This window comes from Microbacterium festucae (genome assembly GCF_025421715.1).
GTDB lineage: Bacteria > Actinomycetota > Actinomycetes > Actinomycetales > Microbacteriaceae > Microbacterium > Microbacterium festucae.
This window is the reverse complement of the sequence record NZ_JAOEFC010000004.1, coordinates 172,040-229,710: the sequence shown is the minus strand read 5'-3', so window position 1 is coordinate 229,710 and position 57,671 is coordinate 172,040. Positions and strand designations below refer to the sequence as shown.

General features: G+C 71.4%; 46 protein-coding genes and 1 tRNA gene (2 of these 47 running past the window's edge). 14 read left to right on the top strand and 33 right to left on the bottom strand.

Annotation, left to right across the window (positions count from 1 at the left end):
- From N3K63_RS13820 to N3K63_RS13775, 10 genes are all read right to left on the bottom strand, one after another.
- On the bottom strand, nucleotides 1–1,029 hold the 5' portion of the coding sequence (locus N3K63_RS13820; RefSeq protein WP_261580775.1) for an alpha-L-rhamnosidase. It extends 1,623 nt beyond the left edge of the window; the window shows 1,029 of its 2,652 coding nt (coding positions 1–1,029); it begins with the start codon at nucleotides 1,027–1,029; its stop codon lies beyond the left edge, outside the window.
- 102 nt (nucleotides 1,030–1,131) lie between these two features.
- A complete protein-coding gene (locus N3K63_RS13815; RefSeq protein ID WP_261580774.1) occupies nucleotides 1,132–2,913 on the bottom strand; it encodes a family 43 glycosylhydrolase in 1,782 nt (593 codons plus the stop codon).
- 494 nt (nucleotides 2,914–3,407) lie between these two features.
- Complete coding sequence (locus N3K63_RS13810) at nucleotides 3,408–4,403, bottom strand: LacI family DNA-binding transcriptional regulator (protein WP_261580773.1); 996 nt, start codon at nucleotides 4,401–4,403, stop codon at nucleotides 3,408–3,410.
- 10 nt (nucleotides 4,404–4,413) lie between these two features.
- Nucleotides 4,414–5,427 carry an acetylxylan esterase gene (locus N3K63_RS13805; RefSeq protein WP_261580772.1) on the bottom strand — a complete coding sequence of 338 codons (1,014 nt, stop codon included), beginning with the start codon at nucleotides 5,425–5,427 and terminating at the stop codon, nucleotides 4,414–4,416.
- On the bottom strand, nucleotides 5,424–6,824 hold the full coding sequence (locus tag N3K63_RS13800; protein ID WP_261580771.1) for a Gfo/Idh/MocA family protein: 1,401 nt from the start codon (nucleotides 6,822–6,824) through the stop codon (nucleotides 5,424–5,426). The genes N3K63_RS13805 and N3K63_RS13800 overlap by 4 nt, the downstream gene beginning before the upstream one ends.
- Nucleotides 6,821–10,564 carry a hypothetical protein gene (locus tag N3K63_RS13795; RefSeq protein ID WP_261580770.1) on the bottom strand — a complete coding sequence of 1,248 codons (3,744 nt, stop codon included), beginning with the start codon at nucleotides 10,562–10,564 and terminating at the stop codon, nucleotides 6,821–6,823. Before N3K63_RS13795 ends, N3K63_RS13800 begins: the two co-directional genes overlap by 4 nt.
- Nucleotides 10,565–10,594: 30 nt before the next feature.
- Nucleotides 10,595–11,527, bottom strand: coding sequence for a carbohydrate ABC transporter permease (locus tag N3K63_RS13790; protein WP_261580769.1), 933 nt, complete (start codon nucleotides 11,525–11,527; stop codon nucleotides 10,595–10,597).
- Nucleotides 11,528–11,532: 5 nt separating this feature from the next.
- Nucleotides 11,533–12,516, bottom strand: a complete 984-nt coding sequence (locus N3K63_RS13785; RefSeq protein WP_315943095.1) for a carbohydrate ABC transporter permease — start codon at nucleotides 12,514–12,516, stop codon at nucleotides 11,533–11,535.
- 73 nt (nucleotides 12,517–12,589) lie between these two features.
- Nucleotides 12,590–13,957: an ABC transporter substrate-binding protein gene (locus tag N3K63_RS13780; RefSeq protein ID WP_261580768.1), complete on the bottom strand. Its 1,368-nt coding sequence runs from the start codon at nucleotides 13,955–13,957 to the stop codon at nucleotides 12,590–12,592.
- Nucleotides 13,958–14,046: 89 nt separating this feature from the next.
- A complete protein-coding gene (locus N3K63_RS13775; protein ID WP_261580767.1) occupies nucleotides 14,047–14,736 on the bottom strand; it encodes an alpha/beta hydrolase in 690 nt (229 codons plus the stop codon).
- A gap of 105 nt (nucleotides 14,737–14,841) precedes the next feature.
- Between N3K63_RS13775 and N3K63_RS13770 the strand changes: the two genes are divergently transcribed.
- Nucleotides 14,842–18,354, top strand: coding sequence for an alpha-mannosidase (locus tag N3K63_RS13770; RefSeq protein ID WP_315943094.1), 3,513 nt, complete (start codon nucleotides 14,842–14,844; stop codon nucleotides 18,352–18,354).
- Here N3K63_RS13770 and N3K63_RS13765 read toward each other — a convergent pair.
- Both N3K63_RS13765 and N3K63_RS13760 read right to left on the bottom strand, forming a co-directional pair.
- Nucleotides 18,328–18,400 (bottom strand) — tRNA-Arg (locus tag N3K63_RS13765). The two genes, N3K63_RS13770 and N3K63_RS13765, sit on opposite strands and share 27 nt — an antisense overlap.
- Before the next feature lie 70 nt (nucleotides 18,401–18,470).
- A complete protein-coding gene (locus N3K63_RS13760; RefSeq protein WP_261580766.1) occupies nucleotides 18,471–19,115 on the bottom strand; it encodes an asparagine synthase in 645 nt (214 codons plus the stop codon).
- Nucleotides 19,116–19,209: 94 nt separating this feature from the next.
- On the opposite strand from N3K63_RS13760, the gene N3K63_RS13755 reads away from it, so the two are divergent.
- From N3K63_RS13755 to N3K63_RS13740, 4 genes are all read left to right on the top strand, one after another.
- On the top strand, nucleotides 19,210–20,085 hold the full coding sequence (locus N3K63_RS13755; RefSeq protein ID WP_261580765.1) for an SDR family NAD(P)-dependent oxidoreductase: 876 nt from the start codon (nucleotides 19,210–19,212) through the stop codon (nucleotides 20,083–20,085).
- Between the two features lie 113 nt (nucleotides 20,086–20,198).
- Entirely contained in the window at nucleotides 20,199–20,402 is a 204-nt protein-coding gene (locus N3K63_RS13750) for a hypothetical protein (protein WP_261580764.1), read from the top strand.
- A gap of 179 nt (nucleotides 20,403–20,581) precedes the next feature.
- Entirely contained in the window at nucleotides 20,582–20,992 is a 411-nt protein-coding gene (locus N3K63_RS13745) for a DUF4383 domain-containing protein (RefSeq protein WP_261580763.1), read from the top strand.
- Between the two features lie 28 nt (nucleotides 20,993–21,020).
- Nucleotides 21,021–21,536, top strand: coding sequence for a hypothetical protein (locus N3K63_RS13740; RefSeq protein WP_261580762.1), 516 nt, complete (start codon nucleotides 21,021–21,023; stop codon nucleotides 21,534–21,536).
- Nucleotides 21,537–21,646: 110 nt separating this feature from the next.
- On the opposite strand, the gene N3K63_RS13735 is transcribed toward N3K63_RS13740, so the two are convergent.
- From N3K63_RS13735 to N3K63_RS13720, 4 genes are all read right to left on the bottom strand, one after another.
- Complete coding sequence (locus N3K63_RS13735; RefSeq protein WP_261580761.1) at nucleotides 21,647–22,600, bottom strand: aldose 1-epimerase family protein; 954 nt, start codon at nucleotides 22,598–22,600, stop codon at nucleotides 21,647–21,649.
- Complete coding sequence (gene araA / locus N3K63_RS13730) at nucleotides 22,600–24,102, bottom strand: L-arabinose isomerase (protein ID WP_261580760.1); 1,503 nt, start codon at nucleotides 24,100–24,102, stop codon at nucleotides 22,600–22,602. The genes N3K63_RS13735 and araA overlap by 1 nt, the downstream gene beginning before the upstream one ends.
- Nucleotides 24,103–24,191: 89 nt before the next feature.
- On the bottom strand, nucleotides 24,192–25,811 hold the full coding sequence (locus N3K63_RS13725) for a xylulokinase (RefSeq protein ID WP_390895275.1): 1,620 nt from the start codon (nucleotides 25,809–25,811) through the stop codon (nucleotides 24,192–24,194).
- A 90-nt stretch (nucleotides 25,812–25,901) separates the two neighbouring features.
- The gene (locus tag N3K63_RS13720; protein ID WP_261580758.1) at nucleotides 25,902–26,966 is read right to left on the bottom strand and encodes a LacI family DNA-binding transcriptional regulator; all 1,065 of its coding nucleotides are present in this window, start codon (nucleotides 26,964–26,966) and stop codon (nucleotides 25,902–25,904) included.
- Nucleotides 26,967–27,702: 736 nt separating this feature from the next.
- Between N3K63_RS13720 and N3K63_RS13715 the strand changes: the two genes are divergently transcribed.
- Complete coding sequence (locus N3K63_RS13715; protein ID WP_261580757.1) at nucleotides 27,703–28,548, top strand: NAD-dependent epimerase/dehydratase family protein; 846 nt, start codon at nucleotides 27,703–27,705, stop codon at nucleotides 28,546–28,548.
- A gap of 6 nt (nucleotides 28,549–28,554) precedes the next feature.
- Here N3K63_RS13715 and N3K63_RS13710 read toward each other — a convergent pair whose 3' ends face one another.
- Nucleotides 28,555–29,571: a LacI family DNA-binding transcriptional regulator gene (locus N3K63_RS13710; RefSeq protein WP_261580756.1), complete on the bottom strand. Its 1,017-nt coding sequence runs from the start codon at nucleotides 29,569–29,571 to the stop codon at nucleotides 28,555–28,557.
- A gap of 161 nt (nucleotides 29,572–29,732) precedes the next feature.
- Here N3K63_RS13710 and N3K63_RS13705 point away from each other — a divergent pair, with 161 nt between their 5' ends.
- The 4 genes from N3K63_RS13705 to N3K63_RS13690 all read left to right on the top strand — a co-directional run bounded on the left by N3K63_RS13705 (nucleotide 29,733) and on the right by N3K63_RS13690 (nucleotide 34,849).
- Nucleotides 29,733–31,025: an ABC transporter substrate-binding protein gene (locus N3K63_RS13705; protein WP_261580755.1), complete on the top strand. Its 1,293-nt coding sequence runs from the start codon at nucleotides 29,733–29,735 to the stop codon at nucleotides 31,023–31,025.
- A gap of 69 nt (nucleotides 31,026–31,094) precedes the next feature.
- Nucleotides 31,095–32,024: a carbohydrate ABC transporter permease gene (locus N3K63_RS13700; protein ID WP_261580754.1), complete on the top strand. Its 930-nt coding sequence runs from the start codon at nucleotides 31,095–31,097 to the stop codon at nucleotides 32,022–32,024.
- A 3-nt stretch (nucleotides 32,025–32,027) separates the two neighbouring features.
- Nucleotides 32,028–32,921, top strand: coding sequence for a carbohydrate ABC transporter permease (locus N3K63_RS13695; protein ID WP_261580753.1), 894 nt, complete (start codon nucleotides 32,028–32,030; stop codon nucleotides 32,919–32,921).
- Between the two features lie 2 nt (nucleotides 32,922–32,923).
- Nucleotides 32,924–34,849: a glycoside hydrolase family 127 protein gene (locus tag N3K63_RS13690; RefSeq protein WP_261580752.1), complete on the top strand. Its 1,926-nt coding sequence runs from the start codon at nucleotides 32,924–32,926 to the stop codon at nucleotides 34,847–34,849.
- Between the two features lie 38 nt (nucleotides 34,850–34,887).
- Here the strand turns inward: N3K63_RS13690 and N3K63_RS13685 are convergent, their stop codons facing one another.
- The 5 genes from N3K63_RS13685 to N3K63_RS13665 all read right to left on the bottom strand — a co-directional run bounded on the left by N3K63_RS13685 (nucleotide 34,888) and on the right by N3K63_RS13665 (nucleotide 40,784).
- Nucleotides 34,888–35,718 (bottom strand): sulfurtransferase, encoded by an 831-nt coding sequence (locus tag N3K63_RS13685; protein ID WP_261580751.1) that lies wholly within the window; start codon nucleotides 35,716–35,718, stop codon nucleotides 34,888–34,890.
- Nucleotides 35,719–35,841: 123 nt separating this feature from the next.
- Complete coding sequence (locus N3K63_RS13680) at nucleotides 35,842–36,462, bottom strand: hypothetical protein (RefSeq protein WP_261580750.1); 621 nt, start codon at nucleotides 36,460–36,462, stop codon at nucleotides 35,842–35,844.
- A 196-nt stretch (nucleotides 36,463–36,658) separates the two neighbouring features.
- A complete protein-coding gene (locus N3K63_RS13675; RefSeq protein ID WP_261580749.1) occupies nucleotides 36,659–39,478 on the bottom strand; it encodes an FtsX-like permease family protein in 2,820 nt (939 codons plus the stop codon).
- Complete coding sequence (locus tag N3K63_RS13670; RefSeq protein WP_261580748.1) at nucleotides 39,475–40,188, bottom strand: ABC transporter ATP-binding protein; 714 nt, start codon at nucleotides 40,186–40,188, stop codon at nucleotides 39,475–39,477. Before N3K63_RS13670 ends, N3K63_RS13675 begins: the two co-directional genes overlap by 4 nt.
- Nucleotides 40,185–40,784, bottom strand: coding sequence for a PadR family transcriptional regulator (locus tag N3K63_RS13665; protein ID WP_261580747.1), 600 nt, complete (start codon nucleotides 40,782–40,784; stop codon nucleotides 40,185–40,187). The genes N3K63_RS13670 and N3K63_RS13665 overlap by 4 nt, the downstream gene beginning before the upstream one ends.
- A gap of 168 nt (nucleotides 40,785–40,952) precedes the next feature.
- On the opposite strand from N3K63_RS13665, the gene N3K63_RS13660 reads away from it, so the two are divergent.
- The gene (locus N3K63_RS13660) at nucleotides 40,953–41,546 is read left to right on the top strand and encodes a DnaJ family domain-containing protein (protein ID WP_261580746.1); all 594 of its coding nucleotides are present in this window, start codon (nucleotides 40,953–40,955) and stop codon (nucleotides 41,544–41,546) included.
- Nucleotides 41,547–42,239: 693 nt separating this feature from the next.
- On the opposite strand, the gene N3K63_RS13655 is transcribed toward N3K63_RS13660, so the two are convergent.
- The 11 genes from N3K63_RS13655 to N3K63_RS13605 form a co-directional block, all read right to left on the bottom strand.
- On the bottom strand, nucleotides 42,240–42,854 hold the full coding sequence (locus tag N3K63_RS13655) for a bifunctional 4-hydroxy-2-oxoglutarate aldolase/2-dehydro-3-deoxy-phosphogluconate aldolase (protein WP_261580745.1): 615 nt from the start codon (nucleotides 42,852–42,854) through the stop codon (nucleotides 42,240–42,242).
- A complete protein-coding gene (locus N3K63_RS13650; protein WP_261580744.1) occupies nucleotides 42,851–43,759 on the bottom strand; it encodes a sugar kinase in 909 nt (302 codons plus the stop codon). Before N3K63_RS13650 ends, N3K63_RS13655 begins: the two co-directional genes overlap by 4 nt.
- Complete coding sequence (gene kduI, locus N3K63_RS13645; RefSeq protein ID WP_261580743.1) at nucleotides 43,756–44,601, bottom strand: 5-dehydro-4-deoxy-D-glucuronate isomerase; 846 nt, start codon at nucleotides 44,599–44,601, stop codon at nucleotides 43,756–43,758. Before kduI ends, N3K63_RS13650 begins: the two co-directional genes overlap by 4 nt.
- Nucleotides 44,602–44,683: 82 nt before the next feature.
- The gene (kduD, locus tag N3K63_RS13640; protein ID WP_315943093.1) at nucleotides 44,684–45,448 is read right to left on the bottom strand and encodes a 2-dehydro-3-deoxy-D-gluconate 5-dehydrogenase KduD; all 765 of its coding nucleotides are present in this window, start codon (nucleotides 45,446–45,448) and stop codon (nucleotides 44,684–44,686) included.
- Nucleotides 45,445–46,311, bottom strand: coding sequence for a fumarylacetoacetate hydrolase family protein (locus N3K63_RS13635; RefSeq protein ID WP_261580741.1), 867 nt, complete (start codon nucleotides 46,309–46,311; stop codon nucleotides 45,445–45,447). Before N3K63_RS13635 ends, kduD begins: the two co-directional genes overlap by 4 nt.
- Nucleotides 46,308–47,492, bottom strand: a complete 1,185-nt coding sequence (locus tag N3K63_RS13630) for a glycoside hydrolase family 88 protein (RefSeq protein WP_261580740.1) — start codon at nucleotides 47,490–47,492, stop codon at nucleotides 46,308–46,310. Before N3K63_RS13630 ends, N3K63_RS13635 begins: the two co-directional genes overlap by 4 nt.
- 23 nt (nucleotides 47,493–47,515) lie before the next feature.
- Complete coding sequence (locus tag N3K63_RS13625) at nucleotides 47,516–48,187, bottom strand: DUF624 domain-containing protein (protein WP_261580739.1); 672 nt, start codon at nucleotides 48,185–48,187, stop codon at nucleotides 47,516–47,518.
- Between the two features lie 2 nt (nucleotides 48,188–48,189).
- Nucleotides 48,190–49,110: a carbohydrate ABC transporter permease gene (locus N3K63_RS13620; protein WP_261580738.1), complete on the bottom strand. Its 921-nt coding sequence runs from the start codon at nucleotides 49,108–49,110 to the stop codon at nucleotides 48,190–48,192.
- Complete coding sequence (locus N3K63_RS13615; RefSeq protein WP_261580737.1) at nucleotides 49,110–50,036, bottom strand: carbohydrate ABC transporter permease; 927 nt, start codon at nucleotides 50,034–50,036, stop codon at nucleotides 49,110–49,112. Before N3K63_RS13615 ends, N3K63_RS13620 begins: the two co-directional genes overlap by 1 nt.
- Before the next feature lie 117 nt (nucleotides 50,037–50,153).
- Nucleotides 50,154–51,434: an ABC transporter substrate-binding protein gene (locus tag N3K63_RS13610; protein ID WP_261580736.1), complete on the bottom strand. Its 1,281-nt coding sequence runs from the start codon at nucleotides 51,432–51,434 to the stop codon at nucleotides 50,154–50,156.
- 52 nt (nucleotides 51,435–51,486) lie between these two features.
- Nucleotides 51,487–53,445 (bottom strand): DUF2264 domain-containing protein, encoded by a 1,959-nt coding sequence (locus N3K63_RS13605; protein ID WP_261580735.1) that lies wholly within the window; start codon nucleotides 53,443–53,445, stop codon nucleotides 51,487–51,489.
- 170 nt (nucleotides 53,446–53,615) lie between these two features.
- On the opposite strand from N3K63_RS13605, the gene N3K63_RS13600 reads away from it, so the two are divergent.
- The 3 genes in view from N3K63_RS13600 to N3K63_RS13590 are tightly spaced (each overlapping or abutting the next) and all read left to right on the top strand, a layout consistent with a single transcriptional unit that may run on beyond the window.
- Nucleotides 53,616–55,520, top strand: coding sequence for a heparinase II/III-family protein (locus tag N3K63_RS13600; RefSeq protein ID WP_261580734.1), 1,905 nt, complete (start codon nucleotides 53,616–53,618; stop codon nucleotides 55,518–55,520).
- A complete protein-coding gene (locus N3K63_RS13595) occupies nucleotides 55,517–56,617 on the top strand; it encodes a substrate-binding domain-containing protein (protein WP_261580732.1) in 1,101 nt (366 codons plus the stop codon). Before N3K63_RS13600 ends, N3K63_RS13595 begins: the two co-directional genes overlap by 4 nt.
- Nucleotides 56,614–57,671 carry the 5' portion of an acyltransferase gene (locus tag N3K63_RS13590; RefSeq protein ID WP_261580731.1) on the top strand. The gene runs 604 nt beyond the window's last position, so only the first 1,058 of its 1,662 coding nucleotides appear in the window; it begins with the start codon at nucleotides 56,614–56,616; the stop codon falls past the right edge of the window. The genes N3K63_RS13595 and N3K63_RS13590 overlap by 4 nt, the downstream gene beginning before the upstream one ends.

The following is a 57,671-nucleotide window of genomic DNA, read 5'->3' as shown; positions in this document are numbered from 1 at the left end:
GCCCTCGGCATCCCGGAACTCGCCGTACTCGAGGATCGTGCGGGCGCCGGCGGGGCCGAGGTCGTCGAGCGACACCCATCCCGATGCGTTCTGCCCGAAGTCGATCAACCAGACGCCGTCGCCGACGGCCGTCGTCGCCACAGGCGCGCGGGTCTCGACGACGCGCACCGGTGGCGCCGGCGACCAGCTGATCGAGGGCGCGTCCACCTGATCGACGAGCACCGGCACCGCCGGTACCGTCGGGGCGGTGCGGTCGGTGGTCTGCCCGCCCATGAGATCTGCCCGCGTGATCACCGAGGGAGCGCTCGTCCACGTCGCGTCGGTGCCGATGATACGACGGGTTCCATCGGCCAGGTCGAGGTGCAACTCAGCGCGCGCAGCGAGCGTCGCCCCCCACGCGGCCGGCGTGCGGAACGCGCCGACCCGGCCCCGGTACCACCCGTCCGACAGCACCATCTCGAGCCGGTTGTCCCCCCCGCGCAGTTCCGAGGTCACCTCGAAAGCCTGCGCGTAGAGGGTGCGGTCGTACGAGCTGGAACCGGGAGCGAGCTCGGTCGTCCCCACGCGCTGTCCGTTGACGAAGCTCTCGTACACTCCGAGCGCCGTCGCATAGAGGCGTGCCGTGCGCACGGGTCCGTCCAGCTGGAAGCCGACCGAGAGCGTGTGCGCGGGGCGGTCGCCGGGTGCGCCAGTGCCCGCCTCTGCCGGGCTGATCCACCGCGCCGTCCAGTCACCATCGCACAGACCGACCTCGAACTCCGACCACTCCGACCAGTCGGAGTCGTCGGCGCGCACACGCCAGCTCACGCGCTGAGCGCTGCGCAACGGCGCCCACGGCCAGTGGATGAGCCGATGCTCCGGCGCGGCGAGAGTGACGGATGCCGGTGCTGCGCCATCCACGACGGCCACCAGCTCGTAGGAGCGCGGGCGCGAGTCCATCGCGTTCTTCCACGAGAGGCGCGGCGTGGGGCCGGTCACCGGGAAGTGGTCTCCCCCGCTGTCGACGGCGAGGTCGAAGGGTGCAGTCATCGTCGTCCTTCCGCGCGCACTTCGTTGAGAGCGCGTCTTGCGTGGCAACCGATTGCCTAATCTAGTCCACTCGCTCCTGGTGTGCAACGTCCGCACGCGGAGTCAGGCGATCGGGCGAGGCTCCCCCTCGGTGACGCCCACCTCGTTGAACGCGTCGACGGCGACCCAGTAGCCCACCCCGGCATTGAGTGCACGCAGGTCGAGCTCGGTCGCCCCGTGCACCAACCAGCTCTGATAGAGCTTGTCGGGACGCAGCCCATAGCGCACGTTGTATCCGCGAGCGCCGTCGGCCTCCGCCCAGCAGATCGTCGCCGTGAGGTCGCCGGTACGCACCGCCTTCACCTCGGGCGCCTCCGGGAGAGATCCATCGGCGCGTCCGAACACGCGCAGCCCCGACACTGCGAGCGGAGCACCGAACGGCAGTCGCCCTGCCGCCAGCCGGACGAACCTTGCCTCTCGGGGTGCAGGCAGTACAGCCAGCGCGTGCGGGCGGTCGTCGGTGGTCTCGAACACTCCCTCCCAGCGCGTCCCGTCTAGCGAGATCTCCATGCTCAGCTGGGTCTGGTGGGCTTCGGTGTACATCGCCCGCCAGGAGTGACCGAAGTCGACGCCGCCCTCAGCAGGTTCGACGCGCTCGGCGAGCGCGTCGTCGGCGAGGTTCACCTGAATGGCGGCGACCGTCATCGGTCGCCCGAGATCCACCTCGAGACTTTCCCCCGGCGCATCCGACCCGGCGATCCACCAGGTGCGCACGTCTTCGTTGACCGCGAGCTCGGCGGGGTGGCCGGGTGCGGCGCTGGTGGCGTGCACGCGAGCGCCGTGCGACAACAGCATCCACGGCGGCGGCGCCCAGGGGTCGGCCGGCCCCTGGGGGACGACGACCGGGTAGTCGCCGAAGTTCTGGTTGCAGAACAGCACACCGTCATCGTCGAAGCCTGCCGGGAAGAGCCCCACCCGCCGTTCGAACACGTCGTTGACCGAGATGCGCATGGTGGCGGCATGCCACCAGTTGCCGTACTCGTCCTGGAACGTACTGCCGTGTCCGGCGCCGGTGATGAAGCCACCCGGCTTGGAAGAGAACGGGCTGGACGAGGAGTATTCGAACGGCCCGAGCGGCCCGGCCCCGGTGACATATCCGTCGGCATACGTGTTCGACTCGGTCGCCGGCGCCGCGTACTGCAGATAGTACGTGCCGCCCACCTTGGTCATCCATGCGCCCTCGATGTAGGGATCGTCGCTCTTGAACTGCGCAGCCAAACGCTCACGCTCGGTGCGGGGCTCGTCCTTGCGGTGGTTCTCTCCCACCGCCTCCCACCCGCGCGCGAAGCGGTCCGAAGAGATGAGCGAGACTGGCTCGGCGGTGGGAAGCATGGTGCGTGGGTCTACCGGAACGCCCTGGATCGGCGTCTGCGCATCGCACCCCCAATAGAGATAGACCGAGCCATCGTCGTCTTGGAAGAGATTCGGATCCCAGAACGGAAATGACCCGCGCGACACTTCGGCGAAGTCGTCAGAGAGCGGATCCTCGCTGCGGAAGAAGGGAGAGTCAGTCTTGCGTGATGCACAGATGTACAGAGCGCCGTCGATCTCGCGCACGTCGGGGGCATAGTCGAAAGCGGGCAGCTTCACGGTCGGGGCGAAAGACCACGCGACCAGATCGGACGAGTGCCAGAACCCCGCCGACATCGACGCGAAGAGGAAGTAGCGACCGCGGTAGCGCACGACCGAAGGGTCGGCCGCTTCGCGGTGCACGCTGCGGCGAGGTTCGCCGATGGTCACCCCCTGCACGACGCCAGTGAAGCGCACGTCCTGATAGCGGTAGGCCAGATCGAGCGGATTGCAGAACACACGCGTGTCTGCGTACTGGGGGGAAACTTCGGCCATGAGGTGCGCCTCTTCTCTGCGGAAACTCCCATTTAAGCGAGAACGCCGCATTTTGGCAATCGCTTGCCACATCTGAGTCGCGGCGCGCTGACCATCTCCACGACCGATCCCGTGCCAGCTGGGCGCCGCTCCAGTGCACACATACAGGTGCACACATCCGCTCTCTGATCGGACCTCGGTTTCGGCGGGCACCGGGACTGCAGGCCGCACAACCACGCGGAACTCGGCGCCCGACACCCGAAGCCCAGGGCAGAACCCGATCAGGCCGAATCAGACGGCCTCCACACAGCCCCGGAAACACGAAAACCCGCGGGATTCCGCGGGTTCTCGATCAGGTACTGTCTCAACATAATGTGCGCCCGAAGGGACTCGACCCCCTAACCTTCTGATCTGCAGGCGCACCGTTACGACGTGAAAGTACCCCCCGTTTCGCGGTCAACGCTGTTCGGTGCACACATAGGTGCACACATTCCTGCAACGCCCGCTCTCGACCGTCAGGTCGAAGGGCCGAGCACGAGCCGCGGCTCGACGAAGCGCTCGCCGCCGGTCGCCGCGGGCTCGATGACGTTGTCGGCTGCCACACGCCCGACGCCGGTCAGATCGAGGTCGATGGTGGTGAGGCGGCGCAGATTCTGGTCGAGGATCACTTCCTCCCAGTTGTCGACGCCGACGACCGCGACGTCGCCCGGCACGTTGACTCCCGTCGACTCCAGCGCGTCGAGCACGCCGAACCCGATGTGATCATTGCCGCAGAACACGGCATCGAAATCCAGACCAGAGTCTCGAAGCACGCTGACCGCCTGCTCGCCCCACTCACGTCGCCAGCTGCCGTAGACGATCGGCAGCGGCGAGACGCCCGCCTCGTGGAGCGCACGGCGAAAGCCCGCTTCGCGACGACGCACCGCGAGATCGTCGGCGTCTGCCGTGATGTGGGCGATCCGGGTGCGTCCGAGAGAGAGGAGATGACGGGCGGCGAGGTAACCCGCCTGCTCGTTGTCGGGCACGAAGACGGCGTCGTCGGAGTTATCGGATGCCGCGAACGCGTAGGTCACGGGGACCTCGAACTGGTGGGTGATCGACGGAGTCACCCGCCCGAAGCCCGCGCCGACGACGAGGAGTCCGTCGATACGACGGTCGCGAAGGGTGCGGATGCTCTCGGTCATCTCGTGGTGGGCGTTGATACGACCGTCGAACACCAGGGCGGCGCGCTCCCGACGGCCGAGTTCGAGGATCGCTCCCATCACCACGGCGCGGGAGAACGTCGCCGTGGCGCGGTGTGTGAGAAGACCGATGGTGCTGCTGCGGCCCGAGGCGAACGACAACGCCAGGGCGTTCGGACGGAAGTCGAGCCGTTCGGCGGCCTCCCGCACGCGGGCCTTGGTCGCCGCCGACACGACGGGGCTGTCGTTGAGAGCCTTCGACGCCGTCGCCTTCGACACGCCGGCGACCGCTGCGACGTCGCTCAAGCGCACAGCGCGTTGCGTGACCATCCTCGTGATCCTACTGACCCGAGACCGCAAGCACGGGGATGTCCGGCAGTTGATCGTCGCGATCGGCGGCGGCGAAGTGTGCTTCGAGGAATCTCACCTGGCCTGGCCAATGCTCCGCCCCACCGCCCTCGTGCTCGTTGAACTCGAAGGTCACCATCTCCTTCACGGGGGCCGCGTACGCGTTGTAGGCCGCGAACACTGTCGACGGCGGACAGACCGGGTCCTGAAGACCCACGGAGAACAGGGCCGGGGCGCTCGCGCGCGCGGCGAAGCTCACCCCGTCGAAGTAGGACAGCGTGCGGAAGACCGCATCGATGCGGCCGCGATGGATCGCCAGGTAGCGCACGATCTCTTGGTACGGCTCCCGCCCTGTCATTCCCACCGCACGACGGAAGTGGCAGAGGAACGGATAGTCCACGATCGCGGCCACGACATCGTCGTGCAGTCCGGCGACCGCCAGCGCGACGCCGCCGCCCTGACTGCCACCTGCGACGGCGACCGCCGAGGCGTCGATACCCGGGAGAGCGCGCACCGCGTCCACGCACCTGACGCCATCGGTGTACACCCTGCGGTAGTAGTAGGTCTCTGGGCTCCCGATGCCGCGCGTCAGGAAACCCGGCACGGCGGGATCCGCCCCGTGCGGGTCCGCGGTGTCGGCGGCGGGCTGGCCCCGCATATCCATGACGATGTGGGCGAACCCCGCAGCGGCCCAGGTGAGCCGCTGCTGCGGCGTTCCTCGCCCGCCGCCGTACCCGAGGAACTCGACGACCGCCGGCAGGTCGGTGGCTACTCCTGCGGGGCGGAGATACCAGGCCTTCACGGGCTCGCCGGCGAACCCGGGGAAGACGAGCTCACGCGCCTCGACGGCGCGTAGCGGAGCGTTCGCGTCGGTCACGCTGACGCTTCCGCCGGCGCCCCGGGCTTCTGCGACCGTCTGCGCCCAGAATCGGTCGAAGTCGTCGGGTTCGGCGACCTGTGGCGCGAAACGACGGAGCTCCTCGATCGGAAGGTCGAATCGCGTCATCGTGGCACCGACACCGCAGGGGCGACCGCGGCAGTGGGCGAGCCGGTGGCGGACACTGCGGTCGCGGCACGACCGAAGTCCAGATTCCGGATGAGCACAGGTGCCCCGCTGGCCAGTGAATCGTTCCCTGCCACCCCCACGGCCATGGCGCGCACACCGTCCAGCCAGGTCGCGGCCTGCTGGAGAGGGTCGACATCCGCTCCGATGAGCAGGTCACGAACAAGCGCGTCGTCGGCGCCGCCATGCCCGCCGGCGGCATGAGGAATGCTCACCTCACGGGCCGCGCCGAAGTGACGCTGCACCACCAGGCGATCGCCGACCGGGCGTCCGGTCTCGTCGGCGACCGCTTCTGGCCGGGCACTCGGGTCGACGACGTGCTGTCGCCCGGTTTCGTCGAGGAGGATGGCACCACGCTCGACGACCGACAGTTCGGCCCGGCCCTCCGTCCCGTTGACGGCGACGGTGTAGCCCTCCCACGGGGAGTGGGCGTTGAGCGCGTACGTCATGCTGGCGCCCGCCGCGTAGTCCACGATCAACGACAGGTTGTCTTCGATGCTGATGCCCTCGTCGAACACGTCGCGATCGCGCAAGTACCCGTCGTGCTGCTCCTGCTCGTAGTAGAGCCCTCGCAGCACATCGTGGTCCCGCAGGTCGAGCGCGAACGGGTCTCTCCGGGCGTCGTCCACGGAGCCACGCACAGGCCTCTCCCGCAGGCCGCGACGCTCGGCGTTCCGCGCGCCATAGAAGCGGAGCCCGCCGCTGGCGAAGACACGGACGGGAAGATCGGCGAGCCACCAGTTGACGAGGTCGAAGTGGTGGGATGACTTGTGCACGAGGAGGCCGCCCGAGTTCTGCTTCTGCCGGTGCCAGCGACGGAAGTAGTCGGCTCCGTGCGAGGTGTCCAGCAGCCATTCGAAGTGCACCGAGGTGACGTCGCCGATCGCACCGCTGGCGATGACGCGTTTGAGCTCGGCGTTGCGGGGCGAGTACCGGTAGTTGAAGGTCACCGTCACCGCACGGCCGGTAGCGGCGACCGCGTCAGCGATACGGCGGACGCCGTCCGCGTCTGTGGTCAGGGGCTTCTCGACCACGACGTCGGCGCCGCCGTGAAGCGCAGCGACCACGAGATCGGCGTGGGCGAAGTCGGGCGCGGTGACGATGACCCGGTCGATACGCAGCCGCTCGACCGCAGTCGAGAGGTCTTCGGCGTCGATTCGCGTCGGTGCGGGCGCCCCGGCGGCGAGGACCCTGCGCTCGTTCCAGTCCAGGCGCCCGCGATTCGGATCGGACCACGCGGTGAGCTCGGCGTTGGCGGCGTAGGGGCCGGTCAGCGCGCTGATGTACATCTGCGCTCGGGCTCCGGTGCCGACGATCGCGTAGCGGATCGGTGCGGTCATTCGAGGTCTCCCTTGTCTTCTGGCTGAGCATCTGTGCGCGCGCAGTCGCGCGGGGGAACCGGCAGGTCCACGGTCGTATACGACGCGGCTCGATCGGGCGCGCGATAGGGAACGTAGGCGGCGACGCGCACGTGTCCGGCATCCGTCGTCGCCTGCGAGGATCTCAGCTCGATCACCCGGGTCCCGCCCGCGGGCACGCCGGAGCGCCTCTCGTCGGCGAACGTGGCGGTCGCGCGCATGTCGGAAGCGAACGCGGCGGTGTTGCGCACCGACACGACGTAGCGCACCTGCTCGGCGAGGCACGAGGTGTCGACGGTCGCCTCGATGGCAGCGTCATCGCCCCGCACCCGCTCGAGCACGATCGTGTACGTCGTGCTCGCTCGCCCGTCAGCGGCTGCGACCACGGTCGCGATGCCGGGAGCGCCTGTCGGCTGCGTCACCTCCAGATGGATGCCGTCGGCCGCGGTCGCGGTGATCACGGGGAGTGGGCCCCCGGCGAGAGCGGGGACTGCGTATTGGGTGCGCCCGGATGCGAAGCCGTCGAGGAGCGCGCCGTCGACCTCGATACCGGCGGCCTTCGCTGCCGGCGCCGGGTCGACGGGCACGACCGGCACGAACAGCGCCGCGTTCTTGGCGGATCCGATCCCGCCGCCCCATTCGTAGAAACCCTCCCGCGTGCCCCCGTCGTTGTCGTTGACGAGGATGGAGAACGAGAAGACGCCGTCAGCAGGATCGACTCCGAGAACATTCCAGGGCACCGTGAGGTCGTAGGAGGTGATCGAGCCCTCGCGTGCGACTGCGACGGCGGCCTCCACGACACCGACGGGAGCGGTGTAGCGATACATCCTCGGACCGTCGGCGCCGAGGTACGCGCCGAGCTCCACCCGCGAGGCGGGCTCGGCGCCGGGGAGGCCCCGAGCGACCGCGAACTGCAGCGAGTCACCCGCCCAGAGCCTGTCGACGGTGGCCGCCGGGGTGTGGTCTTGATCCTGCACGTCCGCACGCACGCGAAGTCCGTCTGCACTCCACGACACGGCGAAGGTGCCGCCCAGATCCTCGGCCGTCGCGGCGGGTCCGCTCAGCGGCACGTAGGTGCCGCGCTCCCGCCAGTCCACGGGGGTTCCACCCGCTGGCGCCGCCGCGACCGCTGCCACCGCCGTCGTACCCGAAAGTCGGCGCTCGGTCGCTCCCACGGTGGCGCTCAGCGTGAACGCATAGGGCTGCCACGCTGCGACGTCGCCCACTCCGAGCTCACGCGTCGCCACATCGCCACCGGCGACCTGCACCGCCGGCAGCGTGCCCGAGGCTCCGCCGACCGTCCACTCGATGTCGTCGACCGCCGTCGCCGGCGCTCCGGCGAGGTTCTGCACGGTCAGCGCGAGGCCGACGCTCTCCTCGCCCACGACGGGACCGAGCGAGAGCACCGGGCTCTCGACCACCGTCGCGCTGTCGTCGACGAACGCGACGACCGCGTCGCCGCTGCGCACGGTGTAGGCGACCGGGTGCTCGCCGAGCTCCCGCATGGCGGCGAGCGTGACCGAGCCGGTCACCTCGGCCGCAACGCCGGTGAGCGTGGCGCCGCCGCCCACCGGTCCGAACACCGTCACGTCGCCCGCGAGCCCGAGAGCGGAACGATCGACCGCCACCGGCACGCTAGGCGCGCCGTCGAGCGGAATCTGGCCGGGCGTGTCGATGCGGACGGCCGGGTCGGCGACGCGGGACGGTGTGGCGAGGCTGCCGGTCAGGTAAACGGGGTTCGCGCCGACAGTCAGCTCCACGCGTCCGTTCGGCCGGGCGCGCCACGAGCGGCCGTCTCCGTTGATGAGACGCGCGGCGGCCCCGGTATCGGCTGCGAGGGTCACGGGGCCCCCGGTCGCCCATGCCATCCGCAGCACGTCGCCACCGGCATCCGTGTATTCCGCCACGATGGCCCCGTCCAGCCGTTGCAGGCCCGTCAGCTCACGGCCGGCGGTCAGGCGATTGAAGACGGCGAGCGCGGGATAGGCGGGTTTCGGAGTGAGCGCTGTGCCGCCGTCTGTGGGCAGGCGGGCGATGCCGAAGTTGTGCTCCTGCTCGGCGGGGTTCGCGCCGGAGTCGATCAGCTCGTAGTAGATGACGCGATCGACCCCCGCAGCGTCGAGCAAAGCGGCCGACCGAACGATGTAGGCGGCCTGCTGCCGCTCGGTGGTACCTCCGGTCGTCGTCGTCCAGCCGTGCTCGCTCAGCCAGATCGGGATGTCGGATCCGGGCGCGTACTCTTCGATCAGGGCGCGCAGCGTGGCGACGCCCGCCTCCGTGCGACCCTCCGGGGCCACGGGGAAGTCGTAGGTGTGGTAGCTGACCACATCGAGGTGATCGAGCGCCCCGAGTGCGAAGAGGTCCTCCATGAAGTCCCACTTGGCGCCGGCGCTGACCGGCCCGACGACGCGTGCCCCCGGCGCCGCGGCGTGGATCGCCGCAGCGGCGGGCACCAGAAGGTCCATATAGCAGGCGGCGGTCATGCCGCATGCCCCGTTGTTGAACGTGTGGTTGAACTCGTTGTAGACCTCATAGTCCACGTCCGAGCCGTAGTGAGCGGCGGCTGCGGCGGCGTAGCTCGCGAAGGCTGCGATCGCCTCGGGTGAGCTCGGCGTCTTGCCGCCGTCGTACCACCGGCTGAAGTACGCGAGGATGACGAGCGGTCGTTCGCCGCGCGCCTTCGCGGCAGCGATCTGCGCGTCGAAGTGCGCGGGGAACTGGTACACCCCGGGTGACGTCTCGATGGTGTCCCACGAGGGGCCCTCTCGCAGCGTTCCTGCTCCGAGCGACCCCATCAGGCTGCCGACCTGATCGACCGAGTATCGGTTCACGTGGACGGCGAGACCCACCGGATGATCCGCGGATGCGGGCGAGGCCGCGCTCTCCACGATCGCCAGCGTCGCGGCCCGCGTCGCGGCGACCGGCGCCGTCACCGACATCGTGACCGAGTAGTAACCGGCCGGCAACGCGGACAGGTCGATGGATGCCGTGCCCGCCGCGACGGGCTCGACCCCGGAATCCACCCGCTGCCCGGACGACGCCCTGACATCCCACGTGACGCTGCTCGCCAGGGTGGTCACGCCGATCCGTGCGTCGCCGACCGGGTAGACGAGGGACGTGTCGGTGAAGGCCAGCGTTCCCGGCGGCGGGTCGTGTTCCTCGAACGACGGATTGATCACGAGGTTCGCCTGGCTCGATGGTGCGGTCATCCGCACGTCGTCGACCCACACCGTTCCCGCCCCGCGAACGAGCAGTCGCATGACGAAGGTCATGCTGCCCAGGGGCTGGGTGTACGTCCACTCCAGCTTGGTCCACTCATTCGTACCGGCCGGCAGCTCCACCCGCTGCGAGTGGTCGCCGCTGAGCACGAAGTACGCGGCGGCGGATGTGGAGAGGCCTTCTGTCCGCACCCAGGCGCTCATCGCATACGTGGTACCGCCTGACGCGCGAATGTTCTGACGCAGGTCGATGTAGCTGTTCGAGTACGCCGAGGTGTACTCCACACGCGCGGCAGCCGCGCCGTCGTGGACGACAGCGGTGTCAGCCGCGACCGCGAAATCGGGGGTGCCCGACACCGTCGTCGTCCAGCCCTCGAACGAATCGGATTCGGTGAGGCTCGCCCGTGCCGGCACGGCGGAGGCGATCAGAGTGCCGACAACCATGACGAGAGCCGCCAACAGGGCCGTGATGGGCGCGGCGACGCGCCGGTGCACGTGAGACATGAAGTGATCCGATCCGGGTGACCGCCGTGGTCACCCCTTGATCGCGCCGGCCTGACCGGCGCTGCGGAGGAACTGGCGCTGGAACATCAGGAACAGCGCGATGGGGATGATCACCGAGATGAACATGCCCGCCATCAGAAGGCTCGTCGGGGCGGTATCGCTCACGCGGTACAGCCCGACCGAGAGAGGCTGCAGGTCCGGCGAGGGCAGGACGAGCAGGGGCCATAGGAACTCTTTCCACGAGCCGACGATCGTCAGCAGCGAGACCACACCGATCACCGGGCGCGACATCGGCAGGACGATCGACCAGAACACCCGGAAGACCCCCGCGCCGTCGATCCTCGCGGCTTCGAACACGTCTCTGGGAAGACGGTCGAAGAAGCGTGCCACGAGGAGCACATTGAAAGCGCTGGCCGCGGTCGGCAGCCAGACGGCCCAGTAGGTGTTGACGAGGTTCACCCCGATCAGCGGCACGTCCAGGATCGTGACGTACAGCGAGATGAGCGACACGACGCCGGGGATGAACAGCGTCGCGAGGACGCCGGCGTTCACGACCTTCGCGTACTTCGGCTTCAGGATCGAGATCCCGTAGCCGCCGGTGAGTGCTACCAGCAGTCCGAAGAACCAGCACCCCGCGGCCATCCATACGGTGTTCAGCAGGTACTGGCCGATGCGGATCTGCGACCACGCGTCGGGCAGGTTCTGCCACTGAATGCCGCTCGGCCACCACTCGAACGGCTCCTTCAGGATGTCCTGGCTGGTCGACAGCGCCGCCTTGAACAGCCAGAGCAGGGGTCCGAACGACACGACGATCAGGCAAGCGATCAAGACGATGGCGAGGATCCGGATCGTGATGCGCACTGAGCGGCCCGACCGGTCGAGCGCCGAGACGTTGGTGCGGTCCTCGGACTCCTCCGTCGCTGCCGCTTTCGGTTTGACGATGGCGCGGACCGTGGTCGTCACAAAAGTCACGATTCACTCCACTTCCGAGTGAGCCGCAGATAGATCGCCGAGATCACGCTCAGCACGAGGGCGAGGAGAAGGCTCAGAGCCGTCGCCTTGCCGAAGTCGCCCGAGAGGAAGGCGTAGTTGTAGATGAGCATCAGGAGAGTGACCGTCCGGTTCTCGGGTCCGCCGCCGGTCATGACGAACGGATCGGTGAAGACCTGCATCGTGCCGATGATCTGCAGCAGCAGCATGAGCAGGATGACGCTGCGCAGCTGTGGCAGCGTCACATGCCACGTGCGCTGCAGGATCGACGCCCCATCGACCTCGGCCGCGTCGTAGAGCTCCGCCTGGATCGACATCAGTGCCGCGAGGTAGATGATCGTCGCTGTGCCCGCCGTCGCCCAGGTGGCCTGGATCACGATGCTGGGCATCGCGAGCGCCGGATCCTGCAGCCAACCGATCGGCCCCAGTCCGAACCAGCCCAGCACCGTGTTGAAGAGTCCCGAAGCGGACGGGTCGTAGAACTGCTTCCACAGAAGCACGCTGACCACGGGCGGGATGATCACGGGGAGGTAGACGAGCACGCTCGAGATCTGTCGGCTGCGGCGCAGTTCGGCCATCACCATCGCCATCAGGATCGGCAGCGGGAAGCCGATGAGCAGCGCCAGCAGTGCGAACCAGACGGTGTTGCCCACGGCCGTCCACAGCAGCGGATCCGCGAGGACGCGCTCGAAGTTCCGCATACCCACCCAGGTGGGGTCGTTGATGAGATCGGTCTGCTGGAAGGCGAGGATGAGGCTCTTGAGAATCGGCCACCACGCGAAATAGCCGAACGTCAGCAGCAACGGCAAGAACATGATGAGCGTCGGCACCCCGCCGTTGCGCATCCACGCCCGCAGGCGCGCCCCGGGTGCTTTGCGCGTCCGGCCCGCGCCGTGCGGCGTTGCCGCGGCGGCGGGCGTATCCGTCGGCAGGTCGACGTCAGGCGGAGCGGTAGCGGTCACGGTGTATCTCCCGTCGGGGTTCTCAAACCGGGTGGTTCTGGTGGCCGCGGCTGTCCGCGGCCACCAGAGCGGATCAGCCGGCGTCGATCAGATCCTGAACCTGCGCCTGAGCCGATTTCAGCAGCGCGGTGAAGTCCGCGTCCTCTCGCGTGAGGACGGCCTGCACGACGGGATCCAGAGCGGCATACAGTTCCTGAGCCTTCTTCGCCGGCTCGGGGACGATGGTCGCCGTCGCAAGACTGTCGAGGTACGCGGTGTAGTTCTCCCGCGGAACGTTGATGTACGGCTCGATCCAGCCGAGATACGTCTCGTACTGCTCGTCCGAGACGACCGGGACCTCGGGCAGGCCCACCGGCAGGTCGTCGGCGACCTGAGCCTCGGCCCACGTGACCGCGGCTTGTTCGTCGACATAGCGGTTCAGGAAGTAGAACTTCGTCCACTCGAGCGCCGCGCAGAGCTGGTCGGGCGTGGCCTTCGGGTTGAACCACTGGATGTTCCCGCCGCCGAGCACCCCCACGGGGTCGTCACCAGCCGGGAACGGGGCCAGGCCGAAGTCGTCCTTCGGCATGCCCCGACCGATCACCAGGCTGTTGTAGAGGTTCGCGCCATTGAGGCTCTGGCCGATCACGCCGGCAGCCATGTCGTCGCGGATGGCGTTGTTGTCGTAGAGGTAATTGGCACCCGCTGCATCCTGCTCCCAGCGCACATCGTGAAGGAACTGGAGGCTCGCCTCCATGCCGGGTGTGTCGAGGGTGACGGTCGTGGTGTCGCCGGCGACCTCTTCGACGAGGTCGCCATTCGAGTACGACATGGAGGTCAGCAGCCATCCGCCCGTGTTGGCCGTCGTGGGGATGATGAAGCCGGTCTGCCCGGTCTCCTCGGTGACCGTGGCGGCCGCGTCGAGCACCCCCTCCCACGTCGATGGCGGGGCGTCGGGGTCGAGGCCGGCTTCGGTGAAGAGCGCCCGATCGTAGATGAGGCCCATCGTGTAGGCGGCTCGGACCACGCCGTAGGTGTGTCCGTCCGCGTCCTCCGTGACGGCCTTCAGCTGCGGATTGAGCTGGCTCAACACGTCATCGCTCTCGACGTATGCGGTGATGTCTGCCGCCTGGCCGCGCTCGATCAGCGACTGGATGTCGGTGAACGGCACCTGCAGCGTCGTCGGCAGGGTTCCGCCGACGAGGAGCGCCGGGAACGTGGAGACGTCGTACTTGGTCTCCTCATCGTCGATCGTGATGTTGGGGTGATCCGCTTCGAACTGCGTGACCGCGTTCTCCCACGCCTCCAGGTTGGCCGTCTGATCCGATGTCGGTCGCTCCCCGACCGTGATGGTCACGTCAGCATCGGGGTTGCACGACACCCCCTCGGTCGACGGCATCGACGCCGGCGTTTCGCTGCCCGCGCACCCGCTCACGAGCAACCCCGTGACGGTGATGGTCATCACGAGTCCCCCCGCGCGAACCCAGCGCTGCTGTGTCATCTGTCTCTACTCCTTCGTAGTTCGGCATGCCCTGATCGGGATTATTCATCTCAACCGGTTTCACTACCCTTTCGAGAATCCATCGCGATGTCAAGCGTGGATCTGAGAGGAGGCAGCCAGCCCTCTCTCGCGAGCCATTCGCGGCAGGGCCCCGTCCACGGCACGAGCTCGCCGCCGAGGCCGCACCCGTGCCCGCCGATCGGGTACAGGTGCAGCTCGTGCGCCACACCTGCGCGCTGCAGCGCCGACGACAACATCAGTGAATGCTCCACGGGAACCTTCTGGTCGTCGAAGGAGTGGAAGATGAACGACGCCGGCGCAGCCGCAGTGACGAGCAACTCCAGCGAGAGCGACGATCGGCGGTCCGGAGTGTCAGCGTCTCCGAGAAGGACTTCACTCGACCCCTGATGAGAATGTGTTTCCAGCGATACAACCGGGTAGCCGAGAACTAACCCGTCGATGCGGTGCGCCGCGTCGACGGGGCGCAAGGCGGCCAGGCCCGCTGCATGTCCACCCGCCGAGAATCCCATCAGGAGCACACGTTCCGCTCCGGCACGCCGCACCTCGGCGACGCGGGCGCCGATCGCCTCATGGGCCGCGGGATGCGGCATCCCCACCGGGTATCTCATAACCTCAGCGTCGATGCCGAGCGTGCGCAGCCAGCCGGCAACGGGTTCGGCCTCATGAGACGCATGCCGGCGGTAGCTTCCGCCGGGGAGAACGAGGGCTTTGAGCGTCATGGCACACCTTTGAAACCGGTTGTTAAACCCACAGCGTTGCATGTACGCTCGCTCCCGGGCAACTCCGACGCGAAGAAGCGGACGCCCCGGCAGTGAGGAGCAAAGGTGCACGACGACCGGTCACATGTGCTGGCACGCCTGCGGAGGTTCACCACGGAACGGCTGGAGCCGGCCGTGCACCCGGAGTTTCATCCGATGCGGGTCGAACACTGGTCAGTCCCGGGAGAACCAGTCTCGTTCGCGGAAGCGGTCGACCGTGAGTATGAGCCGACGCCGACTGACTGGACGTGGGGTCGCGCCTGGAGCTCGACGTGGTTCCGGGTGTCAGGCCGACTACCCGAAGGGTGGAACCCGGAGCACACCGAGATCGTGTGCGATCTCGGTTTCACCGCTGATCGACCGGGATTCCAGGTCGAGGGACTGGCTTTCCGCCCCGACGGCAGCATCGTGAAAGCGGTGTCACCACGCGGTCACCATCTCCCCTTCGAAGCCGCCGCGACGGATGACACCACCCTCTACGTCGAGGCCGCCGCCAATCCCGACCTCGCAGGCGAGTGGACGTTCTCGGCGACCCCCCTCGGCGACAAGCTGACGGCGGGCGACGCGCCCCTGTACCGGCTCGGGCCGATCGGCTTCGTCAGACGCGATGGGGTGGCGTGGGACCTGCTGCAGGACATCCGGGTGCTCAGCGGCCTGCTCAACGAGCTGCCGCAGGACTCGCCCCGGCACCACACCATCGTGCGCGGACTCGAGCGCATGCTCGACACCATCGATCCCGACGACGTCGCCGGCACGGCAGCGCCGGCCCGGGAGGTGATCGCTCCTCTTCTCGCGTCCCCAGCGCACGCCTCGAGCCATCGCATCGTCGCGGTCGGCCACGCGCACATCGACTCGGCATGGCTGTGGCCCACCCGCGAGACCATCCGCAAGGTCGCGCGCACCTTCGCGAACGCACTGGAACTCATGCAACAGCATCCCGAGTTCATCTTCGCCGCCTCGTCGGCGCAGCAGTACGCATGGCTCGAAGAGCACCACCCTGCGCTGTTCGCGAGGGTGCGCGAGCAGGTGCAGGCGGGCAGGTTCGTGCCGGTCGGCGGCATGTGGGTCGAATCCGACACCAACATGCCCGGCGGCGAGTCGATGATCCGGCAGTTCCTCCACGGCAAACGGTTCTTCCGCGAGCGCCTCGGGGTCGAGACCGAGGAGGTCTGGCTGCCGGACTCGTTCGGCTACTCGGCCGCCCTGCCCCAGATCGTTCACGGCACCGGCAACCGCTGGTTCCTGACGCAGAAGCTGTCGTGGAGCCAAGTGAACCAGCTCCCCCACCACACATTCTGGTGGGAGGGAATCGACGGCACGCGGGTGTTCACCCACCTGCCGCCGGCCGACACGTACAACTCGGAGCTGACTCCCGCCGAGCTTGTCCACACCGAACGCAACTTCAAAGAGGCCGGGGCCGCCACGACCTCGCTGGTGCCGTTCGGATATGGCGATGGCGGTGGCGGGCCGACCCGCGAGATGCTCGCCGCAGCCGAGCGGTCCCGCGACCTGGAGGGACTCCCCCGCGTCGAGATCGCGGCGCCGAGCCGATTCTTCGCAGAGGCGGAGGCCGAGTACCCGGATGCGCCGGTGTGGGCGGGCGAGATGTATCTCGAGCTGCACCGAGGCACCTACACCTCGCAACTGCGCACCAAGCAAGGCAATCGGCGCAGTGAGCAGCTGCTGCACGAGGCCGAGCTGTGGTCGTCGACGGCCGCGGTGCGCGCCGGCGAGCCGTACCCCTACGTCGAGCTGCAGCGAGCATGGGAGCACGTGCTGCTGCTGCAGTTCCACGACATCCTGCCGGGCAGCTCGATCGCCTGGGTCCACCGCGAGGCCGAACGCGATCACGAGCGGATTCGCGAGGATCTCACCGCGATCATCGACCGGAGCATCGCAGCCCTCGCCGGGGACGGATCGACGACCCTCATCGCCAACCCGATGCCCGTGAGCGGCGGCGGCGTCGACGCGTTCGCGATCGCCACGCCCACTTACTCGGCGTCGGAGACGACGTGGGAGCGCCGCGCCGACGGCGGCCTCCTGGTCGACACCGGCGCGCTCCGCGCCGTCATCGACGCGCGCGGCCTCGTCGTCTCGCTCGTCGACGCGGTCTCCGGCCGCGAGGCGGTCGCCCCGGGCGGCGCGGCCAACCGCCTGGTGCTGCATCGCGACACACCCAACGAGTGGGATGCCTGGGACATCGACGATCACTACCGCCGAAACGCCACGCCGCTCGACTCCGGGGCCCCCGAGTCGCTCGACGTGGTCACAGGCGACGACGGAACGGTGTCGATCATCGTCGTCCGCACGTTCGGGTCTTCCCGGCTCACACAACGACTGTCCTTCCCACCCGGCACCCCTGCCCTGGACGTCGAGTTGACGATCGACTGGCATGAGAGCCAGAAGCTGCTGAAGCTCTTCGTCGATCTGGACGTGCACGCCGATGTCACTGCCGCAGAAACCCAGTTCGGGCACGTGCACCGTGTCACGCACGACAACACGTCATGGGAAGCCGCTCGTTTCGAGTTCTGCGCACATCGATGGGTGCAGATCGCAGAGCCCGGCTACGGCGTCGCGGTGGCCAACGACTCCACTTACGGGCACGACGCCCGGCGGACGCCTCGACCCGGCGGGGGCCGCACCACCACTTTGGGTATGTCGCTCATCCGTGCGCCGCGCTACCCAGACCCGGTCGCTGACCAGGGCACTCACACCCTGCGGGTCGCAGTGCGACCGAATGCCGACATCCGGGATGCCGTCGCCGAGGGGTACCGGCTCAACCGGCCCCCCCGACCCGTGGTCGGGGCCCACGCCGCCGAAGCGCTCTTCGCCGTTCGCAGCGACACCGTCGTGGCCGAGACTGTCAAACTCGCCGACGATGAGTCGGGCGACGTGATCGTACGGCTCTACGAGTCGACCGGGGGGCGCGGGTCGGTCTCGGTGAGGGCGCTATTCGATGCGGCGAGCTGCGACCGCACCGACCTCCTCGAGCGCGCCACCGGTGATCGACTGGACCCGTCATCCGCGACGATCGAGCTGCGGCCATTCGAGATCGTCACGCTCCGCTACTCGCGCGCGCAAGGAGCGGGCACACGATGGGGGGCAGGGGTCGAATCAACCGCGGGCACGGGAGCCAGCGACGGCAGGCAGCGGCAGGAAGTGTCGCCTAGTCGAGAACTGACACGATCGCATCGGCTGCGAGGTCGACGGATGTGGTGGCTCCGACCATCGAGTGCCCGAATACCCCGCGCGATCTCATGCCCGAGGAGGGATCGACGATCGCGCAGCGCGCACACTGTCGACATCGACTTCAGGCCGATCCAGTTCACACATAGGTGCACACATGCGGTGCACACATCCGCTCTGATTCGACTTCCTGTATGGACATTCGACTCACGTGCAGCGCGGAATCACGCGGTTCTCGACCAGTCGACCATGGTCAACAAGAATCAGATGCTGACCAGCCAGAATCAGACGACCCGACTCCCCCTGAAAACACGAAAACCCGCGGGATTCCGCGGGTTCTCGATCAGGTACTGTCTCAACACAGTGTGCGCCCGAAGGGACTCGAACCCCTAACCTTCTGATCCGTAGTCAGATGCTCTATCCATTGAGCTACGGGCGCATGACTTCCGCTCTCGCGAAGGCCGTGGATCAGCTTACCCCACGCTCCCGGCATCCGACGAATCGGGCCATCATTCCAGCTCGCCCGGGTCGAAACCGCCGCTGGGGACGGCGGCGGCGGGCCCCTCGTCGCGGCCTTCGTCGCGCAGCTGCTGCTGCTTCTGCAGGCTGCGTCGGCGCGAACGGAGCTTGGGCAGATCGACCAGCCGCAGCGCCTGCATGCGCGCGATGCGCATGCGATCGTAGTCGGGGTCGAGGTCGGGGCGGGCGGCCTCGATGCGCAGCACGCGGTCGATGTTGCCGGCGACCTCGTGCCAGGCGGCATCCCTCGCGTCGGCGATCAGCTTGCGCAGCTCGGTCTCGTCCTCGGCCCGCGCGCGCAGCTCGCGCGCCACGTGCAGGCTCTGCTTGTTGCGGCGGCGCAGGTTGCGCACATCGCGGCTGCGGTAGTCGTGCGTGCCGCTCGAATCCGAGTAGCGGCGCCGCGCCGACTTGCGCTCGCGCTCGGTGCGGTCGGCGTCTTCCTCGGCCTCGGCGGCCAGGGTCAGCAGCGCCTCACGCGCCTCGGGCAGATACCGCGCCTCGTCGAAGTCCTCCCCCTCGGCGAGGATGTGCACGAGGATCGCGTTCTTCAGCGTGAGACGGGTCGCGGCCGACGCGATGTAGAGACCCTCCGCGACGACATCGCGGGTGCGCGTGCGCTTGTGCTCTGCCACCGACCCCTCCCCTCTCGATCCTAGGCATCGGCATGATGCAGAATCGACCCGACGGGCCGAAACTATCCCCCCGTCGGCACACGAAGGGCCTCGGATGCCACGACTCGCGGTCGCAGGAACCACCAGCGTCATCACCGGCGCCGCCGCGGGCATGGGGGCAGGCGTCGCCCGCCTGCTCGCCGCGCGGGGCGCCCGCATCGCCCTGGTCGACCGCGATGCGGCGGGCCTGGCCGCCGTGGCCGCAGACCTGCCCGGCACCGGGCACACCGTGCACGTCGTCGACCTCGCCGACGACGACGCCGTGAGCGTCGCGGCGGCCGAGATCACGGCATCCCACCCCCACGTGCAGACCCTCATCACCTGCGCCGGGTCGTCGATGCTCGGCTCGCTCGACCAGCTGACCATGGCCGAGATGCGCTGGCTGATGGACGTCAACCTTTGGGGCACCGTCAACATCACCCAGGCGCTGCTGCCGGCATTGCGCCGCGCTCCCGCCGCGCACATCACCCACCTCGTCTCGATCTACGGGCTCGCCGCCCCCGCCGGCCGCATCCCCTATGCGATGACGAAGTACGCCGTGCGCGGCTTCACCGAGGCGCTGCGCCACGAGCTCGAAGACACCGACATCACCGTCGGCGCCGTGTATCCGGCGGGGGTGAAGACCGGCATCGTGCTGCGCGGGCGCTACGCCGCCGCCCTCGATCCCGCCATCGCCCACCGCGCCGCCGTCGCGCAGGCGGCGATGTACCACACCGAGCCCGCCGACGCCGCGGCACGCATCGTCGAGGCCACCGTGCGCCGCCGCGCCCGCACCTTCATCGGGCGCGAGGCCCGCCTCGTCGACGTGCTCACGCGCCTGGCCCCCCGCAGCTACTGGCGCGTGATGCGCAGACCCCTGAAGGATGCCATCGACACGACCACCGCGGTGCCCACCGGCCCGGCCGCCCCGGGGCGCAGCCCGGAGGCGTAGCGACCCTGTGGTCCATGCGACGCCCGGTGTCAACCCCGTTCCGGGGTCGTCGCGCGCCGCGTACGGTGGCACCGTCAGGCCCGGAAGGGCAGGTCTCACGAGAGGAGAACGACATGGGATTCCTGGACGACGCGAAGGAAGTCGCCGAGACGACCGGCCGCAAGGTGAAGGACGCGTTCGAAGACACCGCCGACCGCATCGGCGACAAGATCGACGAGCACAAGGCCGAGGCGAACGTGAAGAAGGCCGAAGCCGAGCGCGACTCGGTCGAGAAGCGCAACGAGATCAAGGAAGACCTGCGCGGCGACAACAAGTGACGCGCAGCTCTGCAGGCGAAGGGCCCCGGGATCATCCCGGGGCCCTCTGTCATGCCTGGCCCGGCATGTCACCGACAGCCCGGCGGGTGCGCCGGGCCGCCCGGCCCAATCCGATCCGTCCGCCCCTCCGAACATCTCTCAGACGCGGTTCCCGCCGCGCACGAACATCGGAGGTTGTCATGCGCAATTCCCCCAACCGGCTCGTCGCCACCGTCTTCGGCGCGGTCTACCTGCTCGTCGGCCTGCTCGGCTTCGCCGTCACCGGAGGCGTCGGCTTCATCGCCACCAAGGGTGGCCTGCTGCTGGGCATCTTCGAGGTCAACCCGCTGCACAACATCGCGCACCTGTTGATCGGCGCCGCGCTGCTGATCGCCGGCCTGGCCTCGGCACGCGCCGCCAAGACCGTCAACACCATCGTCGGTGCGGCCTACCTGCTGCTGGGCGTCGTCGGGTTCTTCCTCGTCGGCACGGCCGCCAACATCCTGGCGCTGAACACGTTCGACCACTTCCTGCACCTGGCCAGCGCCCTCGTGCTGCTGGGCGTCGGCATCGGAGCCGAGCGCGGCGCCGACCGCACGGCCCTGGCCTGATCCCGGCCCGATGAAGGAGTCCGCCACCATGAGCCGTCCCGGCTTCACCGCCTCGTGGCCCACGCTCACCGCGTGGGGCACCGGGCTGGTGCAGCTCGCGCTCGGCGCCGGCGTCATCACCGGTGACCTCGGCGTCGGGCCGCGGGCGGCGGGCGTGCTCCTGCTCACCACCGGCGCCCTCACCGTGGTCGCCGGCGTCGCGTGGCTGGCCCGCGGACTGCGCGGCCCCCGCCTCGCCCTCGGCGTGGCCGTGGCCGGCATCGCCGCGATGGCGCTCGCGCTCATCGCCGACCCCGCCGGGGTCAGCGTGCTCGCCGTGGCCGTCGGCATCGCCTTGTCCGTCATCCTGGCCGTCACCGCCGTCGGCCTCCACCGCCGCCGGGGCGGTGCGCAGCCCGAAGTGCGCCGACCCGGTGTGAGCGGGCTGCTGGTGGCCGCGGTCCTCGTGGCCGGCGGGGTCACCCCGGCCCTCGCCTCCACCGAAGCGGGCAGGCTCGCCCCCGACCACTCCGAGCACACGCTCGTCATCGACCACCACCACTGACGGCCCGCTGTCACAGCGCCGCAGGGGAGGTGAGGGGCCGTCGCACTCGGGGGAATGCGGCGGCCCCTGTTTCACATCACGGGTGCGGGCTGCCCGAGGGCGCCCAGGGTTCAGATCGCGGCGATACGCCAGGATGCCGTCAGCGCGGCGCCCGGGGCCACCACCTGCAGCCCGGTGTCGTAGTCGTACTTGTGCGCGTTGAACGCGTCGGGCCCGCAGGTCATCGGCTCCACCGCGATGCCGGCACGGTTGCCCGGCGTCGCCGCCCCGCCCGGCAGGTCGCCGGTGTACACCTGCACCCACGGGCAGTCGGCGCCGAAGGCCATCTCGACGCCCACCCCCGACGGGTCGCTCACGCGCACGGTCGCCACGCCATCGGCATCCCGTTCCAGTCCCGTGAAGGCGTGATCGATCTGCACCCCGCCGAGCACCCGCGGTGCGCGCCGGTCGAAGCGCTCGGCGTCGTCGGTCACGGAGCGCAGCGCCACCGGCACCATCTGCCCGTCGGTCACCTCGAGCACCTGCGCGGCGGGCAGCTCGAACGTCCAGGTGTCCAGCGCCCCCGGCCCGGCCACCAGGTAGGGGTGCGGTCCGGTGCCCAGCGGCGCGGCATCCGCACTCTCGTTGGCCTGCACGACGGTCTGGGTGAGGCCGTCGGCGCCGAGGGCATACGTCGTCTCGACGCGGATGCGCCACGGGTAGCCGGTTCGCGGCACGACGATCGCCGCGAGGGTCACGCTCGAGCCGTCGTGGGCGACGACGTCGAAGTCGAGCCACGACGCCAGGCCGTGCAGCGCGTTGGCGCGGCCCCCGGCATCCGTGCGCGCCGTCTCGTACTCGACACCGTCGAACGTGTACACCCCGTCGACGATGCGGTTGGGCCACGGCGCGAGCGTCGTGCCGCGGAACCCGGGGCGCACCTCGTCGGCGTCGAACCCGAGCACGAGGTCACGCCCGTCATGGGTGAGGGTGCGCAGCGACGCCCCCACCGAGGCGATCTCGGCGCGGTACGGGCCCTCGGCGATCGTGTACTGCGTGCCGGATGCCGGCGCCACCGCCGCCATCACAGACCCTGCGCCAGGCGGTAGTAGGCCTGGTTCCAGCGCACCTCGCGCTGGAACCCGCGCACCGTGGTGTCTTCGTCGATGACGAGCAGCTCGGTGCCGGCCATCTCGGCGAAGTCCTGGAACACGTCCACCCCCACCGCCGTGGTCATCACGGTGTGGTGGGCGGCGCCGGCGATCAGCCAGCACGCCGCGCTCGTGGCGAAGTCGGGCGCCGGCTTCCAGATCGCACGGCCCACGGGGAGCTTGGGCAGATCGGGCGCGGTGATGTTCTGCACCACGTTGGCGGTGAGGCGGAACCGGTCGCGCATGTCGCTCATCGCGACCACGACGGCGGGGCCGGGGTCGGCGGTGAAGACCAGGCGCACCGGGTCTTCCTTGCCGCCGATGCCGAGCGCGTGCACCTCGAGGCGCGGCTTGGCGGTGGTCAGCGACGGCGACACCTCGAGCATGTGCGCGCCGAGGATCTTCTCGTCGCCCGGGGCGAGGTCGTAGGTGTAGTCCTCCATCAGGCTCGCGCCGCCGGGGAGGCCCGCCCCCATCACGTTGGCCACGCGCACGAGGATCGCCGTCTTCCAGTCGCCCTCGGCGCCGAAGCCGTAGCCCTCGGCCATGAGGCGCTGCACGGCCAGGCCCGGCAGCTGCCGCAGCTCGCCGAGGTCTTCGAAGCTCGTCGTGAACGCGCCGAAGCCGCCGGTCTCCAAGAACGAGCGCAGCCCGATCTCGATGGCCGCGCCGTCGCGCAGCGACTGGTGGCGCTCACCGCCGGGCAGCAGCTCCGCCGCCACGTCGTAGGTGTCGACGTACACCTGCACGAGCGCGTCGACATCGGCCTCGGATGCCGCGGCCACCGCCTCGGCCAGCTCGTTGACGCCCCACGTGTTCACCTGCACGCCGAAGCGCAGCTCGGCCTCGGTCTTGTCGCCCTCGGTGACCGCGACGTAGCGCATGTTGTCGCCGAAGCGGGCGAGCTTGAGGGTGCGGGCGGCCTGCCAGCCGGCGGCCGCGCGCTGCCACACCTCGATCTGGCGACGCACCTCGGGGTTGGAGACGTGGCCGACGACGGTCTTGCGCGGCACGCCGAGGCGGGTCTGGATGTAGCCGAACTCGCGGTCGCCGTGGGCGGCCTGGTTGAGGTTCATGAAGTCGAAGTCGATGTCGGCCCAGGGCAGCTCGACGTTGGCCTGCGTGTGCAGGTGCAGCAGGGGCTTGCGCAGCGCGTCGAGGCCGGCGATCCACATCTTGGCGGGGCTGAAGGTGTGCATCCACGCGACCACGCCGATGACGCTGTCGTCGGCGTTGGCCTCGAGCGCGAGGCGCCGGATCGAGTCGGAGTCCTTCAGCACCGGCTTCCACTCGACGCGCACGGGCAGCCCGTCAAGGCCGGCGACGACCTCCTGCGACTGCTCGGCGACCTGGCGCAGCGTCTCCTCGCCGTAGAGGTTCTGGCTGCCGGTGACGAACCAGACGGTGTACCCGTCCAGCGCGGTGTTGAGGGTCATGTTCATTCCTTTCGTAAGTGAGGTCTACCGGTCGTTGAGCGAGGAGCGCAGCGACGAGTCGAAACGCACCCCCCCGCCGCGCCACGCGCTCACCGGCCGACGGTGAGCGCGGCGACGGCGGCGGCTTCGACGGCCAGGCCGGCGCGGTAGCGGTCGAGGTAGGCGGCGAACCCGGCCACGTCGGCCGGGTCGGGGTCGGCGACGGTGGTCGCGGCATCCGCGAACACCGTCTCGTCGAGGTAGGTGCTGAGGCCCCCGCCCGCCTGCGGCGAGACGAGGTAAGCGGCGAGCACGGCGATGCCCCACGCGCCGCCCTCGGAGGCGGTGTCGCCGACGGCGACGGGAGCATCGAGCGCGGCGGCGAGGAAGCGCTGGGCCACCCCGGCGGTGCGGAACATGCCCCCGTGGGCGAACATGCGGTCGAGGCCGACGCCTTCGCCGTCGAGCACCCGCATCCCGAGGGCGAGGGTGCCGAACACGCCGTAGAGCTGAGCGCGCATGACGTTGGCGAGGGTCAGCGAGCTGTCGGGCGTGCGCACGAACAGCGGCCGGCCCTCGGTGAGCCCGGCGATCGGCTCGCCGGCGAGGTGATTGTAGGCGAGCAGCCCGCCGGCGTCGGCGTCGCCGGTGAGCGCCTCGCGGAACAGCACGTCGAACACCGCGTCGCCGTCGAGGCCCGTGCCCGACGCCGCCGAGAAGCGCGTGAACAGTCCCGCCCAGGCGGCCAGCTCGCTCGCGCCGTTGTTGCAGTGCACCATCGCCACCGGGTCGCCGGCGGGCGTGGTGACGAGGTCGAGCTCGTGGTGGGTGTGCGCCAGCGGGTGCTCGAGCACGACCATCGCGAAGATGCTGGTGCCGGCGCTCACATTGCCGGTGCGCGGAGCGACCGCGTTGGTGGCGACCATGCCGGTGCCGGCATCGCCCTCGGGCGGGCAGAGCGGGATGCCGGGCTGCAGGGCCCCGGTCGGATCGAGCAGCGCGGCCCCCGCGGCGGTGAGCGCACCGGCATCCGCCCCCGCAGGGAGCACCTCGGGCAGCAGCGCGCGCAGCGGCGGGATGACGCCGGGCGCGAGGCCGTCGAAGCGGGCGACGAGGTCTTCGTCGTAGTCGACGGCCGCCGAGTCGATCGGGAACATGCCCGACGCGTCGCCGACGCCCAGCACGCGGCGTCCGGTGAGGCGCTCGTGCACGTGGCCGGCGAGGGTGGTGACGTGGGCGAGGCGGGCGATGTGCGGCTCGTCGTCGAGCACGGCCTGGCGCAGGTGCGCCACCGACCAGCGCAGCGGGATGTTCACCCCGAGCAGGTCGCTGAGCTCGGCCGCGGCGGGCCCGGTGTTCGTGTTGCGCCAGGTGCGGAAGGGCACGAGCATCTCGCCGGCCGCGTCGAAGGCGAGGTAGCCGTGCATCATCGCCGAGACGCCGATCGCGCCGAGGGTGGTCGGCGCGGCGTCGTGACGGCGCTGCGCGTCGGCGACGAGGTCGGCGTAGGCGGCCTGCAGGCCCGACCAGACGGCATCCAGTGAGTAGGTCCACAGCCGGTCGACGTACTCGTTCTCCCATTCGTGGCTGCCGACGGCCAGCACGGTGGTGGGGTCGTCGGCGGCGACGAGGCACGCCTTGATGCGCGTCGAGCCGAGCTCGATGCCGAGGGCGGTGCGTCCGGAGCGGATCAGCTCACCGGGTGCGGAAGTGGCCACGGATTCCTCCATTGGGTCGGGCGCGGTGGGAGACATGTTACCGGTAACAGAGTCGGGATGCGAGAGGGGTGCGGGCGTCGGCGGGCGGCAGGGGCGACACGGTCACGCGGGCGGCGTCCCGGGGGTGCGGGGCGGGACGGTCGAGGCGCGGGGCGGTGGGGTCGAGGCGCGGGGCGGTGCGGTCGAGGCGCGGGGCGGTGCGGTCGAGGCGCGCACCACGAGCTCGGCGGGGGCGATCGCCCGCGCCTCGTCGGAGCCGATCAGCGCCGCGATGCACGCGCGCGCCTCGCCGGCGACGTCCACGCGCACCGTGGTGAGCGCGGGGCGGTAGAACGCGGCATCCGGGTTGTCGTCGAAGCCGGTGACGCTGACGTCTTCGGGCACGCGGATGCCGGCTTCGCGGAGCCCCGCGATGAGCCCGAGCGCCATCTGGTCGTTGGCGACGACCACGGCGGTGGGGCCGGCCTCGGCGCGGACGGCGGCGGCGATCTCGGGGGCGAGGCGGGCTCCGGCGGCGGCCGACCAGTCGCCCTCCCAGCGGGGGCCGGTGGCGCCGAGGGCGGCGAGCGCGGCGGTGACGCCCTCTCCGCGCAGGGTCGCCTCCTGCCAGCGCGCGGGGCCGGCGAGGTGCGCGACGCGGCGGTGCCCGAGGGCGGCGAGATGCTCGACGGCGAGCGCGGCGGCCTGCTGCTGGGTGCCCTCGCCCGTCGCGGCGTGGAGCGTGACGACCGGCACGCCGTGCGCGATCTCGCCGATGCGCGGCAGGGTCGACACGTGCGGGGCGACCACGACGATGCCGTCGACGCCCTGCGCGCGCAGGTGCCGCACGGCGTCGTCGACCTCGTCGATGCGCGACGCGTCGATGTGGGCGGTCGAGATCCAGCGGCCTGCGGCCCGGGCGGCCGCCTCGAGCGCGGCGATACCGGCCGCCGGACCGAACAGCCCCGAGTCGCTCGCGACGACGCCGATCGTGCGGGTCGTGGCCGTGCCGAGCGCGCGGGCGGCGTTGTTGACGACGTAGCCGAGTTCGGCGATCGAGCGCAGCACGCGCTCGCGCGTCTCGTCGCGCACGTGCGGGTGCGCGTTGAGCACGCGCGAGACCGTCTGCGACGACACCCCGGCGTGGGTGGCGACCTCGCGCACCCCGATGCGGGCGTCCTGGCTCATGCGACCTCCGCAGTCAGGCTAGCGCCCCCCGGCATCGGCCTCGCCGGCGCGCCATCGGTCGGGGCGGTGGGGCGCGGCGCGCCATCCGTCGGGGCGGTGGGGCGCGTGTGACCTCGGACGCCACAGGAGACACCACCAGCACCACCGGTCGGACCGATGGTCACGAGCGCGGGGGCGCCGGAGCGGGGCCGGGGGGCGCCTCGCGGGCGGGCCATCGGCCTCGCCGGCGCGCCATCGGTCGGGGCGGTGAGGCACCTGTGGCCTCGGGCGCCACGGGAGACACCACCAGCACCACCGCCCCGACCGATGGTCACGGGCGCGGGGCCAGGCGCGGCGCGCCGGGGCGGGGCCGGGACGGGGCCGGGGCGGGGCCGGGGCGGGGCAGGCCCCGGGGCGCCGGGGCGGGGCGGGGGCGCCGCACGCGCGGGCCAGCGGCCTCGCCGGCGCACCATCCGTCGGGGCGGTGGGGCGCCTGTGGCCTCGGGCGCCACGGGAGACACCACCAGCACCACCGGTCCGACGGATGGTCACGAGCGCCGGACCGACCGATGGTCACGGCGCGGGGCCGGGGTCGGGCCGGGGCCGACGGGGCCGGGCCGGGCGCGGGGCCGGGGCCGACGGGGCCGGGCCGGGCGCGGGGCCGGGGCCGACGGGGCCGGGCCGGGCGCGGGGCCGGGGCCGACGGGGCCGGGCCGGGCGCGGGGCCGGAGGCCCCGGGGCGTGGCAGGGTGGGGGCATGCGCATCGCGGTCACGGGGTCATCGGGCAAGCTCGGCACGGTCGTCGTCCGGGAGTTGAGGGCGGCGGGGCACGAGGTCATCGGGCTCGACGTGGCCGGCACCCGGGGGTTCGGGTTCGTGCAGACCGACCTCACCGACTACGGGCAGGTGATCGACGCCCTCACCTCGGTGCAGGACCGGCACGACGGGGTCGACGCCCTCGTGCACCTGGCCGCGATCCCGGCGCCGGGGATCCGGCCCGACGTGGCCGTGTTCCACAACAACATCGCGGCGACCTTCAACGTGTTCTGGGCGGCGGTGCGCCTGGGCATCACCAAGATCGTCTACGCGTCGAGCGAGACCGTGCAGGGGCTGCCGTTCGACGTGCCGCCGCCGTACGTGCCCGTCGACGAGGCCTACCCGGCTCGCCCCGAGTCGGTGTACTCGCTGGTCAAGCACCTCGAAGAGACGATGGCCGTCGAGCTCGTGCGCTGGCACCCCGACACCTCGATCACCGCGCTGCGCTTCTCAAACGTCATGGTGCCCGGGGACTACGCCGAGTTCCCCGACTTCGACGCCGACGCCCGGCGCCGCAAGTGGAACCTCTGGTCGTACATCGACGCCCGCGACGGCGCCCAGGCCGTGCTGCGGGCGCTGCAGTCGGCCCCCGCGGGCTTCGACCACTTCCTCATCGCCGCGGCCGACACCGTCATGTCGCGCCCCAACGCGGAGCTGGTGGCCGAGGTCTTCCCGGGCGTCGAGGTGCGCGGCGACCTGGGCGTGCACGACTCGCTGTTCTCCACCGAGAAGGCGCGCCGCCTGCTCGGCTACGCGCCGCAGCACTCCTGGCGCGACGAGGACTGACCCGCCTCAGCGGCGGGCGATCGTCGACCCGCGGATGACCAGCCGCACCGGCAGGTGGTGCACGCCCTCGCCGATGTCGACCCCGTCGATGGCGTCGAACACGCGCTGCGCGGCCTGACGCCCGAGCTGCTGCAGGTTGGCGTCGACGCTGGTGAGCTCGGGGCGCGCGTTGGTGGCCAGCAGCTCCCAGTTGTCGTAGCCGATCACGGCGAGGTCTTCGGGCACCGCGCGGCCGAGGTCGCGGGCGGTGTCGAGCACTCCACGGGCGATCTGGTCGGAGCCGCAGAAGATCGCGTCGATGTCCGGATGCCGCTGCAACAGCATCGCCGCCGCGTCGCGGCCCCACTGCTCGGTCCACGCGGAGAACAGGGGCTCGCCCACCAGGTCGAGCCCGGCCGCGGTCAGCGCCGCCCGCGCCCCGGCGAGGCGGTCTTGCGCGGCGGCATACGACGGGTCGCCCGAGATGTGGGCGATGCGCGTGCGCCCGCACGCCAGCAGGTGCTCGACGGCCAGGCGCCCGCCGCTGTAGTTGTCGGGGGTGAGCGACAGGTCGCGGGGGTCGTCGGAGGGCGCGTAGGCGTAGACGACCGGCACCGGCAGGTCTTGCCCGAGCGACGGGCGGGGGTCGGTCTGCCGACCCACGACGATGATGCCGTCGACGCGGCGCCCGAGGAGGGCCTTGAGGTGGTGCTGCTCGCGGATGGCGTCGCCGCGCGCGTCGCACAGGAAGACGCTCACCTGCCCCGAGCCGAAGGCGTCTTCGGCGCCCATGAGGATCGGCAGCATGAAGCGACCTTCGAGGTCGCTGGTGAGAAGGCCGACCGTGCCGGTGCGCCCGGCCAGCAGGCCGCGGGCCATCGCGTTGGGCGTGAACGAGAGCGCCTGGGCGGCGTCGAGCACGCGGCGGCGGGTGTCGGCGGCGACGTCGTCGCGGCCGTTCAGGGCCTTGGAGGCGGTCGCGATCGACACGCCTGCACGCCTGGCCACATCGCTCAGCGTCGTCGCCCGTGATTCGGAACTCACCCGACCTCCCTCTCGTAAACGGTATCGCGTTGACCTCTTGACGACACCGTAGCCCTTTCGCTACGTTGCCGAAAAGGGTTTCGGGCTTTTCGCCCACCCGGTCCCGCGCACCCGGTCTCAGCACACCGGGTCGCTCAACGAAGAGCAAGAGGAGTCACAGCATGACCATCCACCGACGCCGTGGGCTGCGGGCCCTGACCGCGGTCGCCGCCGCGACGGCACTGATCACCCTCGCCGGCTGCGCCGGCGGCGGAGCCACCCCCGCCCCGGCCGAATCCATCGGCCCCGAGGGGGTCGACGACGGCACGACACTCACCCTGTGGACGCGCGCGCCGCTCGAGAAGCAGGCCAACCTGCTGGTCGACGCCTACAACGCCAGCCACGAGAACCAGGTCGAGCTCACCGTCGTGCCCAACGACGACTACGTCGCCAAGGTCGGCGCCGCCGCCGGCTCGGGCGGGCTCCCCGACCTGTTCGCCGCCGACATCGTCTACGTGCCCAACTGGGTGGAGCAGGGACTGTTCCAGGACATCTCGACCCAGATCGACGCGCTCGACTTCAAGGACCAGATCAACAAGGGCCACCTGTCGGCCGGCACCAGCGACGGCCAGGAGCACGTGCTGCCGTTCGTGCTCGACCTGTCGATGATGTTCTGGAACAAGGAGCTGTTCACCGAGGCCGGCCTCGACCCCGAGAAGGCCCCGGCCGACCTCGCCGAGTTCGCCGACGCCGCCAAGAAGATCCAGGCGCTGAACAAGCCCGGTGTCTACGGCACCGCCACCGGCCTCAACTGCGGCGGATGCCTGGTGTTCACCTGGTTCCCGACCGTGTGGGCCGACGGCGAAGAGGTGCTCAGCGACGACGGCACCGAGTCGCTGCTGGCCGGCGACTCCGCGAAGGAGGTCTACGACACCTGGCGCGACCTGTGGGAGTCGGGCGCGGTGCTGCCCTCGTCGCAGGACGAGGCCGGCCCCACCTGGACGGCGGGCTTCACCGAGGGCAACGTCGGGCTGATGTTCTACCCGGCGACGCTGCTGTCGTCCACCCCGTTCGAGGCCGGCGTGGCCGGCATCCCGGGCCCCGGCGGCGGCGCGTCGACGTTCGTCGGCGGTGACGGCATCGGCATCTCGAAGGACTCGAAGAAGTCGCCGCAGGCGTGGAACTTCCTCAACTGGATGATGTCGGAGGAGGCGCAGGTGCAGGTGCTCGCCAAGAACAACGACGTCGTCTCGCGCGCCGACTTCGCCGACAACGAGTACGCCGCGAAGGACCCGCGTCTGGTGACCATCAACGAGGTCGCCGGTCAGGGCGACACCCCGGTGGCGCTGAACTTCCAGCAGGCGTTCAACGCTCCCGGCAGCCCGTGGCTGACGCTCGTGCGCAACGCGGTGCTGCAGGGCACCGACACCGTCGACGAGGACAACGAGGGCATCACCGCGATCCTCCAGCAGTGATCGCGCGCCGGGTGGGCGCGCCCGCGTCCACCCGGCATCTCTCCTCCCCGTTCGTCAGAAAGGCCCGCCATGACCGTCGATGCTCCCCCGCGCGCGAGCACCGTCCGCCCCCGCCCCGCCCGCACGCGGCGCTCCCGTCGCACCCGCCGCGAGGCGCTGCAGGGGTGGGCGTACGCCGCCCCGACGCTGCTGTTCGTCGTGTTCGTGTTCGTCGTGCCGCTGCTGCTGGTCGTGCAGATGTCGGCATCCGACTGGCCGCTGCTGGCGGGCAACCGCGGCTGGAACTTCCCCGAGAACTACGACAAGGCGCTCACCCATCGCCTGTTCTGGGACTCGATCGGCTTCACCGTGAAGTACACGGTGATCACCACGGTCATCCTCATCGGCCTGGGCCTGGGGCTCGCCCTGCTCGTGCAGGAGTCGACCCGCTGGAAGGCGATCCTGCGCACCTCGTTCCTCGTGCCCAGCGCGCTGGGTCTGGCCTCGGCATCCCTGCTGTTCTACGTGCTCTACTCCCCCTATGCGGGCCCGTTCGCCGAGCTCATGCAGTCGTGGGGCTTCACCTTCCTCGGCACCCCCGACGGCGCCCTCTGGTCGACGGTGTTCCTCATCGTCTGGCGCTACGCCGGCTTCTACATGCTGCTGATGCTGGTGGGCCTGCAGGGCATCCCCGACGACGTCTACGAAGCGGCCCGCATCGACGGCGCCTCGCGCTGGCAGACCTTCCGCGACGTGACGGTGCCGCTGCTGAAGCCCACCTTCGCCCTCACGATCGTGATGTGCGTGACCGGGTCGCTGCTCGCGTTCGAGCAGTTCTACATCCTCACCAAGGGCGGCCCCGACAACTCCACGATGACCGTGGTGCAGCTCATCTACAGCGTCGCCTTCCAGGGCCAGAACGACCTCGGCGTCGCCGGCGCCCTCTCGGTGATCGTGCTGCTGGCCCTCATCGTCATCAACGTCTTCCAACTGCGCGCGTTCCGCCGCGACGAGAGCTGAACCATGACCCTGCAGACCTCCGCCCCCGACGAGATCCTCCACGTCGACACGCCCCGCGCCCGGCCCGGCCGCAGCACCGCGGGCCGCATCGTGCTCGGGATGCCGTATTGGCTGCTGACCACGGCGCTGGCGATCCTGTTCCTCTACCCGCTCATCTGGACGGCGGTCTCGTCGGTGCAGGGGCGGGCCGGCACCAGCCAGCCCTCCGGCTGGGGCCTGGGCAACTACATCGCGCTGGCGAACTACCAGGCGGGCATCTGGGTGTACCTGGGCAACTCGCTGTTCGTGTCGCTGCTGACGGTGGTGCTCACCCTGTTCGTGTCGCTGCTGGGCGGCTACGCGTTCGCGCGGTTCCGCTTCCCGGGCAAGAACGTGCTGTTCCTCACGACGCTGGCGATCCTCATGGTGCCCTACGCGACGCTGCTCATCCCGCTGTACGTGCTGCTGAACAGCGTCGGCCTCAGCAACTCGCTGGTGGGCGTGGCGATCGTGCTGACGATGTTCCAGCTGCCGTTCTCGATGTTCATGATGCGCATCTCGTTCGAGTCGATCCCGCGCGAGCTCGACGAGGCCGCCCTCGTCGACGGCAGCTCCACGTGGACGGCGCTGTGGCGGGTGCTGCTGCCGGCGGTGAAGCCGGGCCTGGTCACGGTGGGGCTGTTCGCCTTCCTCGCCGCGTGGAACGACTTCATGGCGCCCCTCATCCTCATCACCGACACCAACCGCATGACGCTGCCGCTGGCCGTGTCCAACCTGCGCGTGCAGGTGCAGGGCGTCATCGACTACGGCGCCACCGAGGCCGGCGTCGTGGTGCTCGCCCTCCCCTGCATCCTGCTGTTCCTCGTCCTCCAGCGTCACTACGTCCGCGGCTTCATGTCCGGCGCCTTCAAGGGGTGAACATGTCTTCCCGTTCCGTTCCCGTCTCCCCCTCCCGCGGCTCGCTGCGGCCGCTCGGTCTCGACGAGGTGCGCATCACCGGCGGCTTCTGGGCCGACCGGCAGCGCGTGAACGCGGCCGCGACCCTGCCGCACATCGAGGGCAAGCTCGAGTCGGAGGGCTGGCTGCCCAACTTCGACCTCGCCGCGGCGGGCACGCTGCCCGCCGGCCGCCGGGGCCGGGAGTTCTCCGACTCCGAGGTCTACAAGTACCTCGAGGCGGTCGCCTGGCAGCTGGGCCGGTCGACGGATGCCGCACTCGAGGCGCGCTTCCGCGCGGTCGCCCGGCGGGTCGCCGCCGCGCAGGAGCCCGACGGCTACCTCAACACCCGTTTCGGCCGCCCGGGGCAGGAGCCCCGCTGGTCGGACCTGGAGTGGGGGCACGAGCTGTACTGCCTGGGGCACCTGTTCCAGGCCGCCGTCGCCCGGGAGCGCACGCGGCCGGGCGCCGATGACGGCCTGCTGGCGGTGGCCGTGCGCGCCGCCGACCTCGTCTGCGACGTGTTCGACGACGGCGGCATCGAGTCGGTGTGCGGGCATGCTGAGGTCGAGGTGGGCCTCGCCGAACTGGCGCGGGTCACCGGGTCGCCGCGGCACGCCCGCATGGCGCGGCTGTTCATCCAGCGGCGCGGCCACCAGAGCCTGCGCGACATCGAGTGGGGCCGCTCGTACTACCAGGACGACGTGCCGGTGCGGCAGGCCGAGGTGCTGCGCGGGCATGCCGTGCGCGCGAACTATCTGTCGGCGGGCGCGGTGGATGTGGCCGTGGATGCCGGCGACGACGAGCTGCTGCGGGCCCTCCGCGCGCAGTGGGCGCGCACCGTCGCCACCCGCACCTATCTCACCGGCGGGCAGGGCTCGCACCACCAGGACGAGGCGTTCGGCGACGACTTCGAGCTGCCCAGCGACCGCGCCTACTCCGAGACGTGCGCGGGCATCGGCTCGATCATGTTCAGCTGGCGGCTGCTGCTGGCGGGGGAAGCTGCGACGGATGCCGGTGGCGACGCCGCCGGGTACGCCGACCTCATCGAGCGCACCCTCTACAACGTGGTGGCCACCTCGCCCAGCCACGACGGCCGCGCCTTCTACTACGCCAACACGCTGCACCAGCGGGTGGCCCGTCGGCCCGCCGACCCCGAGCAGACCTCGCCGCGTGCGTCGGCGTCGCTGCGGGCGCCGTGGTTCGACGTGTCGTGCTGCCCGCCCAACGTGGCGCGCACCCTGGCCAGCCTCGACGCCTACCTCGCCACGGCCGATGCCGACGGCATCCAGCTGCACCAGTACGCGCCGGCGACCCTCGCCACCACCCTCGACGACGGGCGCGCGATCGGCCTCGAGATCGACACCGCCTACCCGGCGTCGGGCCTCGTGCGCGTGCGGGTGACGTCAGACGCCGACGCGGCGTGGACTCTGTCGCTGCGCGTGCCCGCGTGGGCCGCCGGCGCGGTGCTCACCGAGCCCGACGGCGCCACCCGCGAGGTCGCCCCGGGGACGGCGACGGTGCGGCGCGCGTTCCGGGCGGGCGACGTCGTGCAGCTGGCGCTGCCGGTGGCGCCGCGCATCACGCGCCCCGACCCGCGCATCGACGCGGTGCGCGGGTGCGTCGCGATCGAGCGCGGCCCCGAGGTGCTGGCGCTGGAGTCGGTGGACTTCCCGGCCTCCGGGCCCGCCGACGTCGACGGCCTGGCCGTCGAGGGAGAGCCGGTCGAGCGGGACGGGCGGGTGTGGGTGCGGGTGCACCCGGTCGGCTCCGCCGCCCCCGACTGGCCCTACGGGGCCGAGGTCGCCGCGCCCGACGCGCACGCCGTCGAGGTGCCTCTCGTGGCCTACCACGACTGGGCGGGCCGGGGCCCGTCGACGATGCGCGTCTGGATTCCCGAGCGGGCCTGACCGCCGGCGCGAACGCGCGAGCGACGGGCGGCCCGGCGCTACGGCGTCGGGCCGGTGGCCACGGGGCGGCCCGGGTGGTTCGACCACTGGCTCCACGAGCCGGGGTAGAGCGCGGCGTCGATGCCGGCCAGCCGCAGCGCGAGCACCGCGTGGGCCGCCGAGACGCCCGATCCGCAGTACACGCCGACCGGCCCGGCGTCGCCGAGCCCCGCGAACCGCTCCCGCAGCGACGCCGGGTCGAGGAAGCGCCCGGCCGCGTCGACGCTCTCGGCGGTGGGCGCGCTGCGCGCCCCGGGAATGTGACCGGCGCGCGGGTCGATCGGCTCGACCTCGCCCCGGTAGCGCTCCCCCGCGCGCACGTCGAGCAGCGTGCCGGCGGCCGGGAGGGCGGCCGCCTCGTCGATCGTCAGCTGCCGCAGACCCCCGGCGCCGAGGGTGATCGCGCCCGGCTCCGGCACGACGTCGCCCGCGTCCAGCGGCAGGCCGGCGGCCCGCCAGGCGGCCAGCCCGCCGTCGAGCACGCGCACCGTCGCCCCGGCATCCGTCAGCTGCCACCACGCCCGCGACGACCCGTACATCTGCCAGTCGTCGTAGACCACGACGGTGTCGCCGTCGTGCAGGCCCCAGCGCCGGGCGGCGGCCTGCAGCTCGGCGGTGGCCGGCAGCGGATGCCGTCCGTCGGCGGGCGCGCCGTGGGCGGCCAACTCGTCGTCGAGGCTGACGTAGACCGCCGTCGGGATGTGGCCGACCTCGTAGGCGGGGCGGCCGTCGGGCTCGGGCAGGCTCCAGCGCACATCCAGCACGCGCACGGTGCCGGCGGCGATCAGGTCGGCGAGCTCGCGAGGGTCGATCAGGTCGGGGGCGCTCATCCTCCGAGGCTACGCCCCGCACCGGCGCCCGGCCGGGCACAGCGGGCGCCGCGGCACGCCGCGCACGCGCAAGGGCGGCGCCGAGGCCGAAGCCCCGGCGCCGCCCCACGGGTGACTGGAGTGTCAGTCGCCCAGGATGCCGCCGACGAGGTCGTCGACATCAGACGACACGTCACCCACGAGGTCGCCCACCTCGGTGCCGATGTCGTTGGTCAGGTCGCCCACCTCGGCGCCGATGTCGCCGACGCCCACGTCGGTGCCGTTGCCCACGCTGGGCGCGACCTCGGTGCCATTGGCGACCTCGTTGCCGCTGGCGACGTCATTGCCCGAGCCGATCGGGGCCTCGACGCTCGTGTCATTGCCCGAGCCGATCGGGGCGCTCACATCGTTGCCCGAGCCGATGGGGGTCTCGTTGCCCGAGCCGATCGGGCCGGAGAGGATGTCACCGGTCGACACGTCGCCCAGCAGCGGTCCCTCGACGAGGCTGCTGCCGTTGCCGATCTGCGTGTCGCCGCCGGTCACGTCACCCGACTGGGCGTCGATGACATCGTGGATCCACGCCTGGAACGCGTCGACCGAAGCGTCGGCGTCGGTCCACGACGAGATGTCGGTCGCCGACGACGAGGTGGTGGTGGTGTGGTCGCTGTCATCGGCCATCGCCGGCAGCGCGAAGCCCGCCGAGAGGGCGACGGCGCCGAGGCCCGCCGTGCCGAAGATCGCTGCTCGCTTCAGGTTGGTACGCATGTCTGTCTTCCTTCCTTCCGTGGGCGTTTGCCGCACATCAGGAGGTCCGGAGCGGGCGGCGGATCGGATGGGTCGTCGGCCGCGGATCGGCCCGGATCGCCCCGGCCGCGGCCACCGGCATCCGCGTCACGACGCCGATCGCGCCGGTTTCCTGAAGATTCCCTGAGAGGGTGGGATCCGGCGCGATCGGGTGCGGTCAGGCGATGGCGGTGCGGCGGGTGAGGTCGGGATCGCGCGGGGGCACGGCCCACGAGACGACCGCGATCGCCAGAGGCAGTCCCACGCCGAGCAGCAGCAGCCAGGGCCACGGCAGATCGCTCAGCGTCGGCGGACTCCACGACGCGGACGAGGCGAGGATCACTCCCCACACCGGCAGGATGCCGGCGGCCGCGCCGGTGAGCGCGCCCATGCCCGCGATGATCGCCGCCTGCCAGAACGCGATGCCGCGGCGCAGCCCGCGGCTGCCGCCGACCGCCGCGAGCGTGGCGTCGTCGGGGCGCCGTTCGACGCGGGCCAGCCCCAGCGCCACACCGGAGGCTCCCACCACGAGGGTCGCGGTGGCCCCGAGGATGAGCCACAGCCACGGCGCGGTGTCGGGCGGGCCCTGCTCGAGGGCCACCCACATCGAGTACTCGGCATCGGTGCGCCACATGTTGTCGAGGTCGGCACGGAGGGCGTCGACGTCGGTCGCCACGGCCGTCTGCGGGTAGGCGGCGACGGTGGTCCAGGCCACCGGCACCAGTCCCAGCTCGGCGGCGCGATCGGGCGAGACGAGCACCCGCCACGGCGGCGGCGTCGACACCGGCACCGCGACGGTCGCGATCGCCTCGGTGCCGAGCGCCCGCGGCGGCGCGTTCCCCGGCGAGCTGAAGAAGCTCTCCACGTCTCCTACGCGGTAGCGGTTCAGCACGACCGCCCCGTCGGCGTCGAGGAAGTCGCTGTCGATGACGACGGCGGCGCCCTCGTCGAACGCGGTGCGCACGGCATCCGGCACGCTGCGGCCGATGACGAGGTCGAGGTCATCGGGCTCGACGATCCCCATCGCCTGCGCCTTCCCCCAGGCCGCGTCGGTGACGGCCACGCAGCGCGCCGGCCCGCCCGTCTCGTCGTCGCAGGGCACGAACTGCTGCAGCTGCGGTGCCACGAAGGTGTCCTGCGGGTTGACCAGCGTGCCCGACTCGTCGTAGCGCATCGGCACGTCTGCCGTGCGCACCGTGGCGGTGCGCTCGGGCTCGGTGCGGGCGAGCATCGACTCGCCCTTCCGCTCCCCGGCAGCCAGCCCCTCAGGGGTCGCGGGGCCGTCGCCGATCCAGTAGCCGCTCAGGGCCACGGTGCCCACCGGCGCCTGGTAAAACCATCCGCGCTCGCTGGCGCCCATCGACGCCGCGACGCCCGACAGGGCCGCCGACGCCAAGAAGGCGACAGCCGCGATGGCGGCGAAGGCGGGCACGACCCGGCCCGGGTGGGCGGCGGCGTCGCGGCTGGCGATGCGCGGTGCGAGACCGATGCGCGCCAGCGGCCGCGCCACCTGCGTGAGCAGCCAGTGCCCGGCGAGGATGACGCCCAGCTGCAGCAGCAGCGGCCCCGACACGACGCCGATGACGCAGACGGTGAGCAGCGGATGGGACCAGTCGACATTCACACCGGAGGTGAGGGTGGCCAGCGCGAGCCCGCACACGGCGGTGACGGCGACGCCGACGACCATGAACAGGGTGCCCCACAGCGGCCGCGAGGTGCGCACCCGCACCGGGCGCCGGGCGCCGCGCAGCGCCGCGATCACCTCGCCCTTGGTCGCGGCACGGGCCGGAGCCACGGCGGCGAGCGTGCCGACGGCCACGGCGAACGCGACGACGCCCGCCAGCGCACCCCACGGCAGGTGCAGGCCCCAGTACGACCCGACGGCGCCGTCGTCGAGCAGCTGCAGGAACAGCACGCCCAGTCCGATGCCCGCAGCCGCGCCGACCGCGCCGCCGGCGAGTCCCAGCACGGTGCCCTGCAGCAGCACGATGCGGAACACGTCGCGCCGACCGGCACCCACACTGGCGGCCACGGCGAGCGCGCGCTGCTGGCGGCGGGCGCTCACCGAGAAGGCCGCGCCGGCGAGAAGGATCACGAGGTAGGCGCAGAACACGGCGACGGCGGCCACGAGCGCGCCGATCGACCACGCCACCCCGTCCTGCCCGTAGACGGGCGCCGAGCGGTCACCGGGGTCGGTGTAGAGCGCACGGTCGAGCGCGACCAGCCCCTGCACGTTGAGGGCGTCGACCTCGGATGCCGTCAGCCCGGCCTCCGGCAGGTACCAGCGCGTCTGGGTGATGTCGGCCTGCAGCGCGCGGAACGGGTCGGCGCCCGGCAGGAACACCGTCGCCGTGGCATCCGGGTTCTCGGCCTTCTTCAGCACGCCGGTGATCTTCAGCGTCGCGGCCGGGTCGGTGAGCACGAGCTCGTCGCCCACCGCGGCGCCGAGGCGTTCGAGGGCGCCCGGCGACACCATCGCCTCGCCGGGGCCGGATGCCGCGGTGCCGGCGAGCAGTTCGAACCGGCCCCGCAGCGATGCGTCGCCGGCCGGGCCGACGACCCCGGCCATCGGCGCGATGCCGGTGCGGGTCTGCGCGGTCACCGAGGCGGTGCCGATCTCGAGCGCGCCGGCGGGCACGAGGTCGGCGGCGTCGTCGCGGAGGGGCTGCACCGTGTTGACGGGTTCGCCGCTGTCGCGCCGGTCGATCTCGACCCACGTCGGATAGTCGAAGTACTGGCGCGCCGAGGGGTCGGGGCCGCCCCACACGGCCACCCACGCCTGCGACTGCCCGAGCTCGGCGGTGAGGGTCTCGTCGGTGGTGGGCACGTGCCCGAAGCCGAACACGATGCCGCCCGAGACGAGGGCCATCGGCAGGGCGATGAGGCTCGCGACCAGGGCGCTCGACCCGCGCGAGCGCCACACCTGCCGGCGGGCGAGGCGCAGGTCGGCGCGCAGCCGCGCCCACCGCGACCTGCCGCTGTCGTCGAGGCCGCTCATCGGGCGACCAGCAGCGACTCGGCGCCCTCGCGGCGCGACTGGTCGACGATGCGCCCGTCGCGGAGGAAGACGATGCGGTCGGCCCAGGCCGCGTGCCGCGCCTCATGGGTGACGAGGATGCCGGCGGCGCCCTGGTCGATGCGCGAGCGGATCATCTTCATGACCGCCTCGCCGGTGACCGAGTCGAGGGCGCCGGTGGGCTCGTCGGCGAGGATCAGGCGGCGCCCACCCACCACCGCCCGGGCGATGGCGACCCGCTGCTGCTGACCGCCCGAGAGGTCGTCGGGGTAGGACTCGAGCTTGGCCTCCAGGCCCACCGACGCGAGCGCATCCCGACCCGCACGGCGCGCTGCGCGGGCTCGGAAGCCGTCGAGCTCCAGCGGCAGCGTCACGTTCTCGAGAGCCGTGAGGGTCGGGATGAGATTGAAGTCCTGGAAGACGAAGCCGAGCGACCGGCGGCGCAGCGCCGCCAGTTCGCGCGACGACGCGGTCGACAGGTAGGTGCCCTCGACGACGACCTCGCCGGTCGTGGGCTTCTGCAGGCCACCGGCGATCGAGAGCAGGGTCGACTTGCCCGACCCCGACGCGCCCATGATCGCGACCAGTTCGCCGCGTTCGACGGTGAGGTCGACGCCGCTGAGGGCCGAGACCGCCGTGGCGCCCTCGCCATACTGCTGGGTCACGCCGACCAGCTGGAGGATCGCGCTCACGCCTCGACCTCGACCTTCGCCGGGCGGCCGCGTTTGGGCTTGTCGGTCGACAGCTCCAGCGCCATGGCGTGCTGCGGATGCAGCGCCAGTCGCTGCTCGGTGTGGTCGAGCCAGCGGATCTCGGCCTCGGCCTGGAAGATCATCGAGTCGACCACCAGTGACCAGGCCAGCTCCTCGGGGCCGTCGGGGTTCGTGCCCGCGTACTTGGCCCGGTTGAGCTCCTGCAGCTGCCGCAGCGACGCGATGCGCTGGGTCTGGATCACCTCGGCGACATCGACGCCGGGAAGGGTCGCGGCGACGGCGAGCTTGATGGCCAGTTCGTCGCGCGTGCCGCCGGAGCGCTCCACCGGCGACGACAGCCACGCCCGCACCTCGGCGGAACCGGCATCCGTGATCTGCCAGTAGACGTGGCCCTGCTCGTCGACATCGCCCTTGGCGACCAGGCCGTCGCGTTCGAGCCGGTCGAGCGTGCTGTAGATCTGACCGACGTTCAGCGGCCAGGTCGACCCGGTGCGGCGGTCGAACTCCGACCGCAGCTGGTAGCCGTAGCAGGCTCCCTGATCGAGAATCGCCAACAGGCTCTGTCGCACCGACATGTGCACTCCGTTTCGTCCGCATACCGAGTATGTGTTTACTGAGTATATGCATACTCGGGATGCATTGTGTGCATGCGATGCGGCCGATGCCGTCCTCTCGCGGCGGATGCCGTCCTCTCGGGGGGGGATGCCGTCCTATCGGGGCGGATGCCGTCCTATCGTGGAGGCATGGCGGACAGACGCGATGCCACCGACCCCCGCGCCGCGACTCGGGACGCGCGCATCGAGGCGCTGCGCTATCGCGCGGCCCAGGCCGCCGGCCCGGAGCACGAGGTCGGCGAGTCGTCGCATCCGGACGCTCCCCCGGCGACGCCCAGCGCGCACGACCGGGCGATGTACGTCGAGACGGCGATCCAGCAGGCCATCCGGCGCGGCGACTTCGACGACCTGCCCGGCGCGGGCAAGCCCCTCGAGGGCCTCGGCGACCACCACGACCCCGACTGGTGGATCCGCCGTAAGATCCAGACCGAGCAGCTCACCGGGCTCGGTCCCCCGGCGCTCACGCTGCGCACCGAGCACGCCGAGTTCGCCGAGCGCGTCGACGCGCTGCGCCGCGAGGACGACGTGCGCGACTACGTCGACGACTTCAACCGCCGCGTGATCGAGGCCCGCCGCCAGCTGCAGGGCGGCCCGCCCGTGGTCACCCCCACCCACGACGTCGAGGCCGAGGTCGCCGCCTGGCGCGCGCGCCGCGCCGCCGCCCCCGCGCCCGAGCCGGGGCCCGAGCCCGGGCCCCGGCGCTGGTGGCGCCGCCGCGGGTGAGGGCGGCTGGGGCTGGAGGCGTTCAGCGCTGGACATTCCCCCGAGTGAACGACCTACCGCCGAGTACACCACCTAAACACCGTGCGGATGCCGTTCACTCGGCGCTACCTCGTGCACTCGGCGCGCAGGGCGCTCCGCGAGCGGCGCCCGACACGCCCGCATCCGGACTCAAGCTCGACGCCACACCCACACCCACACCCACACCCACCAGGCAGTATTCCCATCCCCGAGTGAACGACCTACCGCCGAGTACACGACCTAGACACCGTGCGGATGCCGTTCACTCGGCGCTACCTCGTGCACTCGGCGACCGAGGGCGCCCAGAAGGCGGCACCTCGCATCCGGCGCCCCGCACCCCGGCACCCGAACCCGAGCCGCACGCCCCGGCACCCGGACCCGAGCTCGACGCCCCCCGCGCACACTCACCACGCGGCATCACCATCCCCGAGTGAACGACCTACCGCCGAGTACACGACCTAAACACCGTGCGGATGCCGTTCACTCGGCGCTACCTCGTGCACTCGGCGACCGAGGCACGCGCTCGCGCACTCGGCGACCGAAGCACGCGCCCGGCACTCGGCGACCGAAGCACGCCGCCCGGCACTCGGTGCCCGAGGCGCGCACCCCCGACCCCCAGCACTCCCGACCCCCAGCACCCCCGACCCCCAGCACCGACCCCCAGCACCCACCGCCTCAGCGGCGGGCGGCGAGGAGGGCGGCGAGCTGCTCGAGCTGGGTCTCGTCTTCGAGGGCTGAGCCGACGGCGACCACCCGCACCCCGGCGTCGAGGAAGGCGCCGGCGTTGCCGGCATCCATGCCGCCGGTCGCGATGAAGCGCGCCTGGGGGAACGGTCCGCGGATGTGGCGGAACCAGTCGGCGCCGAGCCATTGGGCGGGGAAGGCCTTGAGCCAGGTGAGGCCGAGGGCCACGGCCTGCTGCACCTCGGAGGGGGTCGCGACCCCGGGCAGGATCGGGATGCCGGCGGCCTGGGCCGCCCGCACGACGTCGGGGTCGAGCCCCGGCGAGACGAGGTATCCGGCACCGGCCTCGGCGGCGACGGCCACCTGCTCGGGGGCGATGATCGTGCCGGCGCCCACCACGGCGCCGCGGTCGCGGCCCAGCCGCACCACCTCGCGGAGGGCGTCGACGTCGGCGGGCGACTGCAGGGTGACCTCGACCGAGTCCAGGCCCAGGTCCCACGCGGTGGTCGCCACGCGCGCGGCGCGCTCGACGCCCGCCGAGCGGAGGATCGCCATCAGCGGCGATCCCGCGAAGGTCTGCTCGAAGAACGGCGCGGTATCGGTCACGGGAGCATCTCGCTTTCGGTGTCGGCGATGAGGTCGGGCACATCGCCGGTGGTCTGCAGGGTGAGGGCGGCGCGGGCGTGCCCGGCGGCCAGGCGGTCTTCGGCGGGGGCGCCCGACAGGCGCGCGGCCAGGTAGCCGCCTGCGAACGCGTCGCCGGCTCCCACCGGCTCGACGACCTCGACGACGGCGGATGCCACGAACGTCTCGCCCGCCGCCTCGTACACGGTCGCGCCGATCTCGCCGTCTTTGACGACCAGCTCGGGCACCGCCGGCAGCATGCTGCGCACGTCGGCGGCGGTGGCGATGCCCCACAGGGTCTCGGCCTCGTCGCGTCCGACGAAGACGATGTCGGCGCGGCGCGCGAGGCCCAGGAGCACCGGTGCGGCGGCCTCGGCCGACCACAGTGCCGCGCGGTGGTTGACGTCGAAGCTCACCGGGATGCCCGCCGCGCGGGCGCGCTCGATGAGCCGGTCGAGGAAGACGGGCGCGGTGCCGCCCAGCGCGGCGGTGATGCCGGAGACGTGCACGACGGCGACGCCTTCCAGGTCGACGGCGTCGGCATCACCGGCATCGAGGTGCGATGCCGCCGACCCGTCGCGGTAGTAGTGCACGCCGCGGCCCGGGTCTTTCACGTACAGGCCGGTGCGGTGGGCGGGGTCGACGACCACCGCACCGATGTCGATGCCGCGGGCGGCCAGCTGCCCGGCCACGCGGCGGCCGAGCGCGTCGTCGCCGAGCCGGCTGAACCAGCGGGCCGGATGACCGAGGGCGGCCACGTGGCCGGCCACGTTGGACTCCGCCCCGCCGGCGTCGACCCGGAACACGTCGGCGGTGTCGACGGGGGCGGCCGTCAGCGGCGTGATCATCGCCATCGTCTCGCCGGCGGCGAGCAGGATGCCGGTCACGCGAGGTCGGTGATGGGTGCCGGATCCATGTCGTCGAACGTCTGGTTCTCGCCCGCCATGGCCCACACGAACGAGTATGCCGCAGTCCCCACACCCGAGTGCAGCGACCAGCTCGGCGAGATGATCGCCTGACGGTCGGCCACGATGAGGTGGCGGGTCTCCTCGCGCTCACCCATGAGGTGCACGACCCGCGCGTCGGCGGGCACGTCGAAGTAGAGGTAGCACTCCGTGCGACGGTCGTGGGTGTGCGCCGGCATCGTGTTCCACATCGAGCCGGGGTGCAGCTGGGTGACGCCCATGACGATCTGGCAGCTCTTGACACCGTTCTCGTGGATGTACTGGTTGAGGGTGCGGCGGTTGCTCGTGAGCTGGTCGCCGAGCTCGCGCACCGTGCCCTCGCCCGGGCGCACGAGCTGGGTGGGGTAGTCGGTGTGGGCGGGAGCCGAGAACAGGTAGAACTGCGCGCCGGCCGAGCCCTCGGCATCCGCGAACGACACGCTCTCGACGCCGCGACCGAGATAGAGGCACGCGCCCTTCTCGAGCTCGTGGCTCTCACCGTCGGCGGCGACGATGCCGGTGCCGCCGACGTTGATCACTCCGAGCTCGCGGTGCTCGAGGAAGTAGTCGCTGCGGATCTCGGGGTAGCCGCCGAGGTGCAGGATCTCGCCGGCGGGCACGGCGCCGCCGAGCACGACCCGGTCGTGGTGGGTGTAGGTGAGGCGGATCTCGCCCGGCGCGAAGACGTCGTCGATCAGGTAGGTCTCGCGCAGCTCGGCGGTGGTCATGCCGGGGATCTGCGCGGGGTTGGTGGCGTAACGCTGCGGGATGGATGCGCTGCTCATGATGCTCCTTGCGTGTCGTGCGTGTCGTGCGGTGTCGTGCGGTGTCGTGCGGTGTCGTGCGGTGTCGTGCGGGTCGGTGAGGTCAGCGGATGAGCCATCCGCCGTCGACCGGGAGGATCGTCCCGGTGACGTAGGCGGCGGCATCCGAGGCGAGGAAGACGAAGGCGCCCTGCAGGTCGGCGGGGGTGCCCCAGCGTCCGGCGGGGATGCGGGAGAGGATCGACGCCGACCGGTCGGAGTCGGCCCGCAGCGGCGCGGTGTTGTCGGTGGCCATGTAGCCGGGGGCGACCGCGTTGACGGTGACGCCCGACGCCGCCCACTCGTTGGCGAACGCCTTGGTGAGGCCGGCGACGGCGTGCTTGGAGGCGGTGTAGCCGGGCACGAGGATGCCCCCCTGGAACGAGAGCATCGAGGCCACGTTGATGATGCGGCCCGAGCCCTGCGCGAGCATGTGGCGCCCGGCGGCCTGCGAGAGGTGGAACACCGAGTCGAGGTTGACGGCGAGCACCTCTTCCCAGTCGGCGACCGGATGCTCTGCCGCCGGGGCGCGGCGGATGGTGCCGGCGTTGTTGACGAGGATGTCGAGACGGCCGAAGGCGGCGACGGCCTCATCGATCGCACCGGCGAGGGCGGCGTGGTCAGCCTCGGCGAAGTCGCGCGAGAGGGTGTGCACCCGGCGCCCGGTGGCGCGGATGAGGTCGGCGGTCTCCGACGCGTCGCCACGGTCGATCAGCACGAGGTCGGCGCCGGCTTCGGCCAGCGCCAGGGCGGCGCCCTGGCCGAGGCCGCGGCTGGAGCCGGTCACCACGGCCACACGGCCGTCGAGGCGGAAGGTGTCGAGGATCATGCGGAGGCCTCCTGAGGGGCGATGAAGGTCGTGGTCAATTCGCCGATGCCCGAGATGCGCACCGTGACGGCGTCGCCGGGGGCGAGGGGACGGTGCGCGTCCTGGGCGGCGGGCAGCTTCTGCGGAGTGCCGGTGGAGATGACATCGCCCGGCTCGAGGGTCATCACCTGGCTGAGGTGGTGCACCACGAACGCGACGCTGAAGATGGTCGTCGCCGTCGACTGCGAGGCGGTGACCACCCCGTCGCGCACGACCTCGACGAGAACGTCCTGCGGGTCGGGGGCCGCGTCGGCGGTGATCACCCACGGCCCCAGCGGGGCGAAGCCGTCGAAGCACTTGCCCAGCGCCCACTGGCTCTGCTTGCGCTGCCACGAGCGGTCGGACACGTCGTTGAGCACGGTGTAGCCGCCGACGTGGTCGAGCGCGTCGGCGAGGGGCACCGCGTGGGCGCGGCGACCGATGACCACGGCGAGCTCGCCCTCGTAGTCGACGTCGTCGGCCACGGCCGGCACGACGACCGGGTCGCCGGGCCCGCCGACGGTGTTGGGGGTCTTCACGAACACGTCGGGCGAGGCGGGGTCGTCGGCGGTGGGGTCGACGCCGTCGGGCACGTGGCCGCGGTAGTTGTAGCCGAGGCACAGCAGCTTGCCCGGGCGCACCGGCGCGTCGAGGTCGAGGTCTGCCAGCGCGGGATCGCCCGCGGTGACGCGCGCCGTGTCGGCTCGGGCGCGCGCGGCGGGGTCGGCGAGGATGTCGACGACCCGGTCGCCGGCGTCGAGCAGGGCGACCCGCGGGGTGCCGTCGACCTCGTCGACGACGCCCGCGCGCGGCCCGGCGGCGGTGCGGACGGTGACGAGCCTCACCAGTAGCGCTTCCAGTCGGGGCGGGCGACGCGCATGAGCGCCTCGAGGTAGAAGTAGTCGCCCCACAGGGTGCCCTCGTCGACGCCGATGGACTTCGGGTAGTCGTAGACCGAGTGCAGGATGACGGCGTCGGAGGCGCCCGGCGTCGTCGGGGTGTAGTGCGCTATCAGCGACGCGAGGATCTCGTGCGCGGCGGTGCGCGCGGCGGCGGCGCGGGCGGGGTCGGACTCGACCTCGGCGAGCTCGAGCAGACCGCACACCGCGATCGCGCCCGACGAGCTGTCGCGCGGCTCGTCGCTGCCGTCGGTGTAGACCATGTCCCAGTAGGGCACCCGGTCGGCGGGCAGGAGCGAGAGGAAGCGGTCGGCGCAGCGGCGCGCGGCCGTGAGCAGCTCGGGATCGCCGGTGGCCCGGTGGTTCATCGCGAACCCGTAGATGCCCCACGCCTGCCCGCGCGCCCAGCACGAGTCGTCGAACGCGCCCTGGGCGGTCGACCCGCGCAGGGCCTCGCCGGTCTCGGCATCCCAGAAGAAGGTGTGGAAGGTGGTGTCGTCGTCGCGCAGGATGTGGGTGCGCAGCTGCGTCGTGTGCCGGCGTACCGCGTCGGCGAAGCGCTCCTGACGGGTCTGCTCGCCCGCCCATGTGAGCAGCGGCATGTTCATGAGGCTGTCGATGATGGTGCGGCCGCGCTGCTCGGGGTCGGACAGATCTCCCCACGCCTGCACGATGCCGGCCGGCTCGAGGAAGCGCCGCATGAGGTGGTCGGCGGCATCCAGCGCGGCCGCCCGGGCGTCGTCGTCGCCCAGCAGGCGCGCGGGGGCGACGCTGGCGAGCGTGTAGAGGAACCCGAGGTCGTGGGTGTCGAGGTCTTCCTCGTCGCGCACCCGGCGGGCGAAGTCGGCCGCGTAGGCCAGCCCCGCGTCGCGGAAGTACTCGTCGCCGGTGAGCTCCCACGCGATCCAGGTCATCCCGGCCCAGAAGCTCGTCGTCCAGCCGCGGTTCGCGCCCTCAGCGAAGGGTCCGGCGGCGGGGCGCAGCGGGTAGCGGTCGCCGGCGGTGGTGTCGTCGGGGTAGGTCACACCGAAAGCGGCGATGTTGCGACGCAGGGTGGTGAGCACGTCGGCGATCGCGCCGTCGACGCGGGTCTCGGTCGTCGCCCCGGAGGGCTGGGTCGAGGTCATCGTGGGGGTTCCTTACGGGGAGTTCAGGCCGTGGCGATCTCGGGCGTGCCGAGCACCGGGCGGAGGATGTAGCGCGCGTTGGCCCAGGCCACGTAGAGGGCGGGGGCGGCGGTCAGGCCGAGGGCGAAGGCGGGCGTCTGCGTGAACAGGGCGACCTGCATCGCGATCACCACGAGCGAGACGAGGGTGAAGACCCAGCGGCGCACCGCCAGGTACAGGCTCGCCCGCAGGATCTCGCGCAGCCGCGCCCCCGGCACCTCGGACAGCGCCACCAGGGCCACCAGGGCCGTGGCGACCGTGGCCACCGACAGCACCAGCAGCACCGGGACGATGACCACCGACAGCGCCGTGTCGGACAGCATCCGCACGTCGACCAGCAGCACCACGAGCACGGCGGTCGCCGCGGCGGCGATCGCCAGGGCCTTCACGAACACGCGCTTCCACGCCGCGACGTAGGTGCCGATGACCGACGGCTCGCCGTCGGCGTGGGCCCGGAATGTCGCGAACGCGGCGGCGAAGGCGGGACCGGCGACGGGGGCGGCCACCGCCAGCAGCGGCCACGACACCATCGGGTCGGTCGTCAGCAGCAGCACCACCAGCGGCAGCGAGGCCGCCGCCACCAGCATGTTGACCATCAGGCCCAGGTAGAGCACCCCGAGGATGCTCGCCCAGGTCGAGTGGGTGACGCGCTTCACGATCAGCCCTTCATCCCGCTGGTGGCGATGCCCTCGACGAAGTACTTCTGGCCGAGCAGGAAGATGATCGCGATCGGCACCACCGAGATGGTCAGGCCCGCGAACAGCAGCGCGTAGTTGGTGTCGTAGAGGTTGCTCACGAAGCTCTTGAGGCCCAGCTGGATCGTCCACAGGTCGGGGTTGCGCAGGTAGATGAGCGGCCCGAGGTAGTCGTTCCAGGTGTTGACGAAGGTCAGCAGCGTGAGGCTCGCGATGGCGGGGATCGACAGGGGCACCATGATGCGGCGCCAGATGCCGTACTCGCTCAGGCCGTCCAGGCGCGCCGCCTCGGAGAGCTCTTCGGGGATCGTCTCGTAGTACTGCTTCATGAGGAAGACGCCGAAGGCGCCGAAGGCCTGGATGAGGATGATCGCCCAGAGGGTGTTGGACACCTTCGCGTTGGACAGCAGGATGAACTGCGGGATCATGTACGACTGCCACGGCACGGCGATCGTGCCGATGTAGGCCAGGAACAGCACGTCGCGACCGGGGAAGCGGATGCGGGCGAAGCCGTAGGCGGCGAACGAGCCGGTGAGCACCTGCAGGAAGGTGACCACGACCGCCAGGAACAGCGTGTTGCGGATCCACACGAGCATGTTCGACTGCGACCAGATGTCGATGTAGTTCTGCCAGATGAAGACCTCGGGGAACCACTGGATCGGCACCGAGAAGACCTCGTTGGACGACTTGAGCGAGCTCATGAGCATCCAGAAGAACGGCATCAGCAGGCCGGCGGCGGCCGCGATGAGGGCGATGTAGCCGACGATGCGGCCGACACGGCGCAGCGGCGTCGTGCTCTCGGCGCGGCGGCGACGCGGCGACGGCTCTTCGGCCAGGTGCCGCAGCGCCCGACGGTCGTCGGCGGGAACGAGCAGATCGGTCATCAGGAGCTCCTCCGCTTGTTCCAGAAGAACTGGATGATGGTCACGACGATGCACAGGAAGAAGAGGGCGACGGCGGCGGCCGACGCGTAGCCGAACTGGCTCTCTTCGAAGCCCTTGCGGTAGATGAACTGCGAGATCACGAGCGTCGACTGGCCGGGGCCGCCGTCGGTCATGACCAGGATCAGATCGAAGATCTTGAACGAGTTGATCGTGAGCATCACGGTCACGAAGAACATGGTCGGGCGCAGGCACGGGATGGTGACGTTGCGGAAGCGCTGCCAGGCGTTGGCGCCGTCGACGCGGGCGGCCTCGTAGAGCTCACGCGGCACCGTCTGCAGGCCGGCGAGGAAGAGGATCATGTAGTAGCCCATGTCGCGCCACGTGCTGACGATGACCACCGCGGGCATCGCCCACTCGTTGGAGGTCAGCCACCCGGGAGGGTTCTCGAGGCCGATGGCGCGGAGGATCTGGTTGATCGGTCCGTAGTCGGGGCTGAACAGCAGGTTCCACACCACCGCGATCGCGACGATCGAGGTGATGTAGGGGAAGAATGCGGCGGTGCGGAAGAAGGCCACGCCGCGCAGCTTGTTGTTCAGCAGCAGTGCCAGACCGAGCGAGGCGACGATCGTCAGCGGGATGTGCAGCGCGGCGTAGTAGATCGTGTTCCAGAACGAGACCTGGAAGCTCCCGTCGCCCAGGAGGCGCTGGAAGTTGGCGAGTCCGATGAAATCGGCCTTGCCGAACACGTTCCAGTTCGTGAGCGACATGTAGAACAGCGTCACGACGGGGACGAGGGTGAGGATCGCGAAGCCGAGGAAGTTCGGCAGGATGAAGCTCCAGCCCAGCAGCGTGTTGCGCAGTGCCAGCTTCGATCGGCGGCGCTTCACGGGATCGGCGGCGCGAACCTCGGGGGCGGCGGTGGTCATGGGGTCTCCCAGGGGACGGAAAGTCAGGGGACGGAAAGTCGGCGGACGGGTGTCCGGGGTGCGGCCGGCGCGGGCGCGCCGCGCCGGCCGCAGGTGTCGGCGTCAGCCGATCGGAGGTCAGCCGACCTCGCTGGCCACGCGGGCCTCGGCGTCGCTGATCGCCTTGTCGACCGGGGTCGAGCCCGACAGGACCGCGGTGTGCAGGTCGTTGAGGATGCCCTGGATGGTCGCCGTCTTGTTCGACGTCGGGTTCTCCGGGTGCACCTCGGCGGTCGACCAGGCGAACTTCGACAGATCGTCCGAGGGCGAGCCCTCGACGGCGAAGTAGGCCTCGGTGGTCTCGTCGTCGGCGTAGGCCGGCGTGATGCCGATCGCGGCGAGCGCGGCGGCACCCTCGGCGCTGGCGGCGAAGGCGAGGAAGTCCTTGGCCGCCTGCACCTTGGCCTCGTCGATGTTCGCGTTGATCGACAGACCGGTCGGGTCGCCGAAGGTCACCGGGGTGTTGTCGGTGCCGGTGGTCGAGCTGTCGAGTTGCGGGATCGGCGCGATGCCCCACTCGAAGTCGTCGGCCTCGCCGGATGCCTGCTGCGAGATGAGCGTGGCGACGTACCAGGTGCCCATCGGCATCATCGCCGCCTTCTGCTTTCCGAACTCGCCCTGGTAGGTGAGCTGGTTGGCGCTGGAGGTGTTGAAGTCGATCTGGGCGCCGTCGTCCTGCAGCGCGAGCACGCGGTTGTAGAAGTCGGCGAGGTAGCCGTAGTCGCCCTCGAGGATGTCGGCATCCTCCTGCGCGTTGGCGAAGCCCTGCACGGTCGACTGCCAGCGGTGCTGGTAGGCGCCCTTCACCGAACCGCCGGCGGCGATCTCGGTGGCGGCCTTGTCGTAGTCCTCCCAGGTCCACGAGCCGTCGGGGTAGTCCACGCCCGCGGCGTCGAAGAGCGCCTTGTTGTAGAAGAGCACCCAGCGGTCCTGGCGGTAGGGCACACCGTAGGCGGTGCCGTCGACCTCGTACGAGGAGGCCCCGCCGATGCCGTCGGGCAGCGTCACGTCGGAGACGTCGAGCAGCTGGCCGCCCTCCTGGAAGGTCGTGACGAACTTGACCTCCTTCTGCGTGATGATGTCGGGGCCGACGCCGGCGGCGAGGTCGGCGGTCAGCAGGGTGTTGTACTCGGCGGCGTCGTACTCCTTGAGCTCGACGGTGACGTCGGGGTTCTTCTCGTGGAACGCGTCGGCGAGCACCTGGAACTCGGGGGTCGTCGACAGGCTCCAGCCCGAGAGGCTGAGGGTGACGGGGCCCGACGAGGCGGCGGGCTCGGAGGTGCCGCCGCCGCTGCACGCGGCGAGCGCGAGAGAGGCGACGACGGCCAGGCCGCCGGCTGCTGCGATCTTGCGGTTCATGTGACTGGGTGCTCCTTTGCGATTGCTGTCGGTCCCTGCAGTGGGCCCTCGGCTACCGGTCCGCCCCCATGGCGGGCCGGGGGTCTGTGCGGCGCGTGACGGTGCGGATGCCGTCGGGCCAGGTGATGGTGACGTCGGCGCCCTCGAGCGCGACGACGGGTGCGGCGGTCGGGGTGGTGCCGGTGAGCGCGATCGCGGTGACGACGGCGCGGCCCACGACGACCGGATACTCGGCGACCGGCACGAGCGAGGCCGCACCGAGCGGGCTGGCCTGGGTGCGCGAGACCAGCGAGAGCGTGGCGCCGGGGGTGAGCGCGTGCACCGTCGCGGTGATCTCGCCGGTGCGCGCCGTCGCGGCATCCGCCGTCTGCTCCCCGTCGACCTCGGCCGCGCTGAGCGCCCAGCCGCCGATGCGCAGGGAGGTCGGCGCCGCGCCTGCGGCGAGGGCGTCCACCTCGGCGATGCGCACCTCCCACGCGCCGCGCACGAGCGACCACACGGTGAGATCGCCCGCGGGGGTGACCTCGCCGGTGATGCCCGAGCCGTGACGCACCTGCACCGCGGCGGGGTCGATCCAGTGGGCACGGGCGGTGGAGGCGGCGATGCCCACCTCGCCGTCGATGCGCACGTCGATCAGCTCCATGGCGGCGCGGTGGGAGGCGCGCCCGGCCGCGTCGACGAGGGCGACCGACTGCTCGAGCGGCTCGACCCACGCGTCGCCGTTGAGGAGGGGCGCGGCGGCGGTGGCGTAGCCGATGCGCGCATAGAGCGGGGAGTCGCCCACGAGCGAGCCGGCGACGGCGTGGTCGGTGCCGTGATTGACGACGCGGACGATGCCGTCGGCGACGGTGCCCGAGACGACCCAGCCCGCGGGCGCCACGATGCGCAGATCGTCGTGGCGCTGCACCGGCAGCGGCTCGGCTGGGGCCGACCACACCGGGTGGTCGGCGGGCAGGGCGATGCCGAGCATCCCCTTGACCGCCCAGTAGGGCGAGCCCGGGCCCGAGTAGTTCTGTGCGAGGCGGCGCCATGGGCCGAACCAGCCGAGGGTGAGCAGGTCGTCGTCGTCGGGGGCTCCGCGCTCGGCGAAGTGGGAGACGATCGCCGATGCCGCCGCGCGCAGGCTTCCGAGCGGCACCGAGGGCACCTCGGCGAACACGCCGAGCCAGAACGGCGCGGCCGCGGCGAAGCGGTAGACGAGGCTGCGCCCCTGGATGAGCGGCGATCCGTCGCCGCCGACCAGGGCGAGCGCGTCGTCGAGGAAGCGGTCGAGGGCGGCCACATCGCGCGGGGTGCGGCCGCCCGCCAGGTCTGCGGCCCCCTGCATCCGCGACCAGAGCACCGGGTAGACGTGCAGGGCCCAGCCGACGTAGTGGTCGTACGAGCGCTCGTCGCCGTCGGAGAGCCAGCCGTCGCCGCGCACGAACGAGTCGTGACGGGCGAGGTCGGCGGCGATGTCGGCGGCCGACCAGGGCCCGCCCACCGAGCGCAGGAAGGTCTGCACCACGAGGCGGAACCAGACCCAGTTGGTCTGCGGGTAGGTGTCGTCGCCGACGACGGGGGCGAAGTAGTCGATGACCCGCTGCCGGGTGAGCTCGTCGAGTGCGTCCCAGATCCAGGGGCGCGTCATGTCGAGGATGAGGGCGATCGAGGCGGCCTCGACCTTGGCCTGCGCGTGCTCGTCGAGCCGCACCCAGCGGTTGGGGTTCGTCGGGTCGACGCCGGCGGCGATGCCGCGGGAGTAGTCGGCGATCAGCTGGTCGACCCCCTCGCCGCGGGCCCCCGTGATGCGGAAGCCGGCGAGCAGGAACGTGCGCGCGAAGCCCTCGAGGCCGTCGACGGCGGTGCCGTAGCCGCCGGCGTCGCCGGGCGGGGTGATGCGGGCGAAGTCGTCGGACGCCCAGCGACGCGCACCCGCCAGCAGGCGGTCGGCGTGGGCGAGCCACTGGTCGCGCGTCCAGTCATGGGCGAGCGTGCGACTCGGCGCCGATGCGGGCTGCGGGTGGACCACGACTTCTCCTTTGAAGGTCTGTCAGCTCGAGCACGCGCTCGAACACTTCAGGAGATTAGCAATCTGTTTCGCACATCACAAGTGGTTGTTTGAGTTTATCTGATCGTTTATGATCGGTTAGGAGACGAGGTCTCCGCTCGGAGCATGTCTCGACGACGAGAAAGGATGCCATGGACGGCACCCCCGCGTTCCGCGGTCCGCTCGCGGCGGCGCTGCCCGCCGGGTGGCTCGAGCTGCTGTCCGCCCCCTCGGATGCGCTGCCCCTCACTCCGGCATCCGATCGCTCGGTGTGGGCGGCGGCCGACCCGGCCACCGTGGCCGCGCTGACGCTGGTGGCGGACGGCGAGCGCGGCACACCGTGGCCGCAGCCGCTGGCCAGTCAGGCCGCCCGCGTGCACCGCGACGGCGACCGCGAGGTCTGGGAGCGTCCCGCCTTCGAGCGTCAGCGCCGCCTCACCCGGGCCGCGGCGATGGCCGCGATCACCGCGGCGCCGGAATGGCTCGACGAGGTCGCCGACGGCATCGTGCTGCTGTGCGAGCAGTCGTCGTGGTGCTGGCCCGCCCATGACGACACCGCCGAACGCCACGGCGCGGTGCTGGCCACCACCACCGACCCCTTCGTCGACCTCGGCGCCGGCGAAGCGGTCGCCCAGCTCGCCTGGATCGACCAGCTGCTGGGCGACGCACTCGACGAGCGCTACCCGGGGCTGCGCGCCCGCATCCGCGTCGAGGCGCGCACGCGCGTGTTCGCCCCGTTCCTCGCACGCCGCGACTGGCACTGGATCGGCCGGGACGAAACCCCCCACAACTGGAACCCCTGGATCCACGGCAACGTGCTGGTCGCCGCACTGCGCCTGCTCGACGCCCCCGACGAGCGGGCCGAGCGTGAGCAGGTCGTGGCCCTGGCCGTCGAAGGACTCGACCGCTACGTGGCCGCTCTTCCCGACGACGGCGCCATCGACGAGGGCTACGAGTACTGGTGGAACGGGGCATGCCGCGCCCTGGAGGCCCTCGACGTGCTCGGTCACGCCACCGGCGACCGCGTGCAGCCGGCCGCGGCCGTGCCGGCCCTGCGGGCGACCGTCGCCTTCCCCCACCGCATGGCCCTCGGCGACGGGTGGTACCTCAACCTCGCCGACGGGCAGGCCCGGCCCGTCGAGCCGAAGATCTGGCACGCGCTCCACCGGGCGGCCGTGCGCGCCGGCGACGAGCAGGCGCGCGATCACGCCGCCGCGCAGCGCCGCCCCGGGCAGCCCGTGGCCAGCGAGCACTCCGGAGCCGGGCGACTGCTGCGCGCGATGAGCGACCCGCAGTGGCTCGCCGCCGAGCCGGCGGGCGAGCCGTTGCCCGACACCGTGTGGCTGCCGTCGGTGCAGGTGCTGCTGGCGCGCGAGCGCGCGGGCACCGCCGCCGGCCTCACCCTCGCGATCAAGGGCGGCCACAACGGCGAGAACCACAACCACAACGACGTCGGCTCGTTTGTGGTCGCCAGCGACGGGGTGCCGGTGCTCGTCGACGCCGGCCGCCCCACCTACACGAAGCAGACCTTCGGGCCGCACCGCTACGACATCTGGACCATGCAGAGCGACTGGCACAACGTGCCGCGGGTCGCCGGCACCGCGCAGAACCCGGGGCACCGGTTCGGGGCGCGCGCTGTGACCGCCCGCCCCGACGAGGCGGCCCTGTCGCTCGACATCGCCGGCGCCTACGGCCTGGCCGAGGGCACCCGCCTCGTGCGCACGGCCCGCCTCGACCGCGCCGCCCGTCGCGTGTCGATCACCGACGTGTGGCCGGAGGGCGAGGCGGCGCCGGTCACCGAGCACCTCATCGTCGCCGGCGACGTGGAGCTCCTGCAGGGCGGCGCGCGCATCCGCCCGCTCGCCGGCGCCACCCCGGTGCGCCTGCACTGGACGCCCGGCCTCGCCGCCCGCACCGAGGTGCGCGCGCTCGAGGACCCGATGCTCACCGCGGTATGGGGAACCCACCTCACCCGCATCCGGATCGATGTCACTGCAGGCGGTCGGTTCGACCTGACGGTAGAAAGAGACGAAGTGATCGCCGAGGACGACGAATGACCGACCAGAACTCCCCCGCCCTGCTGGGCGCGGAGCGCCGTGCCCACGTGCTGACGGCGCTCGCCCGCGACGGCGTGGTGCGCATCGCGCAGCTCATCGACGAGCTCGACGTCACCCCCGTGACGCTGCGGCGCGACCTGGCGCAGATGGAGCGCGAGGGTCTGCTCGTGCGCGTGCACGGCGGCGCCGTGCCCCCCGAAGGCGGCGTCGCGCCGACCGCAACCGCGGTGCCGGCGGCCGACGGCGCCATCGCGGTGCTCGTGCCGTCGCTGAACTACTACTGGCCCGGTGTCATCCGGGGCATGGAGGCCGAGGCCCGCGACCGCGGGTTCAAGGTGCTGCTGCGCGGTGCCTCCTACGAGCTCCAGGACGAACGCCCGGTGCTGGAGCGCCTCGTGGCCAGCGAACAGCTCAGCGGCCTGATCGTCGCGCCCAACACCGACACCGCCCACGCGCAGGACGTCATCCAGTGGCTCGCCGACTCGGGGCTGCCCTACGTGCTCGTCGAACGCGACGCCGTCGCGATGCCCTCGGCCGAGCCGGTCGAATCGGTCACCACCGACCACGCGCTGGGGGCCGTGCTGGCCGCCCGCCACCTCGCCGAACTCGGTCACCGCCGCGTCGGGCTCGTCCTCTCGCGCAACTCCCCCACCTCCCGCAAGATCGCCGCGGGCTGGCACGCCGCCTGCACCGACCTCGGGCTCAGCCCGGTGCGCCACCTCGAGCGCATCCTGCCCGACCGGTCGAGCGCCGACTTCTCGGCATCCGTCGACGCGGCGCTGGACTCGGTGCTCGAGGCGGGCATCACGGGCCTGCTGGTGCACTCCGACCCCGAGGCGATGGCCGTCGTCGACCTCGCGATGAACCGGGGCATCTCAGTGCCGCGCGACCTGTCGATCGTCGCCTACGACGACGAGGTCGCCCAGCTGTTCACGCCCGCCCTCACCGCGGTGAGCCCGCCGCGGGCCACCGTGGGACACGCCGCGATCGAACTGCTGGCCGGCCGCATCGCGCACCCCGACCGGGCGCTGCGTCGCGTGCTGCTGAGCCCGCGGCTCATCGTGCGCGAGAGCACCGCGGCCCCGCGGGCGACATGACCGTCGACCCGTTCCAGCACTCACCGTGGGACTTCTGGTCGCGCGCCGACGACGCCGCCCGCGAGCGCCAGCGTGAGGCGCAGCGGCAGCTGCTGGCCGCCCACCCCGACTGGCGTTTCGGCGACGACTGCTTCGTCTCCGACCTCGCCTCGGTCGATGCCGACGCGCTCTCCCTCGGCGCGCGCACCTACCTCGCCGCCGGCGCCTACCTCACCGGCACGGTCGCCCTCGGCCGCGATGTGAGCGTCAACGCCTACACCGTGGTGCGCGGCGACGTGACCATCGGCGACGCCGTGCGCATCGGGGCGCACACGTCCATCCTCGGCTTCAACCACACCATGAGCGACCCCGACATCGAGGTGCGCCGGCAGCCGCTCACCTCGAAGGGCATCCGCATCGGCGACGACGTGTGGATCGGCTCGCACGTGGTCGTGCTCGACGGCATCACCGTCGGCGCGAAGGCGGTGCTGGCCGCGGGCGCCGTCGTCACGAAAGACGTTCCGGCCGGCGCGGTCGTCGGCGGCACCCCCGCACGCGTGCTGAAGTGGCGCGTGCCCCCGGCATCCGGTCTGCCGGGTGGGTCGGTCGGCTCTACGGGGGCCGGGGCGGGGGCGGGCGGCGATCTGGTCGCCCGGCTGCGCGCGTTCGGCGACGCCGCGCGCGCCGATGCCGACCGGCTGCTCGCGCGGGCGTGGAACCCGGATGCCGGCCTGTTCGCCGACCGACCGGGCACCGCCCCGACCGTGCGCGCCCAGTGCGACGCGATCGAGCTGTCCGACCTGCTGCGCGGTGCCGCACCCGCTCAGCTGCCCGATCCGGTGGGCCTGCTGCGCGGCTGGCAAGACCCGGTCACCGGCCGCGTCGGCCGTCTCGACGCCGCCGGCGCCGTCGCCGCGCTCCCGGCCGATGACGGCGACGCCGCCTATCACGTGCTCTGCGTGGGCTACGCGCTCGATCTGCTGGGCTCCGCGTTCCGCGCGCCGCTGACCCTCATCACCGATGCCGACCCCGGTGGCCTCGTCGCCTTCCTCGACGCCCTGCCGTGGGACGGCGG

What these genes read in the sequence shown, in the direction of transcription:
- N3K63_RS13815 (WP_261580774.1), bottom strand. Translation starts at nt 2,913, where the DNA reads ATGGCCGAAGTTTCCCCCCAGTACGCAGACACGCGTGTGTTCTGCAAT.
- N3K63_RS13810 (WP_261580773.1), bottom strand. Translation starts at nt 4,403, where the DNA reads ATGGTCACGCAACGCGCTGTGCGCTTGAGCGACGTCGCAGCGGTCGCC.
- N3K63_RS13805 (WP_261580772.1), bottom strand. Translation starts at nt 5,427, where the DNA reads ATGACGCGATTCGACCTTCCGATCGAGGAGCTCCGTCGTTTCGCGCCA.
- N3K63_RS13800 (WP_261580771.1), bottom strand. Translation starts at nt 6,824, where the DNA reads ATGACCGCACCGATCCGCTACGCGATCGTCGGCACCGGAGCCCGAGCG.
- N3K63_RS13795 (WP_261580770.1), bottom strand. Translation starts at nt 10,564, where the DNA reads ATGTCTCACGTGCACCGGCGCGTCGCCGCGCCCATCACGGCCCTGTTG.
- N3K63_RS13780 (WP_261580768.1), bottom strand. Translation starts at nt 13,957, where the DNA reads ATGACCATCACCGTCACGGGGTTGCTCGTGAGCGGGTGCGCGGGCAGC.
- N3K63_RS13775 (WP_261580767.1), bottom strand. Translation starts at nt 14,736, where the DNA reads ATGACGCTCAAAGCCCTCGTTCTCCCCGGCGGAAGCTACCGCCGGCAT.
- N3K63_RS13755 (WP_261580765.1), top strand. Translation starts at nt 19,210, where the DNA reads ATGCCACGACTCGCGGTCGCAGGAACCACCAGCGTCATCACCGGCGCC.
- N3K63_RS13750 (WP_261580764.1), top strand. Translation starts at nt 20,199, where the DNA reads ATGGGATTCCTGGACGACGCGAAGGAAGTCGCCGAGACGACCGGCCGC.
- N3K63_RS13745 (WP_261580763.1), top strand. Translation starts at nt 20,582, where the DNA reads ATGCGCAATTCCCCCAACCGGCTCGTCGCCACCGTCTTCGGCGCGGTC.
- N3K63_RS13740 (WP_261580762.1), top strand. Translation starts at nt 21,021, where the DNA reads ATGAGCCGTCCCGGCTTCACCGCCTCGTGGCCCACGCTCACCGCGTGG.
- N3K63_RS13735 (WP_261580761.1), bottom strand. Translation starts at nt 22,600, where the DNA reads ATGGCGGCGGTGGCGCCGGCATCCGGCACGCAGTACACGATCGCCGAG.
- araA (WP_261580760.1), bottom strand. Translation starts at nt 24,102, where the DNA reads ATGACCCTCAACACCGCGCTGGACGGGTACACCGTCTGGTTCGTCACC.
- N3K63_RS13725 (WP_390895275.1), bottom strand. Translation starts at nt 25,811, where the DNA reads ATGGAGGAATCCGTGGCCACTTCCGCACCCGGTGAGCTGATCCGCTCC.
- N3K63_RS13720 (WP_261580758.1), bottom strand. Translation starts at nt 26,966, where the DNA reads ATGAGCCAGGACGCCCGCATCGGGGTGCGCGAGGTCGCCACCCACGCC.
- N3K63_RS13715 (WP_261580757.1), top strand. Translation starts at nt 27,703, where the DNA reads ATGCGCATCGCGGTCACGGGGTCATCGGGCAAGCTCGGCACGGTCGTC.
- N3K63_RS13705 (WP_261580755.1), top strand. Translation starts at nt 29,733, where the DNA reads ATGACCATCCACCGACGCCGTGGGCTGCGGGCCCTGACCGCGGTCGCC.
- N3K63_RS13700 (WP_261580754.1), top strand. Translation starts at nt 31,095, where the DNA reads ATGACCGTCGATGCTCCCCCGCGCGCGAGCACCGTCCGCCCCCGCCCC.
- N3K63_RS13695 (WP_261580753.1), top strand. Translation starts at nt 32,028, where the DNA reads ATGACCCTGCAGACCTCCGCCCCCGACGAGATCCTCCACGTCGACACG.
- N3K63_RS13690 (WP_261580752.1), top strand. Translation starts at nt 32,924, where the DNA reads ATGTCTTCCCGTTCCGTTCCCGTCTCCCCCTCCCGCGGCTCGCTGCGG.
- N3K63_RS13685 (WP_261580751.1), bottom strand. Translation starts at nt 35,718, where the DNA reads ATGAGCGCCCCCGACCTGATCGACCCTCGCGAGCTCGCCGACCTGATC.
- N3K63_RS13680 (WP_261580750.1), bottom strand. Translation starts at nt 36,462, where the DNA reads ATGCGTACCAACCTGAAGCGAGCAGCGATCTTCGGCACGGCGGGCCTC.
- N3K63_RS13675 (WP_261580749.1), bottom strand. Translation starts at nt 39,478, where the DNA reads ATGAGCGGCCTCGACGACAGCGGCAGGTCGCGGTGGGCGCGGCTGCGC.
- N3K63_RS13665 (WP_261580747.1), bottom strand. Translation starts at nt 40,784, where the DNA reads ATGTCGGTGCGACAGAGCCTGTTGGCGATTCTCGATCAGGGAGCCTGC.
- N3K63_RS13660 (WP_261580746.1), top strand. Translation starts at nt 40,953, where the DNA reads ATGGCGGACAGACGCGATGCCACCGACCCCCGCGCCGCGACTCGGGAC.
- kduI (WP_261580743.1), bottom strand. Translation starts at nt 44,601, where the DNA reads ATGAGCAGCGCATCCATCCCGCAGCGTTACGCCACCAACCCCGCGCAG.
- kduD (WP_315943093.1), bottom strand. Translation starts at nt 45,448, where the DNA reads ATGATCCTCGACACCTTCCGCCTCGACGGCCGTGTGGCCGTGGTGACC.
- N3K63_RS13630 (WP_261580740.1), bottom strand. Translation starts at nt 47,492, where the DNA reads ATGACCTCGACCCAGCCCTCCGGGGCGACGACCGAGACCCGCGTCGAC.
- N3K63_RS13620 (WP_261580738.1), bottom strand. Translation starts at nt 49,110, where the DNA reads ATGACCGATCTGCTCGTTCCCGCCGACGACCGTCGGGCGCTGCGGCAC.
- N3K63_RS13615 (WP_261580737.1), bottom strand. Translation starts at nt 50,036, where the DNA reads ATGACCACCGCCGCCCCCGAGGTTCGCGCCGCCGATCCCGTGAAGCGC.
- N3K63_RS13610 (WP_261580736.1), bottom strand. Translation starts at nt 51,434, where the DNA reads ATGAACCGCAAGATCGCAGCAGCCGGCGGCCTGGCCGTCGTCGCCTCT.
- N3K63_RS13600 (WP_261580734.1), top strand. Translation starts at nt 53,616, where the DNA reads ATGGACGGCACCCCCGCGTTCCGCGGTCCGCTCGCGGCGGCGCTGCCC.
- N3K63_RS13595 (WP_261580732.1), top strand. Translation starts at nt 55,517, where the DNA reads ATGACCGACCAGAACTCCCCCGCCCTGCTGGGCGCGGAGCGCCGTGCC.